The organism is Adlercreutzia muris (assembly GCF_008831045.1).
GTDB classification, from domain to species: domain Bacteria; phylum Actinomycetota; class Coriobacteriia; order Coriobacteriales; family Eggerthellaceae; genus Adlercreutzia; species Adlercreutzia muris.
The window spans coordinates 1-56,892 of the sequence record NZ_WAJS01000015.1 but is presented as its reverse complement, the minus strand read 5'-3'; the positions used below and the strand labels follow the sequence as shown (position 1 = coordinate 56,892).

The following is a 56,892-nucleotide window of genomic DNA, read 5'->3' as shown; positions in this document are numbered from 1 at the left end:
AACGTGAACGCTCTTTCATGGCGCGGTCGATCTCGCGCTTGGCGTCCCGCTCCTTCATGCTCGCCCGCTTGTCGTAGAGCTTCTTGCCCCGAGCCAGAGCCAGTTCCACCTTCACCCGGCCATCGGTGTTGAAGTACATCTTCAAGGGCACGATGGCCAGGCCCTTCTCGGCCACCTTCCCGTCCAGATAGCGAATCTGCTTCTTGTGCAGCAAGAGACGCCGCTTGCGATCGGGGTCGGGGTTGAAGATGGACCCGTTGGCGTAGGGAGGGATGTGCACGTTGTTCAGCCACACCTCGCCGTTGCGGATCAGGGCGAAGCAATCGGTGAGCTGGCAGTTATTCTCGCGCAGAGAGCGCACCTCGGTGCCCGTCAGCTCGATGCCCGCCTCGTAGGTCTCCAGGATCTCGTAGTCGTGGAAGGCCCGGCGGTTCTTCGCGATGGTCTTCTCGTCGCGCTTGGGCACGGTGCTACTCCTCCCCCACTGCCTCGGTGTCCGCCTCGCCGCCGACACCCGCGTCATCGGCGGTCACGGCGCCCATGCCCGGCACGAAGCTGACCTGAGGGCCGAGATCGCGGGCGAAGCGCGTGATGAGGCGCACCGTGGCGTCCAAATCGGCCAGACATACCACCTCGGTGGGGGTGTGCATGTAGCGCAGCGGCACCGAGATGAGGCCCGTGGGAATGCCGTCGCGGGTCACCTGGATGGCCCGGGCGTCGGTGCCGGTCACGCTCGGCTCGGCCTCCAGCTGATAGGGAATGCCCTCGGCCTTGGCCGCGGCCACCAAGCGCTCGAAGACCACCGGGTTGATGTTCGGGCCGCGGGCGATGACCGGGCCCGCGCCGCAGACGATCTTGCCGTACTTGGCGGCGTCGATGCCCGGGTAGTCGGTGGCATGGGTCACGTCGAAGGCCAGGGCCACATCGGGGTTCATGGCATGGGCGCTCGTCATGGCGCCGCGGGTGCCGATCTCCTCCTGGGTCGTGGCCACGGCGATGAAGTCGCCCGCCGCGCGGCCGGCCGCGGCTAGCTTCTCCATGACGCGGCAGGCCACCCACACGCCGCACTTGTCGTCGAAGCACTTGGACACGGCCATGCCGTCCCCGAAGCGCTCGAAGCCCACGGCGAAGGTAATGGGATCTCCCACGGACACGAGCTTCTTCACGCGCTTGGGCTTCAGGCCCAGATCGATCACGAGCCCCGAAAGCGGCGTCACCGCCTTGCGCTCGTCAGGCTCGATGAGGTGGATGGGCTTGCGGCCCACGATACCGCGCAGCGGGCCTGCGGCCGTGTGCACGTCCACGCGCATGCCGGGCAGAATGGCCGCGTCCACACCGCCGAGGGAGGCCACCGACAGGAAGCCCTCCGGGGAGATGTAGGTGACCATAAGGCCGATCTCGTCCATGTGGGCCGCCAGCATGAGCGAGGGCGCGGCCTCGTCGGTGCCGGAAAGCACCGCGCTCACCGAGCCCATGGTGTCGGTGGACACCTCGTCGGCCACAGTCCCCAGCCGCTCGCGCACCAGGGCGGCGACCGGCTCCTCGAACCCGGTCGGCGAGGGGGTTTCCACCAGCTGCTTCAAAAACTTGATCTGCTTCTTCTTCATAAACGATGCTCCAATCTGTTTCCCCGCCCCAGGGCGAGGGCCGCAATGCTGCCGGACAACGGAAGCGCGGTCGGCCACCTACCAGTACCCCTTCGAGTGCTTCCGCTTGCGCTCGGGCTTGGGGGGCCGGAAATCGAGCGCCAGCTGGCCGTCGGTGATCTTCTCCTGCTTCTCCGCCGGGGCTGCGGCCTTGCGCTCCACCTTCTCGATGGTCCAGGACACCGCGCCGGCCCCGAACAGCTCCAGCATCTTCAGCCGCGCGTCGTGGGCGTTGGCCTTGGTGCCGGCCCGCGCCTCGCTTTGGAATTCGAAGAGGCCGCGCTCGCGGTCGTGGGATCCCTTGGGTGACTGGTAGTGGGCAACATAGGTCTGCATAAACGGGCGGTCCTTCCGTCTCTGTGGTTCAGGGGCCATTCTAGCACGACGGAGGCCCCGCCTTGAAAGCCAAACAGGCCACCGCTGGAAAACCAACGATGGCCTGCTCATTGTTATGGAGCCGGTGACAGGAATCGAACCCGCAACCCACTGATTACAAATCAGTTGCTCTACCGTTGAGCCACACCGGCACCGTGCATGCGGCACCTCTCCCTCCCCGAAGATGACGCCGCATCTGCTTATTGTACGACAAGCTTTCCATTTAGGGAAGTTGCAACAGCGCAACGGCGCAGCCGGCGCACAAGACCGCGACCGCGTGCCCCGATGCGGTTACTCCTTGGCGCCCCACTGCTCGTAGTAGGCATCGATGGCCGCCGCGATGTCGTCGTCGATGACCACGCGGCCGGCCACCTCGTGGTTGTGCAGGCATTCCTTCACCTCGGCCATGGACACGATGGAGGCCACCGGGAAGCCGTACTTCGCCTCGATCTCCTTCTGGGCCGTGGTCACGCCGCCCTTGCCCACTTCCATGCGGTTCAGAGACACGATGAGGCCGCGCACGTCCACGTCGGCCGCCGCCATCAGGATGGGGTACGTCTCGTCGATGGACTTGCCCGAGGTGGTCACGTCCTCCACCATGATGACGCGATCGCCGTCATGCAGCTCGGCGCCGAGCAGGTTGCCCGCATCGGCCCCGTGGTCCTTCACTTCCTTGCGGTTGCAGCAGTACTTCACTTCCTTGCCGTAGAGCTCCTGCAGCGCCATGGCGGTGACCACGGCCAGGGGGATGCCCTTGTAGGCCGGCCCGAACACCACGTCGAAGTCGAGCCCGAAGTTGTCGTTGATGGCCTGGGCGTAGTACAGGCCCAGACGGTGCAGCTGCTCGCCGGTCACATAGGCGCCCGCGTTCATGAAGAACGGCGACTTGCGCCCGCTCTTCAACGTGAAGTCGCCGAACTTCAGCACGTCGCTTTCCACCATGAACTCGATGAACTCGCGCTTGTAAGCCTCCATGGCCATCCTTTCGCTCCGGGGACCCTCTCATTTTCCATGGCCACCATGATACCCGATTCGGCAGAGGGTGCGACCGCGCGGCGACAGGTTAGCGGTTAGTTGACACCCGAACATATATTCGGTTATTATAGCGTACATCCATTCGGGCGAACGGGTGTGCTTGTTTAGAAGCGATCTCAGGGAAGGAGGCCGGGCCGTGAACGTTATCGAGAAGCTGGAAGTGCTGGCCGATGCAGCGAAGTACGATGTGGCCTGCACTTCCTCCGGCGTGCAGCGTTCGGGGAAGAAGGGGCAGCTGGGCGCGGCGCACCAGGCGGGCTGCTGCCATTCCTTCACACCCGACGGACGCTGCGTCACGCTGCTGAAGGTGCTTATGACCAACGCTTGTGTCTACGACTGCGCCTACTGCGTGAACCGTGCCAGCAACGCCATGGTCCCGCGCACGGCCTTCACCCCGCGGGAACTGGCCGACCTTACCATCGGGTTCTACCGTCGCAACTACATCGAGGGGCTCTTCCTGTCGTCGGGGGTGGCCGGCTGCCCCGACCGCACTACTGAGCTCATGGTGCAGGCCCTGCGCATCCTGCGGGAAGAATACGGCTTTCGCGGCTACATCCACACCAAGACCATCCCCGGCACGTCCCTGGAACTCATCGACGAGCTGGGCCGCCTGTCCGACCGCCTCTCGGTGAACCTGGAATTGCCGAGCAAGCAGAGCCTGGGGCTTCTGGCCCCCAACAAGTCGCGCCACTCCATCCTAACCCCCATGCGCCACATCTTCGAGTCGGTGGCCGAAGATAAGGAATCCCGCGCCCTCGCCCAGCGCCGCACCACGGTGTACCGGGAGAAGAGAATGGCCCGAAAGACGCGGGCCTTCGCCCCGGCGGGCCAGTCCACCCAGATGATCATCGGCGCCACCCCGGAAAGCGACTACCAGATCCTGAACCTGTCGGCAGCGCTCTACACCCAGCTGTCCTTGAAGCGCGTGTTCTTCAGCGCCTATCTGCCCGTGGTGGCCGACCCGCTCCTGCCCGCCACCGATGCCGTGCAGCTGAATCGCGAGCACCGCCTGTACCAGGCCGATTGGCTTCTGCGCTACTACGGTTTCAACGTGAGCGAGATCATCGACGAGGAGAATCCCTTCCTCGCTCCCGATGTGGATCCGAAGGCCAACTGGGCCTTAAACCACCTGGATTTCTTCCCCGTAGAGGTGAACACCGCACCCCTCGAGGCGCTGCTGCGCGTGCCTGGCATCGGCGTGCGCGGGGCGCGGCTCATCCTGCAGGCCCGGCGCCAATCCACCCTGGGCGAGGCGGAGCTGCGCCGCCTCGGCATCGCCTACAAGCGCGCCCGCTACTTCATCACCATGAACGGCGCCTACGGAGGCTCCGGCATCGACTTCTCCCGCGATGCGCTGCACGCGCGCCTCTCCGCCCCCATCGAGGGCGGCCGCCACGGGCGCCGAGCAGATCGGGCCGTGCAGGGCCAGATGAGCCTCTTCGAGGCGGCGGACGCGCCGCCGGTGCTCCCCGAGGCGAGCCCCGCCAACCGCGCCGCCCTCGATGTCGCCTTCGAGGCCCAGCGCCGCGCTCTGGCCCCGGCGGCGCCGACCCGGGCGATGGCCGACGGCGCTGGGGGCGAGCGGCGGACGGCCCTCGACGCAGAAGCGTCCCGCACCAGAGATGAAAGCTCGCTGCGCGAGAACGCCCCGCACGATGACGATGCCCGCGAGCCACTGCTCTCCGTAGCCTAGGAGAGCGTCGTGCACCGCGCAAACGCTACCGCGCCCGCAAGCCCCGCCCTGGTCGGCGCATACCCGGCCGGAGCGGACGCGTCCCCCTTCGCGGCGGGCAGCCCCCACCACCTTCCCCTCGCAGCCGTCCCATCGGCCGCCCCTGACGACATCTACGACGAGGTAGCCTACGCCTACGACGGCACCTTGGAGGGACTGCTCTCGGCCATCTTCGCCGCCTACGAGCGCCATGAGAACCCGACCGACGTAGTGCCCGAAAGTCGGCTGCAGCCCCGCCTGGGCCAGCGGGTAGCGGCCATCCCCACGAACATGAGCCATGCGGCCCGGGTGCTGCGCGGCGTGAAGCGAGCCTGCGGCTGGCGGGCGGCCCATGCCGTGAAGCAGGCCAGCTGCTCCGACGAGCCCGATGCGGGCACGGCTGCCTACCGCTTCGTGCGCTACGCCATGGACGAGCAGAAGCACCACAACTGCGAGCGCTGCCGCAAGCGATCGTCCTGCCCCGGGCGCAGCGGTGCGGGCCCCTGCCCCAAGATGCGGGGCCGCGCCCTCTCAGACATCACCCATCCGGCCGTGGAGCGGCTCTTCCGCATCTCCCGCTCCATCAGTCAGGAATGCGAGCACCTGCGCCAGTTCGTCCGTTTCCAACACCTGCAGGGCGAGAGCGTGGGCGACGACACCGGCACCGAAGTGTGGTTCGCCCGGGTGAACCCCAAAGCCTCGGTGGTACCACTGGTCATGGACCACTTCGTGGAGCGGCTCGGCGTGCAGCCCTTCATCATCTACGACGAGGTGCACGAGTTGGCCGGCGTCTACGACGGAGGCGACTGGCACCTCGTGGCCACCGCCGGCCAAGGCGATCTCGCCCGGGCCCTCCCCGATCCCACGGCCGACGAGGCCCTCTTCAGCGAGGCCTGGCGCACCTTCTACCGTTCGGTATCGGTGGATGCCCGCTACCATCCCGAGCTGCGCCGACAGTTCATGCCCAAGCGCTTCTGGAAGAACCTCACCGAGCTTCAGGAGAGCCCCGCTACCCTGCGCACGGCCCGATCTTAGCCCCGCACGCAAAGCGGGGACACCTCCTGGGCGCCCCCGCTCGTCTTCCCTGGAACCGACGCGCCCCGCAGGGCGGCCCTCGTTTCGCGCACGCCCCTCTACAGGCTGAACAGCAGCTCGCTCGCCGGAGCCGTCAGCTTACCGGGCACCGGGCGCTCGCACTCGTAGGCCAGTCCCACGGCCGGCCCCACGTGCACGCCGATCACGGGACTCACGGGCAGCACGTCCACGGCCCGCCCCACCACCGGCTCGATAGCTTCGCGAGCCCACGTCACCGCCGGCGCAGCCGATCCGATATAGTGCACCACCACGCGCTTGAGGCCACAGGCCCCAATGTCCTCCTTGAACACGTCCACCATGCGCGCCAGCGTCTTCTTCCACGTGCGCACCTTGGCCAGGGTGGTAGTCTCCCAATCGGCCACGGTCAGCACCGGGGAGATCTGCAGCAAGCCGCCGAGCAGGGCCGAAGCGCCCCCGATGCGACCGCCCGCCTTCAGGAACGCCAGGCTCTCGGGAGCAAAGATGAACCGCGATGCCGCCACGGCATCGGTGGCCGCCGCCGCGCAGCCCTCCAAATCGGCACCGCCATCGCGGGCATCGGCGGCATCCAGCACCGCGAACATCTCATCGCCGCAGTTCGACGTGGAATCGATCAGCGTGCAGCGGAACTGCTCATAGCGTTCCTTGCAGGCCCGGGCGCTGTGCACGGCGCTCTCGAAGGTGCCCGACATCTTCGACGACAGGAAGATGCCCAGCACTTCATCGCGTGCCTCGGCCGCCCGATCGAAGATCGCCTCCAGCGCGTGCAGCGACGGCTGGCTCGAGGTCGGCGGTTGCTCGATCATGTCATAGATATCCTCGTAGAACGCATCCACGTCCATGTCGGTCTCGCGGTACTCGCGACCATCGCGGTTCACGTACAGCGACACCACTTCGATATCGCGCTCGCGCACCACATCAGCGGGAATCGAGGCCACGGAATCGGTGACGATCTTGATCACGGGGGTCTCCTTTCGAAGAGACGGGCCGATGCGCGCCCCTACGGGGCCCGCGCGCTTTCACCTCTTCATCCTACACTATTGGGCCCGAGCCGCCCGCCACAGCGAGGGAAGTTTACAGCCCTGTGAAGTCGAAGGCGGGGATGAAGCTCTCCTCGGCCGCGCCACCCTCCTGCCAGAAGTAGTCCGACACCCCCAGCTCGTCGGCGAAGTCCAGCAGCGCCTCGTACTCCTCATCGGGCACAGTTTCGGCCAGTTCGGGACAGCCCGCCAGCGCCGAGGCGGCCCGGGCGCTGCCCGCTTCGGCCGCGCGAACGAGCACCGGCGTGTACTGGTTCATGAGCGAGAGGCGGATGGCGCCGCCGAAGCGCCCGTACAAAAGCCGCACCACGGCCTTGGAGTTCTCCAGGGCCCCGGGCAACATAAGATGGCGTACCACCACGCCGCCGGTCAAGCGCTCTTGGCCGCGGTACTCATCGTAGGCGCAGGGCCCCACCGCCCGCACCATAGCCTCAAGGGCGGCCAGGGCCGTCTCCGGGTAGTCGGCTGCGTGGGAGTAGCGGCGCGCGAGCACGCCGTCGGCGTACTTGAAGTCGGTGAGATAGGCGTCCACACACCCCGCGTTCGCCTCCACGGCGGCCACGGTCTCGTACCCGCTCGTGTTCCACAGCACCGGCAGACACATCCCCGCCGCCCGCGCGAGTCCCACCGCCGCGCGAATCTGCGGCGCGTAGTGCGTGGGCGTCACGCAGTTGATGTTCAGGGCGCCCGCCGCCTCCAACTCCCCCATGATGGCCGCCAACCGCTCCACGGTGATCTCTCGGGCATGCTCGGCCAGCGCGATCTCGGCGTTCTGACAGTAGACGCAGCGCAGGGGACAGCCCGCGAAGAAGATCGTGCCGGAACCGCCTTCTCCAGAAATAGGCGGCTCCTCCCAGAAATGCAGCGCCGCGCGGGCCACGAGCAGGCGCCCGTCGGCCCCGCACACCCCGCGCTTCCCCGCCGCCCGATTCGCCCCGCAGGCGCGGGGGCACAGATCGCACGACGATGGCGCTGCGCAGAGGGGGCGCGGGCCACCTTGACCGACCGACTTCAGTTCTCGCATCTCAAACCCCTCAATCTGCGCAGCAAACGCCGCGAGATAGATCTTTCCAAATTCCAATCTCTCACTATGAGGCAAATCTATCCGTAGCAGGCGCTATAACACCTGTTCATGGTTTTCCATGGAAAACTTTTTGCGAGACCCCTCGCGCGGCGCAGTCTATTTCGCGGCGATTACTGCGCGAAACGACGGTCGACGGAAACAAAACGACGAATCAAGGCATCCCCCATCCCCGACACCGGCGACAGTCCGCAGCGTCGAGCAGTCCGCGCGCCGCCAAAGCGCGCGGAAGTGCCCTAGTTTGCGGTGTAGTCGAAGTCGTCGTAATCGGAGTCGTCGGCCCAGTCCGGGTCGTCATAGTCGCTCCAGTCCTCGTCCTCGTCCCGACTATGGTCACTGCCACGTCCGTAGGCCTGCTCGGCACGGGTCCAGTCGAGCCCCGCCGCGGCGCCGGCGGCCTCGTCGCGGTACACCAGGGCCAGGGCCGCCGGGGCCATGTCCGCCCCGCCGATCACGGCCAGAAGCTCCAGCAGATGCATAGTCGCCTCCACGCCGGGCAGGATCACCTCGGCATCGTCGGCGGCCATGAGAGCGGCCGACAGCTCGGCCAGCAGCATCTCAGCCGTGTAGTCTCCGGCGAAGCGCCGCTGCTGCACGGCCCGCACCACCGGGTCGGTGCTCACCGTGCAGAACAGCGGCACCTGATCGGCATCGAGGGCCCCCACCGAGCGGGCGGCCGCATCGTCGAGGGCCACGGCCTCGATAGCCGAAGCCAGGTTGGCCGCGAGGGGCAGGGTGTGCGTGCTGCGCATGAGCTGGGCGCGCCCGGGAGCGCCCACTTCCACTACTTCCCCGAAGATGGCCTCCAGGAGCGTGCGCACTTCCTCGGACAGCTCGCTTTCCGAAGCCACGGGCCCTAGCAGGTTCTCCCGGGCGAAGGCATCCTCGGCCACGAGCGAGCGCACCGTGAGGGGCGCTTCCACCATGACCAGGTCGTTCACCGTCGCCACAGCGTTGATCTCTCGGGCGAAGTTCGGCGTGGTGGCCGACAGATCCACGAGCACGGTGCCCGGCCCAGCGCTGCCCACCAGGCCGTCGTCGCCGAAATAGAGATCCTCCAGGGCCGAGGCGGTCGTGCAGAAAGTGACGACGATATCGGCCGAGGCCGTGTCATCCGCACGGACGAGCCCGGCATCGGCAAGGCGGCCCTGAACGGCCTTGATGAATGTGGGCGCGCCCACGTAGGCATAGGATGCGGCCATGTTACCTCTCCCCCTTCACCTTGCGGGCGATGCGGTCGGCCACGGACATGTTGTCGCGCTTGTCAGCGCCCCAGAACACCACGGCCAGCATCTCGGGCCCCACATGGCTGCCGATGACTGGCCCGATGCTGCACTCCAGCACGAACAGGTTCGGGTCCTCTTTCAGCAGCAGCTCCCGCAGGCGGCCAGCGTCCTTGGGGCAGTCGGCGTGGCCGATGAGGGCCACATGGCTCGGCCCCGAGGCATCCACGTTCTTCTTGTAGAACTCCGCCAGCTGCTTGATGCCCTTCTTACGGCCGCGGGCCACGCCCGTGAGGGCCAGCTTGCCGTCCTCCCCGATAACGAGCAGCGGCTTCACATCCAGGGCGGCGCCGGCAACGGCCACCGAGGCCGGGATGCGACCGCCCCGGCGCAAAGCCCCCAGGTCGTCCACCATGAACTCCTCGTTCACGAAGCAGCGGGCCTCCTCGGCCCAGGCGGCCAGCTCGGCGGCGGTCATGCCCTTCTCGTGCTGCACGAGGGCCTCGTAGATGAGCAGCCCCTCGGCCACGGAGGCCAGATGGGTGTCCACCAGGTGCAGCTCGAAGTCGGGATACTGCGCCCGCACCTGATCGGCCACCACGCAGGCAGCATCGTAGGTAGCCGACAGCCCGCTTGAGAACGCCAGGTACACGCAGGGCGTTCCCTCCTGGGCGGCCGCCGTGAAGGTGTCGGTCAGCGTCGAGAGGGCCACCTGGGCCGTGGAGGGCTCGGAGCCTTTGCGCATGGCATCGTAGAACTCCTGGGCCGTGGAGGACTCGAACAAATCGTCGGTGAACGTGCCTCCGTCCATCATGTAGGGAAAGCCCATGAGGGTGACGTCCTCGCGCTTCACCACCTGCGGCGGCAGGTCGCAGCAGGAGTCGATAATGAGATGGCAGTTCGCCATGAACGCCCCTTCCCGGCGACCCCACGGAGCCGCCTCTCTCGCATCGGCGCGGGCTCCGACCGCTCGGGTCGGGCCCCTGCGCCGCTTCAACCTATAGAATGTGGCGCAGCTCGGCCACAAGCCCCCGGCGCCGATCGCTCAGACCCGCCTCTAGCCCCACGGGGTACGTATGGGGGTTCAGCATGCGCAGCTGGGTCTCGTCCAGCCTATCAAGGCCGGCCGCGGCTCGCTCCCGGGCGGCGCAGGCGTTGCGGAACTGAGGCGCGAGCACCACCCGGCCCCCACGAGCCAAAGGCGCCAACAGCGTCTCGAAAGAAAGGCCCGACAGGTTCTTCTGGCGCAGGTCGTCCAGGGGATCCACGATGACCTCGCGACCGGCGGGCGGCCGGTTCACGTCGAAGACCATGTCCCCGGCCACGGTACCGTTGCCGTGGTAGTAGCGGCGCACGTCCAGCACGCCCGGCGTCGTCAGCTTCGCCGTCGATTCCGATATCTTGAGGCGATCCTCCCAGGGCGCGCCGGGGCCGGGCCGCACGGCAGCCAGCTTGTAGACGCCGCCCAGGGTGGGCTGGTCGTAGGCGCTCGCCAGCTTCGTACCCACGCCGAAGGACATGACGTCGGCCCCCTCGTCCAGGATGGACTGGATGGTGTACTCGTCCAAGTCATTGGAGAGCACGATACCGCAGTCGGTCAGCCCCGCCCCATCCAGCATGCGCCGGGCCATCTTCGAGAGCCACGACAGGTCGCCCGAGTCGATGCGGATGCCCGCCAGGCGCTCGCCGCGCTCGCGCATCTCCAGCCCCACGGTGATAGCGTGCTCGATGCCCTGCTCCACATCGTAGGTGTCCACGAGCAGGATGCAGTTGCGCGGGAAAACGCGGGCGTACTCCCGGAAGGCCGTTAGTTCGTCGTCGAAGGACATGACCCAGGAATGGGCGTGGGTGCCTGACACGGGAATGTCGAACAGGCGCCCGGCCAGCACGTCGGAGGTGGAGGCGCAGCCGCCCACCACGGCGGCCCGGCTCGCCCACACGCCTCCGAGCCCCTGGGCCCGGCGCAGGCCGAACTCGGCCACGGCCCGACCCCGGGCGGCCCGCACGACCCGGGCGGCCTTGGTGGCGATGAGCGTTTGGAAGTTCACCATGTTCAGCAGGGCCGTCTCCATGAGCTGGCACTGCATAATGGGGCCCGTGACCCGCACGATGGGCTCGTGGGGGAACACGATGGTGCCCTCGGGCACCGCGTCAACATCGACGGTCAGGCGCAGATCGGCCAGGTAGGCAAGGAAGTCTCCACTGAACAGCGGGCCGCCACCCGGCGCTTCCAGGCTGGCCAAGTAGGCGATGTCCTCCTCGCTGAAGCGGAAGTTCTCCACCATATCGGCCAGCTGGGCCATGCCGCAGGCCACCGCATAGCCCCCCTTGAAGGGGTAATCGCGGAAATACATGGTGAAGCAGGCTTCCTCCTCGGTCTTGCCCGCGTCCCAGTAGCCCTGGGCCATGGTGATCTGGTACAGATCGGTCAGGAGGGCGTAGTCCACGTTCATCTAGGCGTTCCCTCCCTTGTCGGAGGCGCCGGCGCCCGCCGCGCCGCCCTCTCCCTTGGGACGGCGGCTGCGCCGGCGGCGGCGTGGCTTGGGGGCGACATCCCCCTCGCCGCGCGGAGCGCCCTCGGCGCGGTTGTCGCGGTCGGGGCGGCTCGCCGCCAGGCCCGAGGACCTCTGGCCCGGCCGGGCGCCATTGCGCTGCTTGGAGCCGTTGCCGCGCTCGGAGGCGCCGGGGCCCTTGGTGCGGGACGAGCCCTGGCCGCCGCGGCCCTGCTGGGCGCTGCGGCCCTCGCCCGAGGCACGGCCGCCGTCCTTGGGACGACGGGAGCGGCGCGGCTTGGGGGCGGCGGCGTCCTTCTCTTCCCGGGAGGTGGACACACGCTCTAGGGCATGGCCGTCCTCGGCCGCCGCCAGCTTCGTGGACCGACGGCGCTTGCGGGGGGCCGGTGCGGCAGCGGGGGCGGCATTGTCGCCACGGCCCGAGCGCTTGCCGCGGGAACGGCCCGGTGCGGATCCCTCGGCCCGGCTGCGGGGCGACGAGGAGCCCCGGCGCGAGCCGCCACCGCCGGTGTGGCGCACCTTCGCCCCCTCGGCCAGCTTATCGGAGCCGGTGAACTGGCTCGTCGAGAAGATGAGCGCTTCGCCGAGCCCCGTGCCGCGCTCGCTCGTGGCCTCCTCCCAGGCCTCCTCTCCCACGGCATTGGGGCGGTTGGCCCCCTCGGGCGCCGGGTCGAAGTCGGCCAGGGGCACCTTCACGGGCTTCTCCCCCTCAACCTTCAGGGAGATGATCTCCCGGGGCACGTCGTGGTCCACCACCTTGGCCGGACCGGCCGGCGTGGACACCGTGGCGTTCAGCTTGGGGGCGCGGCCCTTGAAATCCTTGTAGGCGTCGAACTCGTAGCGCAGGCAGCACATGAGGCGCCCGCACAGCCCCGAGATCTTCTGGGGGTTCAGCGAGAGCCCCTGCTCCTTGGCCATGCGGATGGACACAGGGCAGAACTCGCCGCCGAGGCGCTTGCAGCACAACTCCTGGCCGCAGTGGCCCACGCCGCCCACCATGCGGGCCTCGTCGCGCACGCCGATCTGACGCATGTCGATGCGCACATGGAAGCGGCTGGCCAGCTTGCGCACCAGCTCGCGAAAATCGATGCGCTCCTCGGCCTCGAAGTAGAACACAGCCTTGTCGCCGTCCAGCAGGAACTCCACCGACACCGGGTGCATGTCCTCGTGGGCCTCCCGGGCCATCTCCTTGAAGATGGGCAGCGCCTCGCGGGACTTCTCCTCCATCTCAGCGGCACGCTGCACATCCTCTTCCGTGGCCACGCGCTCCACGGGGCGCAGGGCGCTCTTCAAGGCGCGCACCTGCTCTTCGCCCACCTCGATCACCTCGCTAGCGGCAATACCGAACTCGGTGCCGCGGGCGGTGCGCACCACTACGGGATCGTCTTTCTTAATCTCCAGGTCGCCGGGGTCGAACCACAGCGTCTTGGGATTGAAGGTCAGGTTAATCGGTGCGACCCGAATCATTGAGAACCTCTCTTACGTCGAACAGCAACGCGTCGATGCACGTTTCTGGGGATACATTATAGGCAAGGGCCCGCTCGCAGTCGTCCACCTTGGCGGCGGCCGCGGCCAAGCGGCCCGCATCGGCCGTCGAGAACAGATCGACGAGCACCTCGCGCACGTCGGTGTTGATGATCAGATCGGGGGTGCCGGCGGCCACCATCATGCCGTCCCGCAGCCACGAGCGCACGAGCGACGTGGTCTGGCGCAAGTACTCGGTGGTCTTGGCCGACAGCGAGCGCTTGTTGCGCGCCTCGATCTGGCGGATAGCCGACTTCGCGAGGAAGTCGGCATTCTCGGCCAGCTCCGTCTCCTGAGAGGCCCGCACCACATCGAGGGGGGCCTTGGAGGCCTCCAACAGCTCCCGGGCCATCTCCACGATGTCCCAGTCGTCGGCCCGGGCCAGGCGAGCCAGGGCCGCGAAGAGCCGGCTGCGGAAGGCGAGCCGCTCGTTGCCCGGCGCTTGGAGAAAGGCCACCGCCGCGGTGATGGAGCCGCCACAGGCCTCGATGGCCATACGGGCCTGGGGGAGCGCCGCCCCGGTGTTTTGGGCCACGATGCCGGCCGCCTCGGAAGCGGGGATATGGCGGAAGGGCACCACCTGGCAGCGGGAGACGATGGTGGGCAGCACCGAGGCGCGGGTGCGTCCGAGCAGGATGAGCACCACGTCGTCCTCGGGCTCCTCCAGCGTCTTCAGGAAGGCGTTGGCGGCGCTGGCCCCCAGCTGATCCACCCGGTCGAGGATGTAGATCTTCCGGTCGGCCTGAATGGGGGCCATGGCCGTGTCGGCCACGATCTCGCGCACCTGCTCCACCAGATAGCCGTTGGCGCCGGCTGGGGCGAAATAGCGCACATCGGGGTGCTTGCGCCGCATGACCTTGTCGCAGCGGTTGCAGTCGCCGCACATGCCTCCCCGGGGGCCGTGAGGGCCCTTGGGGCACATGAGCGCCTGGGCGAGCGCGTAGGCCGCCAGAGTCTTGTTGGAGCCGGCCGGTCCCACGAACAGGTAGGCCTGGGTCACGCGCTCGGACACCACCGAGGCGCGCAGGAACTCGCGCACCTTCGGCTGGCCCAGGATGTTCTCGAAGGCGTCAGCCACGGCGGTCTCCCTTCCCCGCCCCGTCGCCGCGGCTGCTCGCGGGGGCCGGGGCGCCCGAAGCGCGGCGGCCGTCGCGGGACGCCGCGCCGCCCGGGGCGTTCCGGGGCCCCTTGGGTCCCTCTGCCTTTTGAGGGTCCCGGGGGGCCTTACCGCCCGTGGGACCCTTCGCTTTCTGAGAGTCCCGGGGGGCCTTGCCGCCCTTCGCGCTCTTGCCGCGGGCGCCCTGCGGATGCCGGCCGCCCTTGGGCGCCGGCGCGCCCCCCTGGCGGCCGCGCCCCGAAGCGCGGTGGCGGTCGCGCCGGGCGGCCCGCTTCCTCTCGCGCTCCCGCTCGCGGCGCTTTTCCTCCATGACGGCGACCACGAGCTCCGTCAGGGCCGCCGGGTCATCACCGTCGGCGGCCAGGGCCGCGGCGGCCTCGGGCAGCAGCGGCGCCAACTCGGCCAGCACGGCGCGGAAGGTGTCGGTGCGGTGCAGCTGGGAGCTCACGATGCGCACCCGCTCGGGCTCGGCGGCGGCCAGGGCCGCGAAGCCCTCGGCCACACGACTGTGGAAGGCGTCTCCGGCCCGCTCCAGGCGGTCGGCGCCGCCGCGGCGGCCCATGCGCGAGCGCACGGCCTCCTCGGGAGCCACAAGCAGAATGGTGGCGTCGGGTACCAGGCCGTCGCAGGCGAAGCGGTTCGCCGCCGCGATGAAGGCGCCGTCCAGCCCCCGGCCCGCCCCCTGGTAGGCCACGGTGGAGTCGAAGAAGCGGTCGCACAGCACCACGGCGCCCCGCGCCAGAGCCGGCGCGATCACCTCGTCGACGATCTGGGCCCGAGCCGCCTCGTAAATGAGTAGCTCGGCCCGGTCGCTCATGGCGCCGTGGGCCGGATCCAGCACCACGCGCCGCAGGGCCTCCCCCACGGCTGTGCCGCCAGGCTCGCGCAGACATACCACCTCGCGGCCGGCCCCTTCCAACAGCCGGGCCAGAAAGCGGATCTGGGTCGATTTCCCCGCTCCGTCACCGCCCTCGAAGGTGATGAGCAGTCCGCAACCGTCCTGTCGCCGAGATTCAGCCACAGCTAGGCCTCGGCGCGCACGGCGGCGGCCACAGCGTCGGCAGCTCGCGGATCGAAGGGGTCGGGCATGATGAAATCCTCGCACAGCTCCTCGTCGGACACCAAGGCGGCCAGGGCCCGGGCGGCGGCCAGCTTCATGGGCTCGGTGATGCGCTCGGCCCGGGCCTGGAGGGCGCCCTTGAAGATGCCCGGGAAGGCCACGACGTTGTTCACCTGATTCGGGAAGTCCGAGCGCCCCGTGCCCACGACGCGGGCCCCGGCGGCCTTCGCCTCGTCGGGGAAAATTTCAGGAGTGGGGTTGGCCATGGCGAATACGATGGCGTCATCGGCCATGGAGGCCACCATCTCGCCGGTGATGGCCCCGGGCGCCGATACGCCGATGACGATATCGGCCCCGGCCATGGCATCGACCAGGGTGCCCTGGGCGTCATCCAGATTCGTCACCGCCAGCATAGCGCGCTGGGCATCGTTCATGCCCTCGTAGGCGCTGCTCAGAATACCGCGGATGTCGCACATGGTGACGTTTTCGAAGCCGTAGCTCAGCAGCAGCTTCGCAATGGCGATGCCGGCCGACCCTGCGCCGTTGACCACCACGCGGGCCGTAGTGTCCTTACCGGTCAGACGCAGGGCGTTGATGATGCCCGACAGCACCACGATGGCCGTGCCGTGCTGATCGTCGTGGAATACGGGAATGTCCAGGGCGTCGTTCAGGCGCGCCTCGATCTCGAAGCAGCGGGGCGCCGCGATGTCCTCCAAGTTGATGCCGCCGAAGGCCGGGGCGATGCGGATGACCGTCTCGATGATCTCCTCGGTGTCCTGGGTGTCCAGGCAGATGGGGAAGGCGTCCACGTCGCCGAAGCGCTTGAACAGCACGGCCTTGCCCTCCATGACCGGCATGGCCGCCGCGGGGCCGATGTTGCCCAGGCCCAGCACCGCGCTGCCGTCGGAGACAACGGCCACGGTGTTGCCCTTGATGGTGTACTCGTAGGCCGCCTCCGGGTTCTCGGCGATCACCTTGCAGGGCTCGGCCACGCCAGGCGTGTAGGCCACGGCCAGATCGTGGCGGGTGGCAATGTCCATCTTCGGGTCAAAGGCCAGCTTGCCCTTCCAGTCGGCGTGAGCCGCCAGGGCCTCCTCAGCAATGTCCATGGTTTCGCATCCTTTGAACAGGTTCTTTTAACCTGCTTATTGTAACCCATAGCGACGGACGAGGGCCGCACCAGCCCATAAGCCACGAAAAAGCCGCGCTGCGATCCCTCCCGCCCCAAATGCACGATGCACCCGGGCGGATCGCGATTTCGCGCCGCCAAACAGAGCAAAATCGCCCGCGACCCCTCTCTTTCTGCCCCGAAAGTGCAATGTGCCCGGGCGGATCGCACATTTGGGACATATCCATATGTCCGAAGGGCACCCTATCCTCTTTTTCCGCCCCGAATGCACGATTCACCTGAGCGCATCGCACTTTCGGGGCAGAAAGACACCGCAGCAAGGCCTCGGCGGGCCGACTTGCGACCCGAATGCACGATCCACCCGGGCACATCGCACTTTCGGGCGGGCAGAACGGCGCTGGCGCGATCGCGTCACAGCAACGCCGACTACCACCGGCAACATCGCAATCGCGTCGTCGGCAGTACCGCAACATTGCAATCGCGTCGTCGGCAGTACCGCAACATCGCAATCGCGTCGTCGGCAGCACCACGACTGCAATCGCATTGCCCGCAGTACCGCGGCGCGATCGCGCTGCCGACAGCATCACAGCCGCACGGCGGGCGACACCAGCCCCCATCGTCGGCAGCACCGCAGCCGCGCAGTCGAGGGGCACCGCGGCTCCACGGGCAACTGCGCCGCGATCACGCCATCGACGAAGCCGCTGCTTCTATCTCACGATACAGATCGCGGCCGCAAGCATCGACGGCCACATAGCAGGGGAAGTCCACCAGCGTGAGCCGCCGGAGCGCCTCGGTGCCCAAATCATCCCAGCCCACCATCTCGCTGGCAACGACCGCCTTCGCCAACAGAGCCGCGACGCCGCCTACGGTGCACAGGTACACGCTGCCCGTCTCGCGGCACGCCTCCACCACTGCCGGCGAGCGCTTTCCCTTGCCGATGGCCGCCACGATGCCCGCAGCGAAGAGCTGCGGCGTGGCGAAGTCCATGCGACTGGCCGTCGTGGGCCCTACCGAGCCCAAAGGCCGGCCGGCCGCCGACGGCGTGGGACCCGCATAGAACAGCGTGGCGCCAGCCAGGCCGAAGGGCAGCTCCCCGGTTTCTTCCAGGCATTGAAGCGCTCGCTCGTGTCCAGCGTCCCGCATGGTGTACACCGGACCCGACAACAGCACCTCATCGCCAGCGCGAAGCTCCGCGACATCCTCGCGGGACAGCGGCAGGGAAAGCGACACGATTCTACCCACAGTGCACCGCCCTTCCGTCTCTCACCAGCGGAACACTCGCGCTGCGCATCGCGCAGCAGCCCATGTTCACCGCCACGGGCAGCGCCGCGATATGGCAGGGGGCCGTCTCCACATGCACGGCCACGGCCGTGGGCAGTCCCCCCAGGGCGGCGGGACCGACGCACAAGGCATTCACCTCGGCGAGCAGCTCCTCCTCGAAGGCCGCGGCAGCGTCCGAGGCAGCAGGCGATCCCACCTCGCGCAAAAGCGCGTGCTTGGCCAGCCCCGCCACCTTGTCGAAAGTGGCCCCCACACCGAGTCCGATCACGAGCGGCGGACAGGCGTTGGCGGCCTTTTCCCTCACGCAGTCGAGCACCACCTCCCGCACGCCGGCCGCACCGGCCCCGGGCGGCAGCATGACCACGCGCGACGCATTGTCGGAGCCGCCCCCCTTCAACAGCACGTGCAGTGTCGCATCGGCGCCGGGCACGAACCTCACCTCGCAGAAGGCGGGCGTGTTGTCCCCGGTGTTCGCGCGGTCGAACAGGGCGTCGCGCACGAGCGACATGCGCAGGCGGCCGTCCTCGTAGGCCCGGGCCACAGCGCCGTTCACGCCCGAGAGCACATCCCCCGGCACCATCAGCGCCTCGCCCACCTCCAGGCACACCCACACGCTGCCCGTGTCCTGGCACAGCGGCACCCCGTCGGCCGCGGCGATAGCGGCGTTTTCCAGAATGCGGTCGAGCACCCCCGCCGCCCTTGAGGCGGAAGGCGCCCCGCCGGGACGCGGATCAGCCGTCGAAACGCCGCCGGCGCGCTCTTGGCATGAGGCCTCCTCCCGCGCCCGCTCAACGGCAGCGCGGAAATCCGGGCGCAGCGTCACCGCGCATTCCCGGATGGCACCGTACACAGCCCGGGCCACCGCCTCTTTGCTCAGAACCTCTTCCACAGCTCACCTCTTCCGAAAAGATGGACTGCCCGCCGACCGCCCATCACCGAATCTATTTCCCCCGGCCGCTCCCTGCGGAACCCTTCTTCGTGGAGCCCTTGGCGCCCTTCTTCTCCGCCTTGGCCTTCTCCTCTTCCTCTTTCCCCGGGCAATCGAAGTTCGGGCACAGCTTCCACGGGCCGCGGGCGGTCTTGATCACCACCATAGGCGCGCCGCAGTGCTCGCACACCTCCTCGGTGGGGACGATGTCGCCGTACTGGGGCAGCGGGTAGCGCGTGGCGCACTCATCGAAGTTCTCGCAGGTGACCGAACGCTTCAGGGTGCGCGGGTTGCGCCGCGCGATGAGCTGCTTGTCGAGACCCTTGGCCGCGCAGGCGGGGCACTTCCCCACCACCACCTCGGGCTCCTGGTTCGTGGGGCAGTTCGGGTCGATGCACTGAGTGCGAGGCTTGCTGCGGAACGCCGTCACCTTCACCTGGGGCATGCCGCAGGTGGGGCACTTCTCGGGCACCGCCTCGATCTTGCCCTTGGGAAGCGGGAAGGTCACGTCGCAGTCGGGCCAGCCGGCGCAGCCGATGAACATCGACTTGGTCTTGTGACTCGCCCGCAGCTGGAGATCCTTGCCGCATTTCGGGCACGGCCCCACGTAGGCATCGGCCGCCACGGCGTCCGACAGGGCCTCGGCCACTTCCTCGGAATGGGGCATCAACGTGGCCAGCTGCTCGGACAGAAGCTGGCGCGACTTCTCCACCACCTCGGCCTTGGTCACCGCGCCCTCGGCGATGCGGTCCATGGAATGCTCCAGCTCGGCGGTCATCTCGGCATGGGTGATGTGAGGGGCGAACTTATCGAGGGCCTCGATGACGGCGATGCCCAGCTGCGAGGGCTCGATGGGGTCGTTCTGCACGTACTTCACCTGGTAGAGGCGCTCGATGATGGAGGCGCGGGTCGACTTCGTGCCCAGCCCCAGCTTCTCCATCTCCTGGACGAGCTTGCCCTGGGAGTAGCGGGCGGGCGGCTCGGTCTGCTTCTTCGTGCAGGTGGCACCGTTGAAGGCGATGGTGGCGCCCTCGGCCATGGCGGGCAGCGTCTCGTCCTTTTTCAGGCCATAGGGGTAGATAGCACGGAAACCGGGCACCGCCAGCACGTCGCCCTTGGCCACGAAGGGCTCGCCGGCCACATCCAGGGTCACCTTCGTGCCCTCCACCGTGGCCGGTCCCGACAGCGTGGCCAAAAAGCGGCGCGCGATCAGGTTGTACAGCTTGTAGTCGGCCGCCGACAGGTCGTCGGGCGTGGCCGCCGCCGTGGGATAGATGGGCGGGTGGTCGGTGGTCTCGGTCTTGCCGCGGGTGGCCTTCAGGGGCCCGGCCGCCAAAAGCTCGCGACAGTAGGGGCCATAGGCCGGGTTGCCCGCGATGGCGTTCACCACTTCGGCCAGATCGAGCGAGTCGGGGTACACCGTGTTGTCCACACGGGGGTAGGAGATGTAGCCGTCCATGTACAGGCTCTCGGCGATGCGCATGCAGCGGGCCGGGCTGATGCCCTCGGCCGAGGCGGCCGCCATGAGCGAGGTGGTGTTGAAGGGCACGGGCGGGGCCACGGTGCGCTTCTTCTTCTCCACCGACACCACGCGCGCGCTCGTGGCACCCGCGACATGGTCCATAGCCGCGCTGGCCTCGACCTCCACCTTGAAGCGGGCCGTGGCGTGCGGGGCCTCGAAGGCCTCGGGGCCCTCCCCCGGGGTGGGACCGGCCGTCGCGCCGGCGTCGAAGGCGCCACGGATGACCCAGTAGTCCTCGGGCACAAAGGCCATGCGCTCGCGCTCGCGCTCGACGATGATGGCGAGCGTGGGCGTCTGCACGCGGCCCGAGGAGCGCACGTTGCCATAACCGGCGAACTTCACCAGGGTGAGGTAGCGGGTGAGCACCGCACCCCAGATAAGGTCGATGTCGCGGCGTGACCCGCCGGCCGCGGCCAGATCGTCGTCCATGGGCACCAGGTTCGCGAAGGCATGGGTGATCTCGGGCTTGGTGAATGCCGAGTAGCGGGCGCGGGACACCGGAGCCGTGGCGTTCACCTCGCGGCAGCAGGCCAAAGCATCCGAGCCGATAAGCTCGCCCTCGCGGTCGAAGTCGGTGGCGATCACGATGGAGTCGGCCTTCTTCGCCAGGTTCTTCAGAGAGCGGATGATGTCCTTCTCCTTGGGCAGCTTCTCGATGGGCGCGTAGATGAGATAGGGCAGCGCCTCCATCTTCCAGCCCTTCAGCTCCACGCCGTCAGCAGTGAAGGGCTTCTTCTTTTTGAAGGGGGGCACCGGCAAGGCGGCCGGCAGCACGGCGGGCACGGCCTCGCCTTCGGCGGTCACGCCGGACCAACCGCCGCGCTTCTTATATATAAGGGACGGGGTGAAGTCGGGCTCCAGGATGTGACCGCGCAGGCCGATGGTCACCCACTCCTCGCCGTCCACATCGAATCGGTACACTGGGGTGTTGAACACCTTGTCGGCCTTGGGCTTCGTGACACCCAGCAGATCGGCGATCTTGACCGCCGCATCATTCTTCTCGGTGACGATCAGCTTCATATACGATCTCCTCCCTAGGGCCGCGCTCGGGCGCGGGCCAATGACATTCGCACGATTCCCCATTCAAGTTTTACGTGCGCGGGGTTTTGCAGGAACGCGAAGGACGGCGCTCGGGGCCGCGTTTCCGCGTGGGGCTAAAGGATACACGATTTCGGCAGCGGCGCAAGAAGAATACGACGGCCGCCCGCATCCGCCTCCGCCGGCCGCGACCAGCCGGCCCGGGCAGCGGAGCGCCATCAGCGGCCGTGGTCATTCCCTGGACATCTCATCGCCAACCTTTGAAGATGCTGCGGGGTATTTATGAAGGAAGGACCGCCCAAGGTACCATGGACCTACGGCACCGTCGAATTGCAGCACAGATTCGCCGAAACCGACCACGGTACGCACCACCGACGGCGCCTTTCGCCGACCCTTCTGGTCGGGAGCTGACGAGAGTGGGTCTGCGCGGACCCATGGAGGATAGCAGGGAGGCGGCCCGAGAGCCGCTGGCGCGAGGAGGCCCCTATGGACAAGATCATCAAGGCCCTCATCGGCCTCATCTTTGCATTCATCGCCCTGGTGGGCATTTTCGGCATCCTGCCCCAATTGGGCCTGGAATCCCCTTTCGCAAATTTCCAGAACCCCCTGGCGGGGCTGTTCGAGCAAGGCAAGAACGCCGCCGCCAACGCCGCCCTGGACGCCACGGGCCTGAAGAGCAAGGCGAAGGCCGCTCTGGAAGGCAACCGCGACAAGATCGCCGCGGCCACGGGCATGTCCGACGCGGAGGTGGACGCCGCCATCGCCGCGCTCGACATCGACAGCTGGGAGGTAACGAGCCTGCCTGACGGCGCCACCAAGACCGGCTCCAGCTCCATCAGCTACGGCGGCACCGACGCCACCGTGACCACCTATGATGACCCGAGCGTCGTCACCGTGAACGCCATGGGGCAGGACGTCACCCTCGCCGTGCCCGACTCCGCCCAGGACTACCTGCCGTTTTTGGGATATTTGGGGTAGGGCTTCTGCATACCCCTACCGCGCGCCCTTGAGGCGCTTCTGGTAGGCGCGCACGAACTGAGAGAGGGTGAAGCACACCGCGAAGTAGATGAGCGCCAGAAGCCCGAAGATGGCGAAGATCTGCACCGTGGAGTTGAAGCTGTTCATGAGGATCATGCCGCGGCCCATCAGCTCCTGCAGCGCCATGGCGCCCCACAGATACGACGTGTCCTTGATGGTGGTCACGAACTGCGACAGCAGCGCCGGCACCATGTTGCGCAGTGCCTGGGGCAAGATGATGAGCACGTACATCTGCGGCGCCGAGAAGCCCTGGGAGCGGGCCGCCTCGTACTGGCCCGCGGGCACGCTGGCCAAGCCCCCGCGCACGATCTCGGCCACCGAGGCCGCTGTGAACAGAGTGAACGCCACCACGGCTGCGGGCAGGGGCGGCAGCTGGGCCACGAAGAACGTGAACATGATCCACAGCAAAAGCGGCGTGTTCTTGAACAGCTCCACGTAGGCGATGGAGATGCCCCGCAGCGCGCGCAGCCGCGAGCCGCGCATGATGGAGATGACCGCGCCGAGCGCCACCGAGCAGGCGATGGACAGCGCCGAGATGACGAGCGTGAGCCCCAGGCCCTCCAGAAGGAACCGCAGGTTCGTCCAGGTGAGCAGCGCCATGATATCGCTCATTTCCGGCCTCCTCTCCCGCGACGCGCGCCACCGGCCTGACGCCGCCGATCCCGCGAGGCAAAGCGCTTCGCGTGGCCCTTGCGGGGCTTGCGGGGGCGCGGATAGCTGCCGTGGGCCGGGTCGGGCCAGGCCCCGCGGTCAACCCCGTACAGCTCGGCGTAGGTGAGGTAGCGGCCCTTGTCGCTCACCGGCGGCACGAGCGAGGTCGTGCCCTCCATCATCGTCGTCACGCCGCCGGCCAGAGCCGCCGCGGCCGCCCGCCCGGTCAGGTCGTGGGTGCCCGGGGTCACCTCGGCGCCGTCGGCCTCCAGCACCTCGGTGGCGTCACCCGTCACCACGTGGCGGCGGCTGCGCATACGGCGCTCCAGGTACACCGCCGCCCGCGACAGGGGGAAGCAGATGGCGAAGTACAGCACCGCGGCCGCCCCGTAGGCCGGCCCGTAGTAGCTCGTGTCGCCGGCGAAGGAGTTGGAGAAGTACATGAGCTCGCCGCCGGCGATAAGGGCCAGCACACTCGTGTTCTTCACCAAATTCGCCGCTTGCACGGCCAAAGGAGGCAGGATGATGCGCATGGCCTGGGGCAGAATGACGAGCATCATGGTCTGCAGGTAGGTAAAGCCCTGGCTCTTTGCCGCCTCGAACTGCCCGCGGTGGATGGACCCGATGCCGCTGCGCACCACTTCGGACATGTAGGCGCCGTGGTACACCCCGATGGCCAGCACGCCGATCCAGAACGACGCGAGCGAGAGCCCCAGCAGCGGAAACACCGCGTACAGCACGAACACCTGCAAAAGTAGCGGCACGTTCTGCACCACCTCCACGTACAGGCGGGCCACGGCGCGCAGGGGCTTGAAACGCGACACCGACAGCATGCTGAAGACGAACCCCAGCGCCAGCGCCAGCACGAGGGCGCCGGCCGAGATGCCCACGGTGGTGCCGAAGGCGGCGAGGATGTCGGGCCAGCGCGCGAAGAGCGCCTCCCACTTATAGGGCGCGAAGATCTCCCCCATCACGCACCTCCCCCCGCCGCCGGGGCTCCACCGGCCGCAACAGCGCCATCGGCCGAGACGCCCGCATCCGCGGCTACGCCGTCGGACCCGCCCGCCGGCGCATCGTCGGCCGCATCCCCCGCGCCGAGTCCCGTGCTGCCGGCCGCCTGCTCCGCCTCCACGTCGGCCTCGGTCACGAGCGACAGCCCCCAGCGTTCCTTCAGCGATGCCAGCGTGCCGTCGGCCTCCATGGTCGCGATGGCCGCATCCACCTGGCCTGTCAGCTCGCTGCCCTTGGCCGTGGCCACGCCGTACTCCTGGGGCGCGAACTGCGTGTCGAGCAGCTGTGTCGTATCGTCCTGGTAGCCCAGCAGAATGGAGCGGTCCACCGAGAAGGCGTCCACCCGCCCCACCACGAGCGCGATCTTGATCTCGGGATAGGTGGCGTACTCGGCGAAGTTCAGCGTGATGCCGAGCGCATCGGCCGCCTCGCGCAGCTTGTCCTTCGTGGTGGCCGACAGCGCCACGCCCACGGTCTTGCCGTCAAGGCCGGCCAAATCCGAAATACCCGAGTCCTTCTTCACCAGAATGCCGATGGTATCGATGTAGTACGGCCGCGAGAAATCGTAGCTGCGGCGGCGGTCCTCGGTGATGGTGAAGGTGGCCAGCGCCGCGTCGAGCGCCCCGTTGTCCAGCATGGCGCCGCGGGTGGTGGCGTTCACCCCGGTGAGCTCGAGCGCGTTCGCATCGCCCTTGATGCGGGCGGCGAGCTCGCGGGCCACATCCACCTCCAGGCCCTCCACGTTGCCCGTCTCGGGGTTCTGGAAGCCGAAGCCGGGCACGTCTACCTTGGTGCCCACCCGCAGCACGTCGCCGGCCGGCGCGCAGCCGGCCATAGGCAGCGCAGCGCCCAGGGCCACCGCACCGGCCGCCGCGGCTGCCGTGCGAACGAAGACGCGGCGCGTGAGAAGTCGCTTTCCCATGACAGCCCCCCCTACAGTATCTTCGAGAGGAAGGCCTGCACGCGCTCGTTGGAGTCGGGCCCGAACAGGTACTCCGGCGTGCCGGCATCTACCACGAGGCCGTTTTCCATGAACACCACCTTGTCGGCGGCATCGCGGGCAAGGCCCATCTCGTGGGTTACCATCACGATGGTCATGTTCGTCTCGGCAAGCGACTTGATGACGTCGAGCACCTCGTTCACCATCTCCGGGTCCAGCGCGCTCGTCGGCTCGTCCAACAGCATAATCTTCGGGTGCATGTTCAGCGCTCGGGCGATGGCCACGCGCTGCTGCTGGCCGCCCGAGAGCTGGTCGGGATACTTGTCCAGCTTGCTCGTAAGGCCCACGCGCTCTAAGTACTCCAGCGCTCGCGCCTTCGCCTCGGCGGCGGGCACCTTCAGCACCTTCTCGGGCGCGAAGGTGACGTTTTCCAGCACGGTCTTGTGCGGGTACAGGTTGTAGCCCTGGAACACCATGGCCACCCGGCTTGCCAGGGCACGGCTGTTCACCTTGCGGGCCATAAGATCCATCCCGTCCACGGTAAGCTCGCCGGAATCGGGGCGCTCCAGCGCGTTCATGCAACGGATGAGCACGCTTTTCCCCGAGCCTGACGGCCCGATGACGACCACCTTCTCGCCCTCGGCCACATCGAGGGACACGCCTTTCAAGGCCTCCACGTGGCCGAAGTTCTTCTTGAGATCTTTCGCGGAGATAAGAGGCTCCATCACATCCCACGCTCCTATCTGGCAGGTTGCACCGAATAGATTGGTGGGATTGTAACGTTCAGCTTGCAGGTCGTGGTTTCGCCGCCGCAACGGCTTTTTCACGGCTCATTGACAGGCTGTCACGACGCGGCGATCGCCTCCGTCGCATCAGTTGCCCGGGCCGCCTCGGCGTCCTCGCGGGCCAGCACCGTCTGCATGGCGGCGATGGCGCACTCCATCTGGGCATCGTCGGGCTCGTGGGTGGTCAGGTACTGCATCTGCATGCCCGGCCACAGAATCACCTTCACAAGCGGGTTGTCCGGGTGGCTTCCCGCCCACTTCACCGTGATCTCGTAGGAGATGCCGGCGATCACGGGCATGAGCACGATGCGCGCCACGATGACCAAGAGCAACTTGGGCAGGCCGTCGGGCACCCCGAAGCCGGCGATGATAGCGTTCAGGGGGAAGATGGTGTACACCAGAATGGCGATGACCATGACCATGATGAGAAAGGCCGTGCCGCAGCGCACGTGCAGGCGCGGGAACTGCCGGGCGTTCTCGGGCGTCATGGGCAGCCCGTGCTCGAAGCAGTGGATGGCCTTGTGCTCGGCGCCGTGGTACATGAACATGCGCTTGATGTCCTCCATGCGCCCGATGAGCCAGATATAGAAGACGAACACGGCCACGCGCAGGATGCCGTCCACGATGTTCCAGGCCAAGGTATGGTCGTCGTATTCTCCCACGATGAGGTTCGTGATAGCCGCCGGCGCCACGATGAACAGCACCACACCCAGCACGAGCCCCACGATCATGGAGATCATCATCTCGCGGTGCCCGAACTCCTCTTCCTCCTCGCGCGTCTCGGCATCTTCGGTCAGCGTCGTCTCGTAGTCCACGGCCTCGGTCGAAGCCTCGGCGGCAGCTTTCTGCTCGCCCTCCGCATCGCCGAAGGCGTGCAGGGCGGCAATCTCCAAGGCCTTGAAGCCCAGCATGAGCGATTCCACGAGTGCCCGGCAGCCGCGCACGAGCGGCCAGTACATCCAGCCGTTCTTATCCTGGCCGCTCTTCAGGTCGTGCTCTTCCACGTAGATGGCGCCGCTCGGCTCGCGCACGGCCACGGCCCAGTTGTACTTGCCGCGCATCATCACGCCCTCGATGAGGGCCTGGCCGCCCACGTGGGTCTTAATAGCTCCGTCCTCGGAAAAGGCGCGGGACAGATCGCTCTTCTGCTTTGCCATGGGTCCTTCGTATCTCTTTTCGCTCTCGAATACCTCGCTTGACGCGCCCCGACAAGCGGGGCGGCGCCGAACCGCCTACTGGTCCAACGTCGCGCGATCCACGCGCGGGAAGGGGTTGCCGCAGGTCATCTTCCCCTCGGGGCAAATGCCGTGCACGCAGGGCGCGCCGGCGTCGGCGAAGATGTAGGGAGCCGTGGGCCGCGCCAGCTCCAGCATCTTCCAGGCCAGATCGCGAATCTCCCACTGAGCGCGGTTGCAGCAGCGCAGCTCGAAGAAGTGCAGCAGCTCGCGCACGTTCATGGTGATGACGATCTTCGTCTCAGCGGCGTTGGGAAGAAGGTAGCGCGCGTCCTCGGCGGGAATACCGGCCTCCACCAACACGCGGTAGGCCTCGGTCACCTTCGCGATGGCCTCGTCGAACAGGGCGTCCGTCTCGGGGTCGGCGGCCACACTGGCCGGCTTCACCACGGGAATCTCGCCCTTGAACTTCACATAGCGCTGGGACTGCTGGTTGAAACTGGCGATGCGGTGGCGCACCAGCTGGTGGGTGAGCGCCCGGGACACACCGTCCACGGCGAAGGTGTAGCTCGCGTGCTCCAAGGTGGAGAAGTGCCCCGAGCCCATGATGGTGGACAGCACCGACCGCACCCGCTCGGGCGGCATGGTCTCCATGAGCTCGCTCGCGCCCACGGGCGCGTAGCACAGGCGCGCGGCCGTGGCGATGGCGCGCTCGGGGTCGGGCGTATGGTACAGAAGCTCTACCTGCATGAGGCTCTCCTTGAAGTCGTTCGCTGAGAGTCTTCGCCTGTCGGAGACGGCCGGCATCCTGATTCGCTCAGACAGTCCTCGCTTAGGAGAACAGCCCGCTGGGCTGTTCTCGTCGCTGCGGAACTCGCTCGGTCAGGACGCCGGCCGCCTCCTCCGCACTCCTCCTTGCTCGGGAGCCGCTATCAGCGATTCTTTTCATTCCGGAGAAGTATAATGGCTGGACGACCGACGATATGGCTGGGAGGCCCCATGCACGACGAATTTACACCCCTGCTCGGCTCAACGGATTGGAACGAGGAGTGGAAACAGCTCCAGAAGCTGCGGCGCCATGCCGACGACGCTTCGTTCTGGGACAAGCGCTCGGCCACTTTCACCACCAAAGACGCCCCGAACCGCTACGTGGAGCAGTTCCTGGCCTATGCCGCCATCCGCCCCGGCGAGACAGTGTTCGATATGGGCTGCGGCACCGGCGCTTTGGCCGTGCCCCTCGGCGAGGCCGGGCACAAGGTGGTGGCCGCCGACTTCTCCCGGGGCATGCTCGACCAGATGCAGGCCCGGCTCGATGCCGCAGGCGTGCGCACGGTCTTCCCCAAGCTCATGAGCTGGGAAGACGATTGGCCTGCCTTCGGCGTGCGCGCGGGCATGACCGACGTGGCCATCGCCTCGCGCTCCATCGCCACCGTCGATCTGCGCGACTCCCTGCTGCGGCTTTCCGAGGTGGCGCGCCGGCGCGTGTGCATCACCCTGGCCACCGCTTCCTCCCCGCGTGTGGACGAGCGCATCCTGGCCGCCGCGGGGCTGCCCTGCCTGATCGGGCGCGACTACCTCTACGCCTTCAACATCTTGGCGGCCGAGGGCATCAAGGCAGAAGTACGCTACATCGCGAGCACCCGCGAGGACACGTTCGCAACCCCTGAGGACGCCTTCGAGAAGCTGGCCGCCATGATCGACGATTCCTCGGCCGTGCAGGCCTCTGCTGCCGAGCGGGAGCGCGCCCGCGCCAACCTGCGCGAATGGCTTGCCGTCAACCTGGTGCCCAACGAGCACGCTGGCGAACCCGATTGCAAGGGCGTGGCCCAAGGCGCCTGGCGCCTCGCCGAGCCCCGCACCGTCACCTGGGCCTTCCTCGCCTGGAACACCGACGGCACCGCGTAAGGGCGTTCCGGACAGGCAGCCCCCTCCTTCCGCGCACCGAACATGAGGGCCCTCCACGCCGCGATCCATGCGAAAGAAAAAAGAAGGGCTCCGGAAATTCCGGAGCCCTTCGGCGTTGATGGAGTATCTAAAGCTTAGAGACGTTCCACGTTGCTCGCCTGCAGCTTGCCGTTCTGGCCCTCGGTCACCTCGAAGGTAACGGCGTCGCCCTCGTTGAGGGTCTTGAAGCCCGACATCTTGATCTCAGAGAAGTGAACGAACAGATCCTCGCCGTCGTTCTGAGAAATGAAGCCGTAGCCCTTCTCGGGGTTGAACCACTTGACAGTGCCTTCCGCCATGATGCTTTCCTCTTTCCTCCCTCCCGTCCTCCGAGAGGGGATAGTAACACGGGCCCTGAGGCCCCAGCTCCCCATTTAGGAGCGCCCCATCACTATACGCTAAGTTGCGCGGTTTTTCGCGGGGAATTCCCGCTATTCTGCCGCTTCCTCAAGAAAAGCCTCAAGTTCTTGATCGGTCATCGCCTCCGAGGGCAGTTCGTGCCCAAAAGCGGCGGCCAGGGCCCGAGCCTGATTCGAGCGCAAGGCGGCCATGTCATTGTTGCCCGCCTCGGCGTAGTAGCGGGACGAGAGCAAGAGGCTGCGGGCGATGGACTCCGTCAGGTGCGGGTCCACCCCCGACACCTGCAGGATAGCGGCCATAGACTCCGGTGCCAGGGAAAGCAGCGCCTCGCCGTCCAGATCGGCGGCCTCCCCCACTGCCATATCCAGCATCCGCGCGGCCCCGTCGGGATCCTCCTCTCCCGCCGCCCGCTCCATGGACCGCCGAATAGCTCCCATGAGCTGGGCGATAATGCGCATCAGATAATCTTGCTCGAACACAGTTGCTCCTCCAATAACTCCGCAGGGGCGCCTTTCGGGGCGCCTGCCTTCCTCCTCCAAATGGAACAAGCCTCTTTCGCACCTTCGTAGGGGCGGGCCTTCAGGCCGGCCGCCCGACAACGTCAGCGGCCGCAGGGAGGGGCGGCCGAAATCGACTCGGACCGAGCTAACAACCCTCGGGCGCCATAAGGCCCAAGTGCTCCCAGGCGCCGGGGGTGGCCTGGCGGCCCTTGGGCGTGCGCATCATCAGGCCCTGCTGCATGAGGTAGGGCTCGTAGACGTCTTCCACTGTGTCGGGGTCTTCCGCCAGGGCGCTCGCCAGGGTGGTCAGCCCCACCGGGCGCCCCGAGAACTGCACGCAGAGCACCTCCAAAAGGCGGTTGTCCACCGCATCGAGCCCCAGGTGGTCAACCTCGAAGAAGGTGAGGGCCTCGGCGGCCACGTCTTCGGTGATGGCGCCGTCGCCGCGCACCTGGGCCCAGTCGCGCACGCGCTTCAGCAGGCGGTTCGCCAGACGGGGCGTGCCCCGCGAGCGCCGCGCGATTTCCAGCGCGCCCTCCTCGTCGATGGACACGTTCAAGATAGTGGCTGACCGGCACACGATGAGCGCCAGCTCCTCGGGCGTGTAGTACTGCAGGCGGAAGGCCACGCCGAAGCGATCGCGCAAAGGGCCGGTGAGCAGGCCCGTGCGCGTGGTGGCTCCGATGAGCGTGAAGCGCGGCAGATCGAGGCGGATGGAGCGGGCCGCCGGCCCCTTGCCCACCACGATGTCCAGCTCGAAATCCTCCAGCGCCGGGTACAGCACCTCCTCCACCATGCGGTTCAGACGGTGAATCTCGTCGATGAACAGCACGTCGCCCTCTTCGAGGTTCGTGAGGATGGCGGCCAAGTCCCCCGTGCGGGCGATAGCCGGCCCCGAGGTGGTGCGGATGGAAGCTCCCAGCTCGTTGGCCACCACCGTGGCGAGCGTGGTCTTGCCCAGGCCCGGAGGCCCCGAGAACAAAATGTGGTCGGCCACATCGCCCCGGGCCCGGGCCGCGTCGATCATAATGCCGAGCGACTCCTTCACCTTGGTCTGGCCCAAATAGTCGTCCAGCCGCTTCGGGCGCAGCGAGAAATCAAGCTCCAGGTCGTCTTCGGTGAAGGTGGGGGCCACAGCCCGCTCGCGGCCCTCGGCCGTCGCGCGCCCCGAAGACGCGCCGCCCTCGGCCACGTACCCGATGCCCTCTATGTCCAGATCAAATGCCATGGCTACCTATCGCTATCGGTTTCCCAAACGTTTCAGCGCATATTGTAGCAGCGCGCCCTCGCCAGCGCCCTCGGGAGCGCCCTTCAAGGCCACCTCGGCCTCGGCGGAGGTGAAGCCCATGGAGAGCAGCGCCTCGGTGGCGCCGGTCAGCGCCACGCTGGCCGCCGAGGCGACCCCGTCCGCGGCACCGCTGTCGAACAGCGTTTCCAAACCGCGCTCCAGCGTGCCCTTCAGCTCCAAAATGATGCGCTCGGCCGTCTTCTTGCCCACACCGGGAATGTGGGACACCCGCGCGATATCCTGGGCTGCGATGGCGTCGGCCAGCTCGCGGGGGGTGTAGGTGGAAAGGGCCGCCAGGGCCATCTTCGGCCCCACCTTCGACACGCCGATAAGCTTCTCGAACAGGGCCTTCTCCTCGTCGGAGAGGAACCCGTAGAGCCCCAGGCCGTTGTCGCTCACCGACAGGTAGGTGAGCACGCGCGCCGACTTGCCCACTTCCAGCTTGCCCAAATCTCCCTGGGGCATGGACACGGCATAGCCCACCCCGGCCACGTCGATGTAGGCCGTATTCGGCGGCAGCACCGCCGCCACTTCCCCGCTCAGAAACGCTATCATGCGAACCTCCCCGTCTCGTGGGTCGTATAGCAAATGGCCGCGGCCAGGGCGTCGGCCGCGTGGTCGGGCGCCGGATCGCGCTCGAGTTTCAGCAGGTGGCGTACCATGTATTGCACCTGCTCCTTCTCGGCCGTGCCCTCGCCCACCACGGCCAGCTTTATCTGGCTCGGCGAGTACTCGCCCACAGCAAGCCCCATCTCGGCGCAGGCCACCAGCGCCGCACCGCGGGCCTGGCCCGTGGCGAAGGCCGCCGTCACGTTGTTGCCGAACCACACCGTCTCGATGCCCACGCAGCTGGGCCGGAACCGCTCGATCACGGCTCCCACCTGATGGTGTATCTTCAGCAGCCGCTCGGCCAAGGGCGCATCGGCCGGCGTGGCCACGCACCCGTAGGCCACGCATCCCAGCCGCGAGCCGCACTGCTCCACCACGCCCCAGCCCGTATGGGCCAGGCCCGGGTCGATTCCCAGTATGATGCGCGCCGTGCCAGCCAACAGATAAGCCCCACTTTCCAAAATCGGTGGGGCTTATCATAGAACATATGTTTGCTGATTGCAAGCCGGCTATCTCTCAACGGATTGCGAGGAAGGTCCCGGCGAATCACAGGCAGGAAGCCCCGCATCCCGAAGTATCTCCTTCGCCAAGTACTCATCGCTTCGGCAATGAAGATCGGCAACACCCTCCTGGATCAACGGCATCAAAGGCGCGTTATAGAAGACGTCCATCGCCTCCTCGGGCGTCATCTGCCCGAGCCGGGCCATAGCATCAATAATGCGAGCGTACTTCATCTGCAATACGGTCTGCTTTCCTGCATTGCTCACGAGAGTTCCTCCGCCCCGCAAAATCTTAACGCGCGATCGATTGCCCGCTGAGTTCGGAAACATAGCTGGTCGTTGGGCTTCACGTAGGTCAATCGCCCCAACGCCTCGTCTTTGGTTATCTCGCCCGCGAAGTACAAATCGACCGTGGTGAACACACGGTCGTTGGCAATGCCGCCCATAACAACGTCCCAAGAGGTGTCGTCAGCGCCCCCGCGGCATGCCATGACGAAATCGAGCCATTGCTCATCGTAGGCCGAGAACTCGAGGACGGCCAGGGATGCAAGCGCATCTTCATCAAGGCCGTACTCCCCCACATAGGCCTTTCGGCCACGGCGAAGGAAGCGCTGGGCGTAGCTGACCGCCTGCTCCTTAATAGTCGTGACGTAGAAGCCACGCCCGAAATCGAGGTTATCGCGGGAATGCTCGGTGTCGGGACTGCTCACCACGCAGTCGGATGCATGGTAGACCCTCATGCGACCAGCTTCTTCTCACGCATATAACCGATGAGGTCTTCCATGAGGTAGTCTTTGCCGAAGGTGTGCAGCACATCGTAAGAGGCAACGATGTAATCCTGGAGAATACCGCTGCGTGCCAGCAGGTTGTAAATCTCGGTTTGGCTCCGCCCAAGTCGCTCGGACAAATTGCCGATGCAGTACGTTACGAATTCAACCTCTCGCTTCGACACGAAGACACCTCCTTCATCCTACCAGCAACCACGCTTTATTGTACCAAGGCGCCGGCCGGCCCCTCAAGCCCCAGCCCGTATGGGCCAGGCCCGGGTCGATTCCCAGTATGATGCGCGCCGTGCCAGCCAACAGATAAGCCCCACTTTCCAAAATCGGTGGGGCTTATCATAGAACATATGTTTGCTGATTGCAAGCCGGAATTCAGCCTATCGCACCTCTACACGTTGTACATGCCCGAGTTGGGATAGTTGGCCAGATTCGCAGGCGCGTCGATGGCGCCGAGGAACTTCCCGTCCTGGATGCACACCAGCGCATAGGGCGCCGAGGTGGTGTCATTGCAGATGCCCCACCACCCGTCGTGGAGGTAGCAGGCGCGGAAGTCCTCGGGGATGGTCAGCGCGGCATCGGCCATGGAGGCGTCGAAAACCACCTCTCCCGAAGCGCTCACGATAGCCGACCGGAGCGCCGCGTCGCCGCCGGATGCGCCGGCGGCATCCCCGCCAGCCGCAGCGGCGCCGTCCCCGCTCGTCGCAGCGGCCGCGCCGTCCCCGCTGGCCGCAGAACCGATCGGGCCCGCCGTGCGCACCCACAGCATGCCGTCGTTTGCATCGCTGAAGGCGTCCAGCCCCTCGCCCAGCGGCACGATCCACGCGCCGGCGCCCACCGAGTACAGGCCGGCCAGAGACTTGTTGGCGCCGCCATAGGGGTTCTGGCGCTCGGCGGACACCTGCACGATGCCACTGCCGCCGGGCTGGTCGTAGTCCAGCTCCCCGCCAATGATGTCGCCCTCGTTCACGCTGGCAGCGTCGAACAGCGGCTGGCCGTCGTAGCCGTAGACCTTCTGGTCGTCCGGGGCGTCCTTGCGGTAGTACCCGTAGCCGAGGGAGACGATCGGGGCGCCTGCCTCCTGACTCGAAGCGAGCACGTTGCCGCTCCCGTCCAGAAGGTACTCCTCGCCGTGGCCCGCGCGGGCCAGCAGCACCCCGTCGTGGAAGGCGTCGGCCGCGGGCCACCCCGAAAGCGGGCCCTCCGCCGCCTTCCCCAGCTCGAACGCAAGGCCGCCCTGCTCGTTAAGCACCAAGAACACGTTGCTCTGGCCGGCCTCCTGGGCGATCACCGTCAGAACGAGGCGACCGTCAGCATAGGAGGTCACGTCGCCCGACACGCTGGACTGCCCCGTGATGCCGGCTGCCGCCAGAACGGGATCGAGGTCCACCGCCGCCGCGCCGGTGCTGTCGAAGAGCGCGTAATGGGTCTGCTCGTCGTGCACGGCGTCCCACTCGGCGTCGTACTCGCTCGTCTCCCAGATGCCCAGCGAGAAGCCACCCGCGAAGGGCGTCTTAAGCACGGCATCGGAAACCGCCGGCACCGTGACGTTGCCGTACTCGTTCACCAGGGAGAAGCCGTCGCTAGCATGGGCGCCGAACCACACCGCGGGAAGCGCCGGCACCGCCGGCTCCGACGCGGCTGCGGGCTCGGCGTCGACAGCCCCCTTGGGCTCGGGATCGGCCGCCTCGGGCTCGGCGGCTGGCTCCTCGACCGGCGCGGACGCGGGCTCAGGCGCGGGTTCCGGTGCCGCGAAGGGGTTCGCCACGGCGATGCCCACCGCCGCCAGCGCCACCACCGCCGACGCGGCTATGCCCGCTACGAGCGCCCCGCGCTTCTTCTTGGGCGTCACCGCAGCCTCGGGCGCGCCGGCAGCAGGAACACCCTGGCCAGACGCGCTGCCGGCGGCCGTCGGAGCCTCCGGTGTTGCGGCGCCCCCGAAGGCAGCACCGCACTTCGTGCAGAACTTGGAACCATCCGGCATCTCATTGCCGCATTTGGTACAGAACATGTAGTATCTCCTTAGAACACTTCGATCTCGGAAATGGCGCAGTCCTCGTACTTCGAGCCGGGATACGCGCTCTCCACCGCTATCCGCAGTTCGCTGCCGGGATAGGTGCTGCCGAAGTCGATACGCTGGGAGGTCAGCCCGGCGTCCTCAAGGTCGAAGCGACCCACAAGCTCCCCATCGACGTACACGCCGACACGCGACGGGCGCGCGTTCATCTCGTAGTGGCGGTCGGACTTCTGATACCCGCTCCAAATGGTGAAGCCGCTGAACCCCTGCTCACCGCCACCCGAGAGGGAAATCCACTCGTTCAGACCCGACCCGGAAACGCCCTCGACCCAAGCGCTCTTCAAGTCGCCGTCGAGAACATTCGACGCATCGTAGCCGCTCGTGTTTACCTCGTCCACAGGCAGCGCGCTGCTCGCCTCGGCCGATGTGATGCCCTTGAAGGCCACGGGCTCGACGGCCTCCTCGGGAACCGCAGCCTCGGGCTGGGTCTCCGCCTCATCAGCCTGCCCGCCCTCGGAAGAGCCGCGCTCGGCCTCGGGAGAAGCGCCGCTCTGGCCCTTCGCCGACGTTTCGCCAGCTGCAGCCGTCGCGCCCCCATCCGCAACCTCGAAGGCAGCCGGGACGCCGCCGTAAATCAGCTGGGAGTCGGCCCGATCCTCCGCGAACGCGCGGAAGGGGTTCCAGAAGTACGGATCGAGGCAGGCGGACAGGATATTGTCGATCTGCGCGAAACGCGGCGCGTCGTAGTCCTCCTCCAGGGTGACGAACCGCTTGTAGGACAACGTGCACTCCCCCGACTTCGCAGCCCCGTCGCTTGCCGTGTCCCCGTATTGCGGCTGCCACTTCACCAAGCGGCCTCGGTCGTCGTACTCGAACGACGTGGAGGAGACGGTCGGAAAGCTCCAGCGCATGACGCCCGTGTTCGCCTCGACATCGCGGACCGCATCGGACAGCGCACCGGAGTCGGCATAGGACATCGTCTGCGCATAGGAGCCGTAGTGCCCCCAGCGGTACGACACCCGAACCGGCTCGCCGTCGCCATTGCGCTCCACGCCATAGGCCTTCGCTTCAAAGGAGCCGGCGTCAGGGCTCGATACCGACGATATACGCCCATCATCCCCGTAAGCGACGACCAGCACGGAATCATTGCCGCCCTCGTAGCGGTGGCTCCACGAGGCAAGGCGGCCGTCAGTGTCGTACGAGAAGACGAGCGTGCTCGCGCCTCCCTGGCCTACCACCGCCCGGCACGTCTCGGGCAGCCCGTTGGCGCCGTAGCCCACCGTGTACCTGTCGCCCATATCGGACGATGCCTGGGACAGGCGCCCCGCCTCGTCGTAGGAGACGTCCCAGTGGACGGCCGGCGAGCCGTTGGTCCCGCTGTCTTCCATGGCCACAAGGCGCCCTGCCTCGTCGTAGGAGTACTCGTAGCGCTCTTCCTGGTCGTACTGGTACGTGGAAAGGGCGATGAGCCTGCCGGCATCATCGAACTCGCCCTCGGCGCGCACTTCATAGCCCTCGATATCGCCCAGGTCGGGAACCGCTCGCGTAAACGAGCTGACAGCCCAATGCTCGTGCAGGGGCGTTGCGTCCAGGTTATCCAACCGCACGGCATCGTCGACGAGCAGCTCGGACAGGACGCCGTTACCTGACAAATCGAGCGCCGTCAGGGCGGTTCCCCGCACGTTGAGCGACGCCAGGCCGGTGCATGCACCCAAGGCGAGCTCGGTCAGGGGACTTCCCTCCAGGTCCAAGGTCTCCAGAGCGGGCGCTCGGGAAAGATCGATGCTCGCAATCTCGGCATTTGGCGCTGAGAAGACGCGCAGAGCGGGCTTTTCGCCCAAGATCACCTCGGCCAGCTGTACGCACCCCTCGGCTGAGAGCGACTCCAGGGCCGTGCAATCGGCGACGTCGACCGAGCGCAGGGCCTCGCCCGACAGCGCCAGGGCCTTCAGGTTGGGGAAGATGCCCAGCCCTGCCACGCTCGAGGCGCCGTCCACGGAGAACGACTCGACGGCCGCCGCCTCGTCGCGGGCCACCTTGCCGTCGCCATCGGGATCGACCTGGTCCAGGATCGCCTGCCTCAGGACCGGATCGGGAAAGCGGCTCTCGTCGATGTCGTAAGGAGCAAAGAAGACCGTCCAGATAGCGAAGGACGCGCCCACAACCGCGACCGTCGCCGCAGCGATGGCTGCGACCATCTTCACCTTGCGGGGAGACAGCCGCGCGCCGGAACTAAGCGCCGCAGCACCCGTCGGAGTCTTCGGGGTCACGGCGCCCCCGAAGGCAGCACCGCACTTCGTGCAGAACTTGGAGCCATCCGGCATCTCGTTGCCGCATTTGGCACAGAACACGGACACCTCCTTATGCCTTCGCCTGGCGGGAAATGAGCACACACACGATAGCGGCAAGGGAGGCCACGCCGCACACGATGGCGTTCGTTGCGCCGCCCGAGGCGGCCAGGCCCGCCGATTCCAAAACACCGTAGGAAATGAAGGCCCAGGCAAAGGCCTCAGCCGCCAGAAGCCCGGCGCCGATGCCCAGCACCAGGCCGTTGCGGCCGCGGGTTGCCAGAGCGCACACGGCACCGGCGACGACCACGAGGCAGGACGCAGCCCAGCGCACCATCGCCCCGAGCAGCGCCTCGGCCGGTTCACGCGACCCCTGGGGCTCGGCGAGGCTAATGGCCCGCGCGCGGCCCGACGCCGCGGCATCGGCGGCCTCCACCGCATCGGCTATCTGTGCCTCGGCGTCCAGATAGGTCGTCGCCGTGGCCGCCAGCTCGCCGAACTGGAACACCGAGTAACTCTCCTCGAACTCGGGCAGCGACACATCGGCGCCGGTAAGCCCTGCGAGAAGGTCGGCGCCGCCCGAGGCGTAGCCGCTCGCCGTCACCGCCGCGGAACTCGTGGTGAACCACGGCATAAGGGCGAATACCAGAGCGACGGCGGCCGCCACAACGGCGGCGATGCGCAAAGGAGGGAACGTGCCAGCAGCCGACGGGGCTTTGGGCGCCGCCGCAACCGGCCCCCTCGCGCCCGCAACGGGGGCAGAAGCCGGCGCCGCACCGAGCTGGGCGCCGCATTTGCCGCAGAAGGCGCTGCCGTCGGGCAGCTGGTTGCCGCACTGGGGACAGAACATGGCTACTCGCCTCCCTTCGGGGCGCTCTCGCCGCCGGGCGTCACGGTCACGTTGCCGTCGCCGGCTGCCTCCACCAGCTCGGACGCGCCCACTCCGGCGCCGGCGCTAACCGCGAGCGCTGCCACCTTGGCCCCGCAGCTCATGCAGAACATATCACCCGCGCCGAGCGGCGCCCCGCAGCTCGCGCACGCAGGTCCGGCCGCGTGCGCGGGAGTCGGCGCGGCGGGCGCCTGGGCCCGGGCTTTCTCGGCCGGGGTGCCGCAGCCGGCGCAGAACAGGTCGGCGCCGGTCATGTGCGCCCCGCACACCGCACAGGCAAAGCCCGTGGCGGCGGTCGCCGCAGCCGCGGCCTGCTCGTCGATGGCCGCAATCTGCCGCTGGCACTCCTCGCGCTCGGCGTCGATGCGGGCGATGCCGTCGTAGAGCGCCTCGCGACCGGCCGTGAGTGCCGCGTCGCCCCGCGTGGCCTCGTACAGGCTCGCCCCCAGCTGAGCCGCCAGGTTCTGTCGCTGGCGGTTCAGCTCGCCGATGCGAGCGTTCAGCTTGATCTTGTCAGCGCCGCGTCCCGCGGCCGCCGTCCCCCGGTTCACCGCCGAGGTCACGTTGTCCAGAAATCCCATGGTCATCCTTTCCTTACTCGATCCTTGCATCTATCTCACTGACATGCCAGGCATTCCCGCCAGGGGACACCGAATACCGCATAGAAGTAACGGTCCATCTTGCATTGCAGAAAACCCGCCGCATCGCCTCGGGCCAGGGTGCCGCGCCAAGAGGCATAGGATCGCGCTGCATCCCCATAGCTGATGCGTCCCTCGCCTATCATGCTCCGAAACTTCCGCAGTCGTCTTTTTTCGCGTTTGAGGCCCTCGGCGCACACTCGGCGGTGCACCCGTCCCCGCTCGTCCAGCTGGAACCGCGTCTTCAGAAACACGAATGGCGCTGTCGCGGGCACCATACGGAACTTGCGCGGGTTCACCGCAATACCCAGCGCCGCGCATTGCTTCTGGAACGCAATGGCGAACCGCTTCATCTCATCCCAGTCGGCGAACAGAGCGTAACCGTCGTCCATGTATCGGCCGTAACCGCGCACGCGCCACGTCTCCTTCACCCAATGGTCTATGCCGCTGGGGTAGAAAATAGCCCCGGTCTGGGAGGTTTGGTTGCCCAGGCCCAAGCCGCGTTCCTCGCTGCGCAGAAACAGCTCCACGAACCGCACCAGCGGCGGATAGCCCAACGCGCCGTCCATCATCGCCACCAGCTTGTTCACGTCTATGGACTCGAAGAACTTCGAGAAGTCGAACAGCAAAATACCCCCGACCGCGCCATGGCGACGGTAATGCTCCCGCAGGTGCCGTTCCAGCCTATCGAGCGAGAACGACGTCCCCTTCCCCTTCAGGCTCGCGCCGTTGTCGTAGATGAGCGTCCGGCGCACAAGCGGCACCAGCACCGTATCGCACAGCGCTCGCTGCACCACGCGGTCGCGGAAGGGCACTGCGCTGATCGAGCGCGTTTTGCCTCGCTCGCTCACCGTGAAGCGCTTGGCCTCGCCGGGCGCATAGGCGCCGGAAAGCCACATCTGGTGCAGGCGGGCGCACTGCAGCACGCGGTTCAGGCAGAATCCCTGCACATTGCGCTTCCAGGCAACCCCTCGCTGACAATGATGCGAGGCATCCACCAGCGAGCGCAGCGACAAGGCGGCGTCCAAGCCGCCCGCCGCCAAAATGGCATCGCGCCTCCGCGCTTCGCGCGACATCCGGCGCCGCCGGTAACGGCGCTCGCGGCGCTCCTCGCTTCTCAAAGCCATGCCTCCTCTCGATCTGACTGGCCGCCCGAAGGCGGCAGCGTTCTCATAGGGCCCCGCAGGCAGCCCTGGCACCGAAGGCCCTGCCGTATCAGGCCGCCCCTGGCAGCTGGGCATGAAAGGGCGCTCGGGCACGGCCGCGCCCCCATGCAAGCAGCGTTCGCCCACCGCCGTCGGGACCCATGGTTTATCCGCCGCAGCGGAAGGGATGCCTCCTCCTTCTGTCCGTTCATCCGTGTTCGCCGCAAGGCGGTTACTGAGCCGTCCATGAACAGAATCCGGGAACCACGCCATTGGAATTGCTGGCGTTGTCGTTGTTGTTCGGGTTGCCGTCGGAGTTCACGTTCTGGAAGTTGTCCGAGTTGTTCGGATTCGGAGAACGCTCCCACCAGTTGTTCGGCGATCAGGATGCACCCCGGAAAACCGGCCTGGGCCGGCATTTCCCAAAAATCAGGTATCGAAGAGCCCCAGCTGGGCCGACACGGCCGCCGCACTCTCCTTGGCGTAGTAGCCTCCGAAGCGCTTTTTATCGGAGGCCATCACGCCCTTCACGAGCTTGAACTCCCGATCGATGGACTCCACCCAGCGCAAGTAGCTCGCCTGCGAGATACACGCGCCGCCGCCGTCCTCGCGAGAGGGAAAGCGCTCGAACATCTCATCTACGTAGCTGGCGAGCACCTGAGCGTAGCAGTAGGCCTGGTTCAGGTGAAACCGCCGCAGGTCGGCATCTACCGCGCAGGTGACGTAGATGCTGTTGGCGGCCTTGGCGTGCTCGAGCACCCGAGCCGCCGCATCCACGGTGCGCTCAGTCAGCAGGAACATCCAGCGCTTCGGCAACTTCATAGCGCAGTCCAGGGTAAAACTGTACAGCCGCGCTGCGTTGTACACGTATTCGACGCTTGAAAGTTCGCGTTTCGATGGGGGTACGTTGCTCATCGCAAGCCCTTTCCGTCCCCCCCCCATGCCATATAGGCATGGGGGTTTAGATTGCAGGATGGTTTATAGACAGAAGCCGGGAACCACGCCACGGGAAGAGCTGGCGTAGCCGTAGTAGCCCGGGTAGCCGTCGGAGCCCACGTACCGGAAGCGGTCCGAGTAGAGCGGAATCGGAGAACGCACCCACCAGAAGATCGGCGAGTTCTGGTAGTTCTTCACGAGGATGTCGTTGGCATTAGAGGAATCGACAGCCGTGTCGCGAAAGAGCTGATACTCGAAGCCCTCGGCGTTGAGCACGGCGTTGTAAGAGGGATCGCTGTACCAGTCGATGCTCCCACACAGCTCCGCGGCCGAGAGCAGCCACAGCGAGTCGGAGGTGGTCGTCACCGCCGACACGTCCTGGGTCTCGCCCACGTTGTTGGTGAGCTTGTCCACGGGAGCAACGACCTTCTTTAAATCCTCGGGGAGCAGCGCCATGCCGTCGCCGTTCAGGTAGGCGCGCATCTGCGAGGCCTCCCAGCCGCCGGCGTTGGTGTCGGTCTGATTCATGGGGGCCTCGGCTATGGCATCGCCGAACATGAAGGTGATGCCGGCCTTGCCGCCGGCGGTCTTGTCGTCGTGGGCGAAGCCGACGATCTGGACGGGCACCGTCATGTTGTTGGTAAGCGTCACCAGCTTCACCTGGGTGCCGTCCAGCTTGCCCTCGGGCGTACACAGGTTGTACTTCTTCGCGACCTCGATGGCCGCTGCCTCGTCGCCGGCCGCGCCGATCTCATCGGAGATCTGCGCCAGCTCGTCCCACGTGTAGGCCTCCACCGCCGACTTCACCGTGGCGGCTTCGCCGCCCTGATCGCCCGCAGCGTCCTGGCCGTCGGCATCTGGCGCATCATTCGCGCTCTGGCTTGCCACCGGTACGTCCACGGCCTCCTTCGGCTGCACGCCCGCCAGCCCGAACCAGTTCGTCGCGAACCCAGCCACGAGCACCACTACGACCACGGCCGCAGCCGCAATGATGCCGACCTTCGCGCCGCCCTTCTTCGGACTCGGCACCCCGGGCACCCCCATGGGGGCGGGCTTCAGCCCGGCCGCCGCGGCACCGGGCGTCTCCGCGGCCGCCGCCGGGCCGCCCACCGGCGCCCCGCACTTCCCGCAGAAGGCCGACCCTTCCGCAACCTCGTTCCCGCACTTCGGACAAAACATACTTACCTACCTTTCTCATTACTCTTCTTTTTGGCAAAGTGATATATGGCTTTCTTCACAAGAAAGGAGCCTCCGCAAGCGACAGCGCTTATCTCCAACGTCAAGCTGAATACTTCTCCGCACAATGTTTTCGGATAAGGAACAAAAAACGCCACGAGCGCCAGCACACTAAACATCAGCCCCATGACACAGTCGATGTTTTGGCTAAAACCCCGCTCCTCCAAAGCCGAGCGGGCAAACAAAAGCACGAGTGCCGTAAGAAGGATGAGAACGGGTATCGCTGGCGATCTTACTTCAAGGAACGTCGATCCCGTGCACAAAAAGCACACTAGAAGTATTGCGAAGAAAACAATGACGTACGCGCCGTAGAGACACGTTCCGCCCATCCGTGTCGCGATCAAGCCAGTTTTTTGAAAGACACAAGTAACGCCAACGAACATGATGGCAGCTATCGTGGCCGCTCCAACAATGATAGCCACATCAACTAATCCGTTTAGAATATACTCAGCGATCGAATCCACCAGAAACCACCCTTCTGAGCGCGCAACGAGCCAAGGCGCCGAGAAACGTCTTGTGGCTACCCTCTATTCGGTTGTATCTCCGTGATTGCTGCGGAAACCTGCCCCGCGAAATTACTGCCCTAAAGCGCGGCGGCCTACGCCGATTTAACGGTGAGACCCCCCCCCAGGCATGTGTATGTGCGCTTGGTTAACAGCATGAGCGCAAGTGTATCACAAGTTGGCAACACCGCACGACGATTTCCGCTGACAGGAACGCAGAACGCGCATCGAGTGGCGAATGCCGCCAGCAAGCCGCAAGCCTTCTGAAGCTATTCGCCCTCCATGCCAAGAATCTTGCCGAATCCGATATCGACGAGAAAACCAACCACCTCGTCGGAATAAGCGATAGCCTCGCGAGCGTCCTCGGCGCTTATCTCGAAACCCGCAGGATAACGAGCCATGGTGACATAGGCTGACAGCTGCGCAGCATGATCAAGTATTTCCTCTGGAACTTCAATTTCCTTCGCCTGAGCCACAGCCTCGATAAGATCGTCAATCTGATGGGTGCGACCATAGCTTCCCAGAACCTCCAAGGCAACTGCTTTGGCATATTTCTCGGCACGTTGTTGCGCATGGAAAGACGCCTGGCCACCGAGATAATCAGGATCGGAGTTCATGAGAACGGAACAGGCGCGGGCATCACGTTCGGCAGCGGCTACGAGCTCTTACGCATTGCTAAGCTGCATAGATGGTCACGCCCTTAAGATACACTTCTTGCTCCACCGACCCCGCCATGGCTCTTCTCTGTCGGTAATCGCCGACGCTCGCTGCGATCACGTCGCGCTTGAGCCCTCGGCGTCGCGCCGGTGCGGCAGCTGCCGCCGCGCATGCCATGGTCGTATGGAGACGATCCCGTTCGTACCCATCGACGAGTACGAAAAGATCCAAGTCGCTGTCGGAAGAATAAGTGCCGTCGGCGCGAGAGCCGAAGAGAATAAGCTCGCGCACACCGGGCACGCGGCCCGCAATGGCCGAGGCCAACTCTTCTATCAGCCCATCGGAAATGCCCACCGGGTGAGCGGGCGTCCGTATTGCCGAGTTTTCCACCACGCCTCCTCTCGCGCTCCAAATGCTCACCGCCAGTGTAACACGAGAGCGGCCCGATGGCCCGAGCGGCCACCGCGGCGCAAGAAAACAATTTCCCAATCTGGAGCGTACTTACAGACGCAGGCCCATGCCGCCTTCCGGGGTGAGAGTCTCGCCGCTCATGAACTTGAAGTCGGGGTTCGCGAGCTGCACCACCAGCTAGCCGCGATCGTCTCCGTAACGCTCGCGCACGTAGCGCTCTAGAGCCTTGAAATCGCAGCAAACCGCGGCCATCTGCGCGTCCTCTCCAGACGTGGCGGTGCGGTACACGTGGAGCGCCTTGGATTTAATCCGTCGCGCATGCTTGTTGCAGTATGCTAGCTCTTCGATCAGCAGTCGCTTGCGCTTCGGATCTTCTGCCGAGAAGTCCTTAATCACCTGGAGACCCTTCGGGATGGGAAACATGAAGCTAAACCGCACGCACCCCACCAGCTTGCCTTTGGAATTCTTGATGATGAAGTTCGTCTTCTGCTGGCGCTTAAACGAAGATATGGGCGCGAAGTACTCATGGCCCGCAATTTCGAAGAGCACACCGCAGGCGAACTTGTCGTGCGTCTCGTATTTGATGTTCGGCACTTTCGGATCGACGGCCTGCAGCGCCTCGATGTAGTCCGGATCAACCGTATAGAAGTTCATCTCCTTCATGCCAGCCCCTTCCCCCTGTACCAAGCGAGCGGCCCGACCGAAGCCGAACCGCTCTGCTTACCAGCCGCTCTTATCGGTGGCGGAACACCTTGCATAAACCAGCCGCTCTTATCGGTGGCGGAACACCTTGAATAAACCAGCCGCTCTTATCGGTGGCGGAACACCTTGAATGACGCTAGTGTGCTGTAATACAAGCGAGAAATCAAGGGTGTTTCCGAAAACCGTCGCAGCATTCCACGGAAAGATGCTGCAAGGTTCTCCGCGGCGTACTTACAGGCGCAGGCCCATGCCGCCTTCCGGGGTGAGAGTCTCGCCGCTCATGAACTTGAAGTCGGGGTTGGCAAGCTGCACCACCACGCGCCCGATCTCGGTCTCCACGTTGCCGTAGTGGCCCATGGGAGGCATGTGCACGTTGGCCTCGAAGGCGTCGGGGTAGGCCTCCTGGAAGTTCTCCCAGCCCCCTTGCGGCGTTGCCAAGCTACCCGGCCCAGAAGTATCGCCGTGTCCTCACATTTCCATCAGTCTCCGCAAGCCCATCCGAAGCGAGGCCCTTCAGGTACTTCGCTGCAGTTTTCGACGTAATGTGCAACTCAGCGGCCACATCACCCGCCGAGAGCGCCCCTCTTTCTTCCAAGAGAGCAAGAACCGCAAGTCGCGTATTCTCTTTCAATGCACCGGAAGCCCGATCTCCCTCGGCCAAGCCCTTCTTCCGCGGAATCTGCGCTACGAAAACATCCCCCTCGCTCAACACGGGATCGGCCCCGAGAAGCGCTTTCGAGTACTTCTCCAGGTTCCTCAGTCCGCTTCCCAGTTCTTCGGCATAGCCGATTTGCGTAAAGAAGCTGGCAATGATGGGATTTTTCGGCATGGGGTTGAAGTCCGACAACGTCAAGCGCCCCTCGAAGAGGGCTCGACTCGCGTTCTCGGTCCGAAACCCCGACTCGTCAATAATGAGTTTTGCGGGAAAGGGGCTCGTGAACTCACGATGGATAAGCGTGTTGGACACCATTTCCCTCACTACGATATCGCGCACGCTCACCCTCCGGTCGCCTTCAAGATAGAACGGGTCGAGAAGATGCTTCGCGCAGAAATCGCGCAACGTTCCGTAGGCTGTCACAAGATTATCCCTCACGGTCTCCCGGTCATCATAGCGATCAGCCTGCCGCTCGCGAAACACCGCATCCGTCTTGTAAGCCGGGCAAGCCGCCAGTACCACTTCGCGGCGCCCGAGAAGCAGCGCCGCAGCTCGATTGAGGCCTTCGGCGCCCGTCTCGATATCCCTCGTGTAGAGCTGCGCACTTCGCAGCAGCTCCATGTCATCCATTTCGGCCCAGGGATGACCCGGTCTTCGAGATGAGGCAATCTGCCGGCACTTGTCGATAAGGCCAGGCTCCAAATCCTCGATGCGCAGATGAGGAAAGATGTGCTGCTCGGTAAAAATGGAGTACTTCCTCAGATAGAGGGATGCGATCTGAGTATCGGCCTTCAAGACAATATCCGCATCGGCAAGCCTATCGTATACGCGTCCTTTAAAGCGGTACACTCCCTGGGTAGGAGGCACCCAAACGCGCAAGACCCACTGTCCTCCGTACTCTATCTGCTCGAACTCCAAGCTAGGCGGCATGTTGAACAAGTCGGGGTTGCATGTGCAGTTGATGAGATTGCGCTCTATCTCAAGTAGATTTTGGTAGGGGATGCCTTGGATTTCCCCGCTATCCGTCACGCCCAGAAAGAGGCTGCCCCCGTTTCTGTTGGCAAAAGAGCAAATTGTTTCAAGGGAATCCCGCTCCGGCCTTGAGCCGCAACGCTTGAACTCGATTGTCGTAGATTCCCCTCGCCGTAGAATGTCCTCGAATACAGAATGCTCCACCACTCCCCCTTTCTTTTCATAGATACAAGATAAGGGAAGAAATAAGGGAATAAGGGAAGAAATAAGGGAATAAGGGAAGAAATAAGGGAAATTCTCCCGAAGAGTATCTGAACCTTCGAGACATCCGCACAACGGCGACGCGCCCCTCCCAAAGCCAACCGGCCCGGAAGGCGCTCGCACCTTCCGGGCCGGTTTGATGCTGCAGGTTTTCCGCGGCGCGCTTACGGACGCAGGCCCATGCCGCCTTCCAGGGTGAGGGTCTCGCCGCTCATGAACTTGAAGTCGGGGTTCGCGAGCTGCACCACCACGCGCCCGATCTCGGTCTCCACGTTGCCGTAGTGGCCCATGGGAGGCATGTGCACATTGGCCTCGAAGGCGTCGGGGTAGGCCTCCTGGAAGTTCTCCAGGGCGGCGGTCCAGGCCAGCGGGCACACCACGTTCACGTTGATGCCGTCGGGGCCCCACTCGGTGGCGGCCACGCGGGTAAGGCCGCGGATGCCCTCCTTGGCCGCCGCGTAGGCGCACTGGCCGAAGTTGCCGAACAGCCCCGCACCGCTGGCGAAGTTGATGACCGAGCCCTTCGTCTCTTTCAAGTGCGGGTAGCACGCCTGCATGTAGTAGAAGGTGGCGTACAGGCCCGAGTAGATGGCCAGATCGAACTGGTCGGTGGTGTGGTCGGCCAGGGTAACGCCGGAAGCGGAGGCCTGAGCGTTGTTCACCAGCACGTCGATGCGGCCGAACTTCTCGATGGCCAAATCCACCACATTCTGCACCACCGCTTTGTTGTCGGCGCCCGCGTTCACGTCGGCGGCCACGCAGAGCACCTGGATGCCGAACTCGGCCTCCAGCTTCTCCTTGGCCGTCTCCAGCTTCTGCACGTTGCGGCCGGTGATGACCAGGTTCGCGCCCTCCTTGGCATAGGCCGTGGCGATGCCGTAGCCGATGGAACCGGCGCTGCCGTCCTTCAGTGCCGCGAAGCCGGCGCCGGTGATGATGGCGGTCTTACCTTCGAGAAAACCCATGGAGCCTCCCTTGTCGAATGGCGGGGCACCGCGCTCGGCAGCATGTCTCCCGCGCGTTTACGTGCCTTTACCCTACCAGATTTCCCCGCCCCGATGTTTCCGGAATGTTGCACGGGGCGTCTGCGTCCCCGAAAGGCACCACGACGAGGGAGCTGCCCCTGACAGCCCCCCCCCCATGAGAAGAGGCGCCGCCACCGCCCGCATGACAAAAGGGGCGCCGAGCCTGAGTCCGGCGCCCCTTGCAGGTGCACGCTATGTGAGGCTGCGCGATTACTCGTCGAGCGCCTCGGCGATCTCGTCGGTGATGTCCATGGTGTGGTACACCGCCTGCAGATCCTCCAGTTCTTCTAGCTTGTCGATGAGGCGCATGACCTTCTTCGCGTCGGCCACGCTCACCTCGGTGGGAGTGCCGGCGATCATGGTCATCTCAGCACCCTTCACCTGGATGCCCTGGGCCTCCAGCTCCTTCACCACGGCCATGAGGTCGCTCGGCGCGGTGTAGACGATCCACTCCTCGTCGGCGTCCTCGTAGTCGTCGCCGCCGGCCTCGGCCACGGCCAGCATGAACTCCTCTTCGTCGGCCGCAGCGCCGTTGGGGCCCACCGGGTTCTTCTTGTCGCCGGTCTCCACTTCCTTGGACACGATGATCTGGCCCTTGCGGTCGAACTGGAACGCCACCGAACCCGAGGTGCCCAGGTTGCCCCCGGAATGGGAGAACGCCGCGCGCACGTCGGCAGCGGTGCGGTTGCGGTTGTCGGTCAGGGCCTCGCAGAGCACGGCCACGCCGGCCGGGCCGTAGCCCTCATAGACCACGGTCTCGTAGCTGGCGGCGTCCTTGCCGGAGCCGAAGGCCTTGTCGATAGCGGTCTTGATCTTGTCCTTGGGCATGGAATAGCCCTTGGCCTTCTCGATGGCAGCGGCCAGCGACGCGTTGTTGTCGGGGTTCGGGTCGCCACCCTCCTTGGCAGCCACGGTGATGTTGCGAGCCAGCTTGGAGAACAGAGCCGAGCGCTTAGCGTCCTGCGCGGCCTTGCGATGTTTGGTGGTTGCCCACTTAGAATGCCCTGACATGGATACGTCCCTTCAAAACACGAATACAACAGCGGTTCATGGTATCACAGCTCCTACCCCTCGTCCACCCGCTCCAGCAGCTCCTCGCGGGAGCTCACGCCGACCTTGCGGTAGATGGCCTTCACGTGGGTGCGCACCGTGCTCTCGGAGATGACGAGCGTTCCCGCAATGAACGCGATGCCGTGGCCGCGGCCCAGATACCCCAGAATCTCCCGCTCGCGCGGGGTGAGCGCCGCCCCATCGGCCAGCAGCGCGCAGCGGGCGGCCACGTCGCGCGCAGCCGGCACTGGCGCGGGCGGGCGGCCGGGCAGGTCGTCGGCTTCTCCCTCCCCCGCGTCATGCGAGGTCGCACCCCGCGATGCACGCCACAGCGCCGCCAGCGCATCGCCGATAAGCGCCACGAAGAACAGCGTGCTCACCACCAGAAGCGCCGGACCTCCGCCCTGCTCCTGGAAGGGAGGCAGCCACGCCGCCGCCACGCCGGCGATGGAGCACAGGGCGAAGCCGGCCACAGCCACGCCGTAGACGAAACCGCAGGGCAGCTCGCCCCCATGGGCAAGGGCCGCCAGGCTCGCCAGAGCCAGAATAGCGAGCATGCCAAAGAACACATAGGTCAGCCACGCCGCGAACCACAGAGGCGGCGTGCCCGCGGGAAAGCTGTTCAGAAAGACGAGCGCCAGCGCGAAGGTCGGCAGCGCGAGCCGGTAGATGACGGGCAGAAGCGGCCGCGACGAGCGCACGAAGCACAATGGCACCACCACCAGCGCCCCCAGCACGCAGCCGAGCACCTCCGTGTGCACCACGTCGAACAAGATGAACCTGCGCGCGCCCATGAGGAAGGCGAACACCATGAGCCCCGCAAAGGGCATGGCCAGAAGGCGGACCATGATGGCGAATCCACGGGCCAGGCTGCAGCCAGCCGCCTCCCCGACGGCCCCGCGGGACGCCCCCAATTCGCCTCGGCGCGCCTTCCAACAGGGCAGAAAGCAGCTGAGGGGCAGCAGCACACAGAACACGAGCAGACCCACGGCAAACGTCACCGAGGCTAGCAGCATCTCCAGAAGGGACGAAAGTCCCACCATAACCGCCACCCACAGAAGCGCCTGACGCAAATCGTACTGAGCCATGTAGGCGCCCCACGCCACGGCCAGCTCCACCGTGCCCGCGGCAAGGAGCGCACCAGCGGCCACGGCCAGGCCCGACGCCGCGAAACCGGGAACGGCAGCCGCCAGAATGAACAGCCCGTAGCCGGCAAGATAGCACGCCGCCCCCGCATACACCCACCGGCTTCCGAGCAGCCGCGCACGGCCGCCCTCTCGGGAGGAGAGCCATGCGGCCAGCATACCACCCGCGACAGAGCCGCCGAGCAGCGTGTTAGCGAAAGGGGCCATATAGGCGCCCGCATCGTAGACCCCCGCTTCGAAGAGCAGGTGGTTCGGCGCGTATATGGGCAGGGTGACCAAGAAGGCCGCCAGCATGAGCGTTTCCAATTTGAATGACGAGCTGAGATGCAACGGCACAACCCTCCCCGGTTCACGTCGCAGCAGATCGCTGCCTAGTATACCCAAAGTTTCCGATAGGGGACGTAACCGTTCCGCCATCTTTTCAAAATCAACTGTGACCTGGTGTTTAGTTGTATCTACCCCAATTCCGCGAGAGCCGCTTCCCCCCAAATACCCCGATTCAACGATTTCTCGCGCCCCCGACGCCATGCCACCATGGGGCCATCGCGGGGCAAGAGGCGCCGCGAGGCAACATCCCCGATACCTAAGGGAGGACAAGGGAAATGAGCAAGGAGAACCTGAAGGGCATGTCCCGTCGCTCGTTCATCGGCATGGGCGCCATGGCCGCCGCGGCGGCCGGCGTGGCGGGCCTGGCCGGCTGCGCGCCGACCGCCAACGGCAACGCGAGCGCAACCGACACCGCCGGCACTGACCCGGCAGCCCAGGGAGCCGGCGCGAGCGACGTGCACATCCATAACGTCACCGATACCAGCTGGATGACGCCCCCGGCCGAGGTGACCGAGTTCGCCACCGAAATCGACTGCGACGTTGTCGTCGCGGGCATGGGCTACGCCGGCATGTGCGCATGCCGCGAGCTGGCCGAGCAGGGCAAGAAGGTCGTCATGATCGAAAAGCAGCCCGAGGACACCTTCGCCGCCGTGGGCAACGAGTTCGCTTCGCTGAACGCAGCTATCTTGAAGGAGCGCGGCGTGCCGCACATCGATCCGGTGGAGTTCTACCAGAACTTCATGAAGATCACCTCGAATATGCCGAACCCGTCTTTGGTCATGAAGTTCGCCCAGAACTCCGAGGCCAACTCCAACTGGTACCTCGATCAGCTGACCGACGATGACTTCGCATCCATGACCACGGCGTTCTTCCCGCCCACCGAGCATCAGATGAGCGAGCTTTCCGGCATCAAGTTCTGGGCCAGCGTCTGCTCGTTCTACGGCCAGGAGTGTAACCAGACCAAGATCATCCTCTCCAACAAGGCCGTTGCCGAGGACAAAGGCGCCGAGTTCCACTTCGGCACTACCGCCGAGTACGTCATCATGGAGAACGGCGCGGTCGCGGGCCTCGTGGCGAAGGACGACAGCGGCTACATCAAGGTGAACAGCAAGGCCGTCGTCATCGCCTGCGGCGGCATGGGCGGCAATCCCGAGATGATGGCCTACTTCATGCCCGACATGGCCCAGGCCCTTGCCGGCAACGACGCGCTGACCTCCATGTCGGCCAATGACGGCCGCGGCGTGCAGATGGCCTACTGGGCCGGCGCGCACCTGGAGACGACCCCGGTGGCCGGCATGAACATGAAGGGCCTGGCTGTGCCCGGCAAGATGAACTGCCTGCCCCAGGCCGTATGGATCGATGAGTCTGGCAAGCGCTTCGCCAACGAGTACTATCCTACCAGCGAGCAGCGCGGCTACCAGACGGTGTTCATGAGCCGCAAGACCAAGTACGCCGTGGTGGACAACAGCTTCACCGACTACCGCCAGTACACCCTGCCCCAGCACGCCGGCTTCACTGCCAACGAGGAGAACATCTCCTCCCTGCGCGAGTCCCTGGACACCGCCTACGCCAAGTTCAAGGGCACCTACGAAGAGCCCGAGCAGACCGAGGAAGAAGGCCCGGGCGGCCACGGCCCCATGACCCAGGTGGAGTGGATCGCCGACGACACCCTCGAGGGCCTCGCCTCCCAGATGGGCCTTTCTGGCGACGCCGTCACCGAGTTCGTCGCTCAGATGGAGCGTTGGAACGGTTACTGCGACGCTGGCGTGGACGAGGAGTTTGGCCGCGCGAAGGAAGTGCTCTTCCCGGTGAAGGACGGCCCCTTCTACGCCTGCACCTTCGACCTGGTGCTCGGCGAGACCATGGTCACCATGGGCGGCATCATCACCGACGGCGAGCAGAACGCGCTGGACGCCAACTATGAGCCCATCCCCGGCCTGTATGTGTCGGGCAACGACTGCGGCCGCCGCTTCGGCACCGAATACGTGACCCCCATTCCCGGCTGCTCGCTCGCTTTCGCGCTGGTGCTCGGCCGCGAGTGCGGCAAGTCCGTGGCGAAGTTCCTCGGCTAGTAATGCCAGCAGGTCGGAGCGCCGCCGACATCGGCCGCGCTCCGACCCATCTGAAACGCCATTCCCGCTGCGGGGCCTTCTCCCTCCCGGCTGCCGCAGATCATCAATAAAGCCCCCGGCCGCTCCCTCCCCGGCCGGGGGCTTTCGCTTTTGTGAAAAGAATGTCCGGCTCCCGGCCGGACATCGTCGCCTTCGTTGCATGCGGCGAATCTGGTGCTCCTACTCCTCCCGGAGCCACAGGCCCGTCTTGCCGCCGTCCTTCTTCAGCAGGCGTACCTCGCTGATCTCCATGCCGCGGTCCACCGCCTTGCACATGTCGTAGATGGTCAGACACGCCACGGAAGCCGCCGTGAGCGCCTCCATCTCGATGCCGGTCTTACCGGTCACGCCGCAGGTGCACGTCACATGGATGCCCACCCGACCGTCGGCGCGCTCGCCGTCGGTCGCCGGCGCACACTCCACCTTCGCCTTGGTGATGTTCAGCGGATGGCACATGGGAATAAGCTCGCTCGTCTTCTTCGCGGCCATGACGCCGGCCACGCGCGCGCAGGCGAGTACATCGCCTTTGGCCGCCTTGCCCTCCACGATGAGCGCCAGCGTCTCCGGCTTCATGGAGATGAAGCCCTCGGCCACGGCCACGCGCTCGGTGTCGGCCTTTTGCGACACGTCCACCATACGCACGTCGCCGTTCTCGTCGATATGGGTCAGCTCGCTCATTTATCCTCCTATTTGACTCATCTTGCGGTCAGTGCCCACCTTGTCGTGGTGCTCGTCAGGCTTGGCGCCCAGGGCGCGCAGAAGCACGGCGCGCACGGCCCCGTCGTCGCCGGCCCGCAGGGCGGCCCGCACATCGTACTCCGTATCGGAGAACAGGCAGGGGCGCACCTTGCCATCGGCAGTCACCCGCAGGCGGTTGCACTCGCTGCAGAAGTGGCGCGACAGCGGGCTGATGAACCCCACGCTGCCTCGGGCTCCGGGAAACTCGAAGTAGCGGGCCGGCCCCCAGCCAAGGGGCTTGGCGGCCCCGGCGGCCCGCAGCGAGGGCAGCCCCGCCGCCACGGCCCGGCGGTTGATGGTCTGGAACAGCTCCTCGGAGGGAATGACGTCGCCCTTCCCCCACCCGGTCCCGGCATCCTCGCTCGTGTCTCCCACGGGCATGTACTCGATGAAGCGCACATGGAGGGGCCGGTCGATGGACAGCTTGGCGAAGGCGAGGAAGTCCTGTTCGAGGCTGCGCACGGCCACGGCGTTCACCTTCACGGGGTTGAGCCCGGCCGCGAGCGCGGCATCGATGCCGGCGAGCGTATCCTCAAGCCGTCCCACCCGAGTGATGGTGCGGAACTGGTCGGGATCCAGCGTGTCCAGGGAGATGTTCACCCGCGACAGGCCCGCGGCCCGCAAATCGTCGATCATGGCCGGTAGGAGCACCCCGTTAGTGGTCATAGACACGTTCTCGATTCCGGGGATATCGGTGATGGCGTCCACCAGATCGACCACGCCCTTGCGTACGAGCGGCTCGCCGCCCGTGAGGCGCACGCTCTTGATGCCGAGGCCGGCGGCCACCCGCACCAAGCGCTCGATCTCCTCGATACGCAGGATCTCGTCGTGGCCCATGGAGCACACGCCGTCGGCAGGCATGCAGTACACGCAGCGGAAATTGCACCGATCCGTCAGCGAGATGCGCAGATAATCGATCACGCGCCCATGCGAATCTTTCAAGGCTCCCCCTTGCTTCGTCTCTCGGAAGCCATTATACACAAGCGCGAATAAACCGCCAAGCGCCGACGGGCCGCGCCGCTACTCCCCCGCCGTCGCCTCGTCCACGAGGCGGATCAGCTCCTGATGGGAGTGCACCCCCAGCTTCCCGTAGATGTTGCGGGTGTGGGTGCGCACCGTGTTCCAGGAGATGGAGAGCTTGCTGGCGGTAGTGGAGGAGTTGTAGCCCATGGCCAGGCAGCGCAGCACATCGGTCTCGCGCGGCGAGAGTTGGTAGGCTGTCGCCAGCTGGTCGATGGCCACGCCGAAACGCCCCTTGCGCACCGGCTCGCCTTCCGCAGAGCCGTCGGCCTCCTCGCCTGCGGCCAGATCCTGCCGCAGCAGGTCGCCGAGCGAGGGCGCACCCTCCTCTATGGGGGCGAACAGCCGATCGAACTCGCGCTCCGAGAAGATGATGAAGGCGCAGGCAAGCACCACGAGCGCCATGGCCATGTAGGCGAACGACTCGCCGATAGCCCCGAACAGGGAGCCGAGCGCCTGCACGCCGAAGAGCCACCCTAGGCCGCTGCCGAGCAGATAGGCCCCGTAGCCGTAGCCGAACACGATCACTGCGGAGATGCGCCGCTGATACACGATGAAGGCGAGCGTGCACCACAAAAACAGCTCGAATACCACGCTCGCCAACGAAACCACCTGGGCGAGCACCGTGTGCAGCACCGACATGAGCGGCAGGCAGGCCACGAGCGCCACCGAGGCCACCATCACGATGGAATAGGCCTTGCCGAAGTTGAGCTTATCGCCTTCGGTGCCGACGGCCACGCATGCCAGGGCCGCAGCCAAGAGCATCCGCACCACCATGACGAGGCGCGATCCGTCCAGCGTGGTGCCGATGGGAGACACGGCCACCACCGATGCGTACACCGACGACACGATGCACGAGAACACGAACACCACGGCCAGAAGCTTCCAGAACGACCGCGGAAGCGCAGACCGCGTGACGACGCGGCCGCTTGCGGGAACAGTCTCATCGCTGTAGCGGGAGAGCGAGGCCATGCAGCCTGCCAATAAGGGCAGCCCCACAAAGGCCACGATGCCGGCCAAGGCCGGGCCTCCCGACACCGGTCCCCAGGAAGGCGACCCCACGACGATGAAAAATGCACAGGCCACAAGCACCTGGGAGAAGGCGACGTAGGCGATCACCTGACGCGGCGGCAACGCGCCGTAGAGCTGGGCGCAGCGCAAAGCGATGATGCCCAGACCCGCACCGAGGCAGAAGCCTCCCACGCGGAAGAGCGCGTAGACGACCTCCACCGGGAGGTACGCCGTCAGGTAGTAGGGGCCGATGGCGATGACGAGGGCGTTGCCCGCAGCAGCTAGCGCACCGGCGGCAATCGCCGTCCGCGGGCGCCGGAGCGTCTCCCTCACCCGGGGAGCGGCGAACGTGGCAGCCAGAAGAACCGCTCCCGCCGCCAGCGAGGCGTAGATATACAGCGTGGACAGGTTACCACCATTCATCTCGGTATCCGAAAGCCATGCCGTCCCCGAGCTGGCGATGTGGATGGACGCGAGCCATGCGCCCAACGACAGGTACGGCAGCGCCGGCCACGCCTTCACGAGCCTCGCCAGAAACGTCCGCGTCGCGGTCATATTCCTCCCCCTTAGCAGGGAGGCGCCCCGCCCATGGCGGAGCGCCTCCCGTTACCGTCTTCCAGCTACGATACTACTTCCAGCTCATCGGAGAAGGCGGCCGCGGAGCGGGCAGTTGCAGCAGCCTCGTGCCCGTCGGCCAGCGCACGACCCGCGCGGGTGAGCCCGTAGGCGACGAACACGATGGAGTACACCGCCACCGATGCGGAGGAGGCCGCGCCTCCGTGCAGGGCGGAGGGCAGAAGCATCAGCAGCAGATGCACGTACACGAGCGCGAAGAAGGGATAGGCCAGTTTCTGCACCCGCTTCCAGGTATCGGTGCGCATGCGCTTCTTCACGAAGGCGAACGACGTCACGCCGAGCACCACGAGCAGCACGAGCAGGACCACGGCCAGGGCGAAGGAGGCCACCACGTTGCTGCTCACCGCGCCGGCGTCGAGAAGGCGCGGCAGATAGTTCTCCAGGTACACCGCCATGTGCCCGAGCGAGAGGAACCACGCCACGATGGACAGCTCGCTGCGCACCGGCTTGAGCCACTTATAGGCGCGCCCTTCCCGGGACAGGCAGCCGATGAACATGACCACCGTGAACAGCGCGAGCGCCAGCTCGCACTTCTGCACGAGCACGAACAGCGGGCTCCACACCGCGCGCGGCAGCCCGAAGAACACGCCGTACACGTACAGCACGTCCACGGCGATAGCCGCCAGGTAGAAGGCGAGCGGGCACGCCTTCAGGGGGTTGCGCAGCGCGAAGCACGCGGCGACAGTCGCGGCCAGGATGATAGCGAAATCCATGGGAGCCTCCTACTCCTCGTCTTCCAGACGCTGCTCCAGTTCCACGGCGATGCTCTTGAGAAGCTCCGCGTCCTCCAGGAAGAAGCCCTTGCTGATCTTGAGGACGCCGCGGTAGAAGCGCGTCTCCAGAAGCAGCAGCGCCAGCTCCTGGAACGTGTCGAACCAGGACAGGATGTGATCGTGCAGAAACGCCGCCGACACGTTCACCTGCTCGAGCGCTCCGGCGTCGTCGCCGGCTTCGATGGCGGCCGCGATGCGATCGGAGAGCACCACCATGAACTCGCACATGAACGAGAGGTGATCGTGGGGGAAATCGTAGCCCTCGGCCTTCGCCACGTGGTTCTGCTTATAGAGCTGGAACACCTCGTGGTAGGCGTCCTGGAACATGAGACCTTCCTCGCTCGTGTGCACGGACTCGTAGGGCACGGCGTAGCGGCCCTTCCACGACTGCGTGCCCGCGAAGGCGCTCGTGAAGTCCACCGCGAGCTCCTGGCGCGTGCCGGAATGGCGGCGGCGCAGGTAGCGCGAGATGTCGTTGGCCCCCTCGGCGAACAGCTCGTTCATGTCGGCGTACTCCGACATATCCAAATTCGCGATGTTCTCGATCTGCTCAGCCGTGAGCGGACGGAAGTAGATGGCGGCCAAGAGGTCGTAGAACGCCGCACGGCCCTTGAGAGCCTCGATCATGGCCTCATTCACCTGCGCGGTCGTTTCCAGAGCCTCCCCTTCGGCCCTCTGGCCAGTCTGCTCCATAAGCACCCTCTCTCTCAGTTCGATGTTCCATTCATTGTAGGGCAAGAACCGCATCCTCGAAAACCACGCCCTCGTCTTCCGCGCGGAAGGACGCCGTTCTTGCGCTGCAATGGGCGGCGGCAGGACGCCGCCGGCAATCCCAAACCGCTTTCCGGCCGCCCAGGGTGGGAGGGAGG

At 66.0% G+C, this 56,892-nt stretch carries 55 protein-coding genes, 1 tRNA gene and 1 pseudogene (1 of these 57 only partly in view); 5 read left to right on the top strand and 52 right to left on the bottom strand.

Annotated features, from left to right (window positions below):
• From smpB to pyrE, 5 genes are all read right to left on the bottom strand, one after another.
• A protein-coding gene (gene smpB / locus F8D48_RS06090) for an SsrA-binding protein SmpB (protein WP_135971017.1) crosses the window boundary here: on the bottom strand, positions 1-466 show its 5' portion. It extends 2 nt beyond the left edge of the window; the window shows 466 of its 468 coding nt (coding positions 1-466); the start codon lies at positions 464-466; the stop codon is cut by the window's left edge — 1 of its three bases falls inside, at position 1.
• A 4-nt stretch (positions 467-470) separates the two neighbouring features.
• Positions 471-1,607, bottom strand: coding sequence for a M42 family metallopeptidase (locus F8D48_RS06085; RefSeq protein ID WP_151430451.1), 1,137 nt, complete (start codon positions 1,605-1,607; stop codon positions 471-473).
• A gap of 78 nt (positions 1,608-1,685) precedes the next feature.
• The gene (locus F8D48_RS06080; protein ID WP_151430450.1) at positions 1,686-1,982 is read right to left on the bottom strand and encodes a hypothetical protein; all 297 of its coding nucleotides are present in this window, start codon (positions 1,980-1,982) and stop codon (positions 1,686-1,688) included.
• Between the two features lie 116 nt (positions 1,983-2,098).
• Positions 2,099-2,173, bottom strand: a tRNA-Thr gene (locus tag F8D48_RS06075).
• Positions 2,174-2,312: 139 nt separating this feature from the next.
• Positions 2,313-2,996, bottom strand: a complete 684-nt coding sequence (pyrE, locus tag F8D48_RS06070) for an orotate phosphoribosyltransferase (protein ID WP_151430448.1) — start codon at positions 2,994-2,996, stop codon at positions 2,313-2,315.
• 196 nt (positions 2,997-3,192) lie between these two features.
• Between pyrE and F8D48_RS06065 the strand changes: the two genes are divergently transcribed.
• Both F8D48_RS06065 and F8D48_RS06060 read left to right on the top strand, forming a co-directional pair.
• A complete protein-coding gene (locus F8D48_RS06065) occupies positions 3,193-4,749 on the top strand; it encodes a putative DNA modification/repair radical SAM protein (RefSeq protein WP_151430446.1) in 1,557 nt (518 codons plus the stop codon).
• 9 nt (positions 4,750-4,758) lie between these two features.
• Positions 4,759-5,802 (top strand): TIGR03915 family putative DNA repair protein, encoded by a 1,044-nt coding sequence (locus F8D48_RS06060; protein WP_240806255.1) that lies wholly within the window; start codon positions 4,759-4,761, stop codon positions 5,800-5,802.
• 98 nt (positions 5,803-5,900) lie between these two features.
• On the opposite strand, the gene F8D48_RS06055 is transcribed toward F8D48_RS06060, so the two are convergent.
• From F8D48_RS06055 to F8D48_RS06000, 12 genes are all read right to left on the bottom strand, one after another.
• Entirely contained in the window at positions 5,901-6,803 is a 903-nt protein-coding gene (locus F8D48_RS06055) for a DegV family protein (protein WP_151430444.1), read from the bottom strand.
• Positions 6,804-6,915: 112 nt separating this feature from the next.
• Positions 6,916-7,905, bottom strand: coding sequence for a radical SAM protein (locus F8D48_RS06050; RefSeq protein ID WP_151430442.1), 990 nt, complete (start codon positions 7,903-7,905; stop codon positions 6,916-6,918).
• Positions 7,906-8,198: 293 nt separating this feature from the next.
• On the bottom strand, positions 8,199-9,164 hold the full coding sequence (locus F8D48_RS06045; RefSeq protein WP_151430440.1) for an NAD(P)-binding domain-containing protein: 966 nt from the start codon (positions 9,162-9,164) through the stop codon (positions 8,199-8,201).
• A gap of 1 nt (position 9,165) precedes the next feature.
• Positions 9,166-10,092, bottom strand: coding sequence for a DegV family protein (locus tag F8D48_RS06040; RefSeq protein ID WP_151430438.1), 927 nt, complete (start codon positions 10,090-10,092; stop codon positions 9,166-9,168).
• A 91-nt stretch (positions 10,093-10,183) separates the two neighbouring features.
• On the bottom strand, positions 10,184-11,638 hold the full coding sequence (locus F8D48_RS06035) for a nicotinate phosphoribosyltransferase (protein ID WP_151430436.1): 1,455 nt from the start codon (positions 11,636-11,638) through the stop codon (positions 10,184-10,186).
• Positions 11,639-13,165 (bottom strand): regulatory iron-sulfur-containing complex subunit RicT, encoded by a 1,527-nt coding sequence (locus tag F8D48_RS06030; RefSeq protein ID WP_151430434.1) that lies wholly within the window; start codon positions 13,163-13,165, stop codon positions 11,639-11,641.
• A complete protein-coding gene (locus F8D48_RS06025) occupies positions 13,143-14,300 on the bottom strand; it encodes a DNA polymerase III subunit (protein ID WP_135971006.1) in 1,158 nt (385 codons plus the stop codon). Before F8D48_RS06025 ends, F8D48_RS06030 begins: the two co-directional genes overlap by 23 nt.
• A complete protein-coding gene (gene tmk, locus F8D48_RS11790; protein WP_205717341.1) occupies positions 14,293-15,360 on the bottom strand; it encodes a dTMP kinase in 1,068 nt (355 codons plus the stop codon). Before tmk ends, F8D48_RS06025 begins: the two co-directional genes overlap by 8 nt.
• Positions 15,361-15,362: 2 nt before the next feature.
• A complete protein-coding gene (locus F8D48_RS06015; RefSeq protein WP_135971005.1) occupies positions 15,363-16,508 on the bottom strand; it encodes an NAD(P)-dependent malic enzyme in 1,146 nt (381 codons plus the stop codon).
• Between the two features lie 701 nt (positions 16,509-17,209).
• Complete coding sequence (locus F8D48_RS06010) at positions 17,210-17,770, bottom strand: FumA C-terminus/TtdB family hydratase beta subunit (protein ID WP_135971004.1); 561 nt, start codon at positions 17,768-17,770, stop codon at positions 17,210-17,212.
• Positions 17,763-18,698 carry a fumarate hydratase gene (locus F8D48_RS06005; protein ID WP_151430432.1) on the bottom strand — a complete coding sequence of 312 codons (936 nt, stop codon included), beginning with the start codon at positions 18,696-18,698 and terminating at the stop codon, positions 17,763-17,765. Before F8D48_RS06005 ends, F8D48_RS06010 begins: the two co-directional genes overlap by 8 nt.
• Positions 18,699-18,750: 52 nt before the next feature.
• Entirely contained in the window at positions 18,751-21,279 is a 2,529-nt protein-coding gene (locus tag F8D48_RS06000; protein WP_151430430.1) for a DNA topoisomerase I, read from the bottom strand.
• 504 nt (positions 21,280-21,783) lie between these two features.
• On the opposite strand from F8D48_RS06000, the gene F8D48_RS05995 reads away from it, so the two are divergent.
• Positions 21,784-22,275 (top strand): hypothetical protein, encoded by a 492-nt coding sequence (locus tag F8D48_RS05995; RefSeq protein WP_240806254.1) that lies wholly within the window; start codon positions 21,784-21,786, stop codon positions 22,273-22,275.
• Between the two features lie 15 nt (positions 22,276-22,290).
• Here F8D48_RS05995 and F8D48_RS05990 read toward each other — a convergent pair whose 3' ends face one another.
• The 6 genes from F8D48_RS05990 to thyX all read right to left on the bottom strand — a co-directional run bounded on the left by F8D48_RS05990 (position 22,291) and on the right by thyX (position 27,647).
• Complete coding sequence (locus F8D48_RS05990; RefSeq protein WP_151430428.1) at positions 22,291-22,947, bottom strand: amino acid ABC transporter permease; 657 nt, start codon at positions 22,945-22,947, stop codon at positions 22,291-22,293.
• Positions 22,944-23,957 (bottom strand): amino acid ABC transporter permease, encoded by a 1,014-nt coding sequence (locus tag F8D48_RS05985; RefSeq protein WP_151430481.1) that lies wholly within the window; start codon positions 23,955-23,957, stop codon positions 22,944-22,946. The genes F8D48_RS05990 and F8D48_RS05985 overlap by 4 nt, the downstream gene beginning before the upstream one ends.
• On the bottom strand, positions 23,957-24,919 hold the full coding sequence (locus F8D48_RS05980) for a transporter substrate-binding domain-containing protein (protein ID WP_151430426.1): 963 nt from the start codon (positions 24,917-24,919) through the stop codon (positions 23,957-23,959). The genes F8D48_RS05985 and F8D48_RS05980 overlap by 1 nt, the downstream gene beginning before the upstream one ends.
• A gap of 11 nt (positions 24,920-24,930) precedes the next feature.
• Entirely contained in the window at positions 24,931-25,662 is a 732-nt protein-coding gene (locus F8D48_RS05975; RefSeq protein ID WP_135971631.1) for an amino acid ABC transporter ATP-binding protein, read from the bottom strand.
• Positions 25,663-25,781: 119 nt separating this feature from the next.
• Positions 25,782-26,879 (bottom strand): DUF1385 domain-containing protein, encoded by a 1,098-nt coding sequence (locus F8D48_RS05970; RefSeq protein ID WP_151430424.1) that lies wholly within the window; start codon positions 26,877-26,879, stop codon positions 25,782-25,784.
• Positions 26,880-26,954: 75 nt separating this feature from the next.
• Positions 26,955-27,647 carry an FAD-dependent thymidylate synthase gene (gene thyX / locus F8D48_RS05965; protein WP_135971628.1) on the bottom strand — a complete coding sequence of 231 codons (693 nt, stop codon included), beginning with the start codon at positions 27,645-27,647 and terminating at the stop codon, positions 26,955-26,957.
• Between the two features lie 249 nt (positions 27,648-27,896).
• Here thyX and F8D48_RS05960 point away from each other — a divergent pair, with 249 nt between their 5' ends.
• On the top strand, positions 27,897-28,802 hold the full coding sequence (locus tag F8D48_RS05960; RefSeq protein ID WP_135971568.1) for a class I SAM-dependent methyltransferase: 906 nt from the start codon (positions 27,897-27,899) through the stop codon (positions 28,800-28,802).
• A 134-nt stretch (positions 28,803-28,936) separates the two neighbouring features.
• On the opposite strand, the gene F8D48_RS05955 is transcribed toward F8D48_RS05960, so the two are convergent.
• From F8D48_RS05955 to F8D48_RS05835, 24 genes and pseudogenes are all read right to left on the bottom strand, one after another.
• Entirely contained in the window at positions 28,937-29,140 is a 204-nt protein-coding gene (locus F8D48_RS05955) for a cold-shock protein (RefSeq protein WP_016309120.1), read from the bottom strand.
• Positions 29,141-29,272: 132 nt separating this feature from the next.
• Positions 29,273-29,680 (bottom strand): hypothetical protein, encoded by a 408-nt coding sequence (locus tag F8D48_RS05950; protein WP_135971569.1) that lies wholly within the window; start codon positions 29,678-29,680, stop codon positions 29,273-29,275.
• A 166-nt stretch (positions 29,681-29,846) separates the two neighbouring features.
• The gene (ruvB, locus tag F8D48_RS05945; RefSeq protein ID WP_135971570.1) at positions 29,847-30,929 is read right to left on the bottom strand and encodes a Holliday junction branch migration DNA helicase RuvB; all 1,083 of its coding nucleotides are present in this window, start codon (positions 30,927-30,929) and stop codon (positions 29,847-29,849) included.
• Positions 30,930-30,941: 12 nt separating this feature from the next.
• Positions 30,942-31,544 (bottom strand): Holliday junction branch migration protein RuvA, encoded by a 603-nt coding sequence (ruvA, locus tag F8D48_RS05940; protein ID WP_135971571.1) that lies wholly within the window; start codon positions 31,542-31,544, stop codon positions 30,942-30,944.
• A complete protein-coding gene (gene ruvC / locus F8D48_RS05935) occupies positions 31,541-32,038 on the bottom strand; it encodes a crossover junction endodeoxyribonuclease RuvC (RefSeq protein WP_135971572.1) in 498 nt (165 codons plus the stop codon). The genes ruvA and ruvC overlap by 4 nt, the downstream gene beginning before the upstream one ends.
• Positions 32,039-32,107: 69 nt before the next feature.
• Positions 32,108-32,365 carry a hypothetical protein gene (locus F8D48_RS05930; protein WP_028027337.1) on the bottom strand — a complete coding sequence of 86 codons (258 nt, stop codon included), beginning with the start codon at positions 32,363-32,365 and terminating at the stop codon, positions 32,108-32,110.
• Positions 32,362-32,838, bottom strand: coding sequence for a DUF3990 domain-containing protein (locus tag F8D48_RS05925; protein WP_135971573.1), 477 nt, complete (start codon positions 32,836-32,838; stop codon positions 32,362-32,364). Before F8D48_RS05925 ends, F8D48_RS05930 begins: the two co-directional genes overlap by 4 nt.
• Positions 32,835-33,050 carry a DUF3791 domain-containing protein gene (locus tag F8D48_RS05920; protein ID WP_028027339.1) on the bottom strand — a complete coding sequence of 72 codons (216 nt, stop codon included), beginning with the start codon at positions 33,048-33,050 and terminating at the stop codon, positions 32,835-32,837. Before F8D48_RS05920 ends, F8D48_RS05925 begins: the two co-directional genes overlap by 4 nt.
• A gap of 218 nt (positions 33,051-33,268) precedes the next feature.
• Entirely contained in the window at positions 33,269-34,888 is a 1,620-nt protein-coding gene (locus F8D48_RS05915) for a zinc ribbon domain-containing protein (RefSeq protein ID WP_135971290.1), read from the bottom strand.
• An 11-nt stretch (positions 34,889-34,899) separates the two neighbouring features.
• A complete protein-coding gene (locus tag F8D48_RS05910; RefSeq protein ID WP_170272754.1) occupies positions 34,900-37,245 on the bottom strand; it encodes an NADase-type glycan-binding domain-containing protein in 2,346 nt (781 codons plus the stop codon).
• Positions 37,246-37,255: 10 nt separating this feature from the next.
• The gene (locus tag F8D48_RS05905; protein ID WP_135971292.1) at positions 37,256-38,032 is read right to left on the bottom strand and encodes a zinc ribbon domain-containing protein; all 777 of its coding nucleotides are present in this window, start codon (positions 38,030-38,032) and stop codon (positions 37,256-37,258) included.
• 2 nt (positions 38,033-38,034) lie between these two features.
• Positions 38,035-38,652, bottom strand: a complete 618-nt coding sequence (locus F8D48_RS05900) for a zinc-ribbon domain-containing protein (RefSeq protein WP_202095911.1) — start codon at positions 38,650-38,652, stop codon at positions 38,035-38,037.
• A gap of 35 nt (positions 38,653-38,687) precedes the next feature.
• Positions 38,688-39,836, bottom strand: a complete 1,149-nt coding sequence (locus F8D48_RS05895; protein ID WP_160325226.1) for a reverse transcriptase domain-containing protein — start codon at positions 39,834-39,836, stop codon at positions 38,688-38,690.
• Between the two features lie 447 nt (positions 39,837-40,283).
• Complete coding sequence (locus F8D48_RS05890) at positions 40,284-40,769, bottom strand: hypothetical protein (RefSeq protein WP_135971294.1); 486 nt, start codon at positions 40,767-40,769, stop codon at positions 40,284-40,286.
• A 63-nt stretch (positions 40,770-40,832) separates the two neighbouring features.
• A complete protein-coding gene (locus tag F8D48_RS05885; RefSeq protein WP_151430422.1) occupies positions 40,833-41,969 on the bottom strand; it encodes a DUF6273 domain-containing protein in 1,137 nt (378 codons plus the stop codon).
• A 2-nt stretch (positions 41,970-41,971) separates the two neighbouring features.
• Positions 41,972-42,490 (bottom strand): hypothetical protein, encoded by a 519-nt coding sequence (locus tag F8D48_RS05880; protein ID WP_135971296.1) that lies wholly within the window; start codon positions 42,488-42,490, stop codon positions 41,972-41,974.
• A 308-nt stretch (positions 42,491-42,798) separates the two neighbouring features.
• Positions 42,799-43,173: pseudogene (locus F8D48_RS05875) on the bottom strand (HEPN domain-containing protein); the annotation flags it as partial.
• A gap of 31 nt (positions 43,174-43,204) precedes the next feature.
• The gene (locus F8D48_RS05870; RefSeq protein WP_035022613.1) at positions 43,205-43,576 is read right to left on the bottom strand and encodes a nucleotidyltransferase domain-containing protein; all 372 of its coding nucleotides are present in this window, start codon (positions 43,574-43,576) and stop codon (positions 43,205-43,207) included.
• A 198-nt stretch (positions 43,577-43,774) separates the two neighbouring features.
• A complete protein-coding gene (locus tag F8D48_RS05860; RefSeq protein WP_028027347.1) occupies positions 43,775-44,260 on the bottom strand; it encodes a type III toxin-antitoxin system ToxN/AbiQ family toxin in 486 nt (161 codons plus the stop codon).
• 270 nt (positions 44,261-44,530) lie between these two features.
• Positions 44,531-44,737, bottom strand: a complete 207-nt coding sequence (locus tag F8D48_RS05855; protein ID WP_201757803.1) for a Rossmann-fold NAD(P)-binding domain-containing protein — start codon at positions 44,735-44,737, stop codon at positions 44,531-44,533.
• Position 44,738: 1 nt separating this feature from the next.
• Complete coding sequence (locus tag F8D48_RS05850) at positions 44,739-46,130, bottom strand: RNA-binding domain-containing protein (protein WP_160325228.1); 1,392 nt, start codon at positions 46,128-46,130, stop codon at positions 44,739-44,741.
• 221 nt (positions 46,131-46,351) lie between these two features.
• The gene (locus F8D48_RS05845) at positions 46,352-47,152 is read right to left on the bottom strand and encodes an SDR family NAD(P)-dependent oxidoreductase (protein WP_151430418.1); all 801 of its coding nucleotides are present in this window, start codon (positions 47,150-47,152) and stop codon (positions 46,352-46,354) included.
• Positions 47,153-47,422: 270 nt separating this feature from the next.
• Positions 47,423-48,223 carry a YebC/PmpR family DNA-binding transcriptional regulator gene (locus tag F8D48_RS05840; protein WP_028027350.1) on the bottom strand — a complete coding sequence of 267 codons (801 nt, stop codon included), beginning with the start codon at positions 48,221-48,223 and terminating at the stop codon, positions 47,423-47,425.
• 53 nt (positions 48,224-48,276) lie between these two features.
• Positions 48,277-49,743: a helix-turn-helix transcriptional regulator gene (locus tag F8D48_RS05835; RefSeq protein WP_170272752.1), complete on the bottom strand. Its 1,467-nt coding sequence runs from the start codon at positions 49,741-49,743 to the stop codon at positions 48,277-48,279.
• 266 nt (positions 49,744-50,009) lie between these two features.
• Between F8D48_RS05835 and F8D48_RS05830 the strand changes: the two genes are divergently transcribed.
• Positions 50,010-51,806: an FAD-dependent oxidoreductase gene (locus F8D48_RS05830; protein ID WP_205717340.1), complete on the top strand. Its 1,797-nt coding sequence runs from the start codon at positions 50,010-50,012 to the stop codon at positions 51,804-51,806.
• Between the two features lie 219 nt (positions 51,807-52,025).
• Here F8D48_RS05830 and moaC read toward each other — a convergent pair whose 3' ends face one another.
• The 5 genes from moaC to F8D48_RS05805 form a co-directional block, all read right to left on the bottom strand.
• Complete coding sequence (gene moaC / locus F8D48_RS05825) at positions 52,026-52,523, bottom strand: cyclic pyranopterin monophosphate synthase MoaC (protein ID WP_135971337.1); 498 nt, start codon at positions 52,521-52,523, stop codon at positions 52,026-52,028.
• Positions 52,524-53,525 (bottom strand): GTP 3',8-cyclase MoaA, encoded by a 1,002-nt coding sequence (moaA, locus tag F8D48_RS05820; protein ID WP_135971338.1) that lies wholly within the window; start codon positions 53,523-53,525, stop codon positions 52,524-52,526.
• Positions 53,526-53,603: 78 nt separating this feature from the next.
• Complete coding sequence (locus tag F8D48_RS05815) at positions 53,604-55,169, bottom strand: helix-turn-helix transcriptional regulator (protein ID WP_151430416.1); 1,566 nt, start codon at positions 55,167-55,169, stop codon at positions 53,604-53,606.
• Between the two features lie 65 nt (positions 55,170-55,234).
• Positions 55,235-55,963 carry a ferric reductase-like transmembrane domain-containing protein gene (locus F8D48_RS05810; RefSeq protein WP_135971340.1) on the bottom strand — a complete coding sequence of 243 codons (729 nt, stop codon included), beginning with the start codon at positions 55,961-55,963 and terminating at the stop codon, positions 55,235-55,237.
• Between the two features lie 9 nt (positions 55,964-55,972).
• Entirely contained in the window at positions 55,973-56,716 is a 744-nt protein-coding gene (locus tag F8D48_RS05805) for a TorD/DmsD family molecular chaperone (RefSeq protein ID WP_135971341.1), read from the bottom strand.
• Positions 56,717-56,892: the final 176 nt, after the last annotated feature.

What these genes read in the sequence shown, in the direction of transcription:
- F8D48_RS06085 (WP_151430451.1), bottom strand. Translation starts at nt 1,607, where the DNA reads ATGAAGAAGAAGCAGATCAAGTTTTTGAAGCAGCTGGTGGAAACCCCC.
- F8D48_RS06080 (WP_151430450.1), bottom strand. Translation starts at nt 1,982, where the DNA reads ATGCAGACCTATGTTGCCCACTACCAGTCACCCAAGGGATCCCACGAC.
- pyrE (WP_151430448.1), bottom strand. Translation starts at nt 2,996, where the DNA reads ATGGAGGCTTACAAGCGCGAGTTCATCGAGTTCATGGTGGAAAGCGAC.
- F8D48_RS06050 (WP_151430442.1), bottom strand. Translation starts at nt 7,905, where the DNA reads ATGCGAGAACTGAAGTCGGTCGGTCAAGGTGGCCCGCGCCCCCTCTGC.
- F8D48_RS06045 (WP_151430440.1), bottom strand. Translation starts at nt 9,164, where the DNA reads ATGGCCGCATCCTATGCCTACGTGGGCGCGCCCACATTCATCAAGGCC.
- F8D48_RS06040 (WP_151430438.1), bottom strand. Translation starts at nt 10,092, where the DNA reads ATGGCGAACTGCCATCTCATTATCGACTCCTGCTGCGACCTGCCGCCG.
- F8D48_RS06035 (WP_151430436.1), bottom strand. Translation starts at nt 11,638, where the DNA reads ATGAACGTGGACTACGCCCTCCTGACCGATCTGTACCAGATCACCATG.
- F8D48_RS06030 (WP_151430434.1), bottom strand. Translation starts at nt 13,165, where the DNA reads ATGATTCGGGTCGCACCGATTAACCTGACCTTCAATCCCAAGACGCTG.
- F8D48_RS06015 (WP_135971005.1), bottom strand. Translation starts at nt 16,508, where the DNA reads ATGGACATTGCTGAGGAGGCCCTGGCGGCTCACGCCGACTGGAAGGGC.
- F8D48_RS06000 (WP_151430430.1), bottom strand. Translation starts at nt 21,279, where the DNA reads ATGAAGCTGATCGTCACCGAGAAGAATGATGCGGCGGTCAAGATCGCC.
- F8D48_RS05995 (WP_240806254.1), top strand. Translation starts at nt 21,784, where the DNA reads ATGGACAAGATCATCAAGGCCCTCATCGGCCTCATCTTTGCATTCATC.
- F8D48_RS05990 (WP_151430428.1), bottom strand. Translation starts at nt 22,947, where the DNA reads ATGAGCGATATCATGGCGCTGCTCACCTGGACGAACCTGCGGTTCCTT.
- F8D48_RS05985 (WP_151430481.1), bottom strand. Translation starts at nt 23,957, where the DNA reads ATGGGGGAGATCTTCGCGCCCTATAAGTGGGAGGCGCTCTTCGCGCGC.
- F8D48_RS05980 (WP_151430426.1), bottom strand. Translation starts at nt 24,919, where the DNA reads ATGGGAAAGCGACTTCTCACGCGCCGCGTCTTCGTTCGCACGGCAGCC.
- F8D48_RS05975 (WP_135971631.1), bottom strand. Translation starts at nt 25,662, where the DNA reads ATGGAGCCTCTTATCTCCGCGAAAGATCTCAAGAAGAACTTCGGCCAC.
- F8D48_RS05970 (WP_151430424.1), bottom strand. Translation starts at nt 26,879, where the DNA reads ATGGCAAAGCAGAAGAGCGATCTGTCCCGCGCCTTTTCCGAGGACGGA.
- thyX (WP_135971628.1), bottom strand. Translation starts at nt 27,647, where the DNA reads ATGCAGGTAGAGCTTCTGTACCATACGCCCGACCCCGAGCGCGCCATC.
- F8D48_RS05960 (WP_135971568.1), top strand. Translation starts at nt 27,897, where the DNA reads ATGCACGACGAATTTACACCCCTGCTCGGCTCAACGGATTGGAACGAG.
- F8D48_RS05955 (WP_016309120.1), bottom strand. Translation starts at nt 29,140, where the DNA reads ATGGCGGAAGGCACTGTCAAGTGGTTCAACCCCGAGAAGGGCTACGGC.
- ruvB (WP_135971570.1), bottom strand. Translation starts at nt 30,929, where the DNA reads ATGGCATTTGATCTGGACATAGAGGGCATCGGGTACGTGGCCGAGGGC.
- ruvA (WP_135971571.1), bottom strand. Translation starts at nt 31,544, where the DNA reads ATGATAGCGTTTCTGAGCGGGGAAGTGGCGGCGGTGCTGCCGCCGAAT.
- F8D48_RS05925 (WP_135971573.1), bottom strand. Translation starts at nt 32,838, where the DNA reads ATGAGGGTCTACCATGCATCCGACTGCGTGGTGAGCAGTCCCGACACC.
- F8D48_RS05915 (WP_135971290.1), bottom strand. Translation starts at nt 34,888, where the DNA reads ATGTTCTGTACCAAATGCGGCAATGAGATGCCGGATGGTTCCAAGTTC.
- F8D48_RS05905 (WP_135971292.1), bottom strand. Translation starts at nt 38,032, where the DNA reads ATGTTCTGTCCCCAGTGCGGCAACCAGCTGCCCGACGGCAGCGCCTTC.
- F8D48_RS05900 (WP_202095911.1), bottom strand. Translation starts at nt 38,652, where the DNA reads ATGGGATTTCTGGACAACGTGACCTCGGCGGTGAACCGGGGGACGGCG.
- F8D48_RS05895 (WP_160325226.1), bottom strand. Translation starts at nt 39,836, where the DNA reads ATGGCTTTGAGAAGCGAGGAGCGCCGCGAGCGCCGTTACCGGCGGCGC.
- F8D48_RS05890 (WP_135971294.1), bottom strand. Translation starts at nt 40,769, where the DNA reads ATGAGCAACGTACCCCCATCGAAACGCGAACTTTCAAGCGTCGAATAC.
- F8D48_RS05885 (WP_151430422.1), bottom strand. Translation starts at nt 41,969, where the DNA reads ATGTTTTGTCCGAAGTGCGGGAACGAGGTTGCGGAAGGGTCGGCCTTC.
- F8D48_RS05860 (WP_028027347.1), bottom strand. Translation starts at nt 44,260, where the DNA reads ATGAAGGAGATGAACTTCTATACGGTTGATCCGGACTACATCGAGGCG.
- F8D48_RS05845 (WP_151430418.1), bottom strand. Translation starts at nt 47,152, where the DNA reads ATGGGTTTTCTCGAAGGTAAGACCGCCATCATCACCGGCGCCGGCTTC.
- F8D48_RS05840 (WP_028027350.1), bottom strand. Translation starts at nt 48,223, where the DNA reads ATGTCAGGGCATTCTAAGTGGGCAACCACCAAACATCGCAAGGCCGCG.
- F8D48_RS05830 (WP_205717340.1), top strand. Translation starts at nt 50,010, where the DNA reads ATGAGCAAGGAGAACCTGAAGGGCATGTCCCGTCGCTCGTTCATCGGC.
- moaC (WP_135971337.1), bottom strand. Translation starts at nt 52,523, where the DNA reads ATGAGCGAGCTGACCCATATCGACGAGAACGGCGACGTGCGTATGGTG.
- F8D48_RS05815 (WP_151430416.1), bottom strand. Translation starts at nt 55,169, where the DNA reads ATGACCGCGACGCGGACGTTTCTGGCGAGGCTCGTGAAGGCGTGGCCG.
- F8D48_RS05810 (WP_135971340.1), bottom strand. Translation starts at nt 55,963, where the DNA reads ATGGATTTCGCTATCATCCTGGCCGCGACTGTCGCCGCGTGCTTCGCG.
- F8D48_RS05805 (WP_135971341.1), bottom strand. Translation starts at nt 56,716, where the DNA reads ATGGAGCAGACTGGCCAGAGGGCCGAAGGGGAGGCTCTGGAAACGACC.